Origin of the sequence: Pseudomonas oryziphila (assembly GCF_003940825.1) — a bacterium.
Lineage (GTDB): Bacteria > Pseudomonadota > Gammaproteobacteria > Pseudomonadales > Pseudomonadaceae > Aquipseudomonas > Aquipseudomonas sichuanensis.
The window spans coordinates 2,887,070-2,944,740 of record NZ_CP034338.1; the positions used below are offsets into that span (position 1 = coordinate 2,887,070).

General features: G+C 66.5%; 46 protein-coding genes and 2 pseudogenes (1 of these 48 cut by a window edge). 26 read left to right on the forward strand and 22 right to left on the reverse strand.

Going from position 1 to position 57,671, the window contains the following annotated elements; translation table 11 throughout:
* Positions 1-122: 122 nt before the first annotated feature.
* The 8 genes from EJA05_RS13415 to EJA05_RS13450 are packed head-to-tail and all read left to right on the forward strand — an operon-like array spanning position 123 to position 8,183.
* Positions 123-635 carry a hypothetical protein gene (locus tag EJA05_RS13415; protein ID WP_125858603.1) on the forward strand — a complete coding sequence of 171 codons (513 nt, stop codon included), beginning with the start codon at positions 123-125 and terminating at the stop codon, positions 633-635.
* Positions 636-675: 40 nt separating this feature from the next.
* A complete protein-coding gene (locus EJA05_RS13420; RefSeq protein WP_125858604.1) occupies positions 676-1,695 on the forward strand; it encodes a beta-ketoacyl-ACP synthase 3 in 1,020 nt (339 codons plus the stop codon).
* Positions 1,695-2,702, forward strand: coding sequence for an NAD-dependent epimerase/dehydratase family protein (locus EJA05_RS13425; RefSeq protein ID WP_125858605.1), 1,008 nt, complete (start codon positions 1,695-1,697; stop codon positions 2,700-2,702). Before EJA05_RS13420 ends, EJA05_RS13425 begins: the two co-directional genes overlap by 1 nt.
* A complete protein-coding gene (locus EJA05_RS13430) occupies positions 2,699-3,553 on the forward strand; it encodes an MBL fold metallo-hydrolase (protein WP_125858606.1) in 855 nt (284 codons plus the stop codon). Before EJA05_RS13425 ends, EJA05_RS13430 begins: the two co-directional genes overlap by 4 nt.
* Entirely contained in the window at positions 3,543-4,901 is a 1,359-nt protein-coding gene (locus EJA05_RS13435) for a F390 synthetase-related protein (protein WP_125858607.1), read from the forward strand. The genes EJA05_RS13430 and EJA05_RS13435 overlap by 11 nt, the downstream gene beginning before the upstream one ends.
* A complete protein-coding gene (locus EJA05_RS13440; RefSeq protein WP_125858608.1) occupies positions 4,889-6,043 on the forward strand; it encodes an ATP-grasp domain-containing protein in 1,155 nt (384 codons plus the stop codon). Before EJA05_RS13435 ends, EJA05_RS13440 begins: the two co-directional genes overlap by 13 nt.
* A complete protein-coding gene (locus EJA05_RS13445; protein ID WP_125858609.1) occupies positions 6,040-7,179 on the forward strand; it encodes a hypothetical protein in 1,140 nt (379 codons plus the stop codon). Before EJA05_RS13440 ends, EJA05_RS13445 begins: the two co-directional genes overlap by 4 nt.
* A complete protein-coding gene (locus EJA05_RS13450) occupies positions 7,176-8,183 on the forward strand; it encodes a Rieske 2Fe-2S domain-containing protein (protein ID WP_125858610.1) in 1,008 nt (335 codons plus the stop codon). Before EJA05_RS13445 ends, EJA05_RS13450 begins: the two co-directional genes overlap by 4 nt.
* Positions 8,184-8,379: 196 nt before the next feature.
* Here the strand turns inward: EJA05_RS13450 and EJA05_RS13455 are convergent, their stop codons facing one another.
* From EJA05_RS13455 to EJA05_RS13475, 5 genes are all read right to left on the reverse strand, one after another.
* Positions 8,380-8,946: an isochorismatase family protein gene (locus tag EJA05_RS13455; protein WP_125858611.1), complete on the reverse strand. Its 567-nt coding sequence runs from the start codon at positions 8,944-8,946 to the stop codon at positions 8,380-8,382.
* Between the two features lie 86 nt (positions 8,947-9,032).
* The gene (locus EJA05_RS13460) at positions 9,033-9,455 is read right to left on the reverse strand and encodes a PA0061/PA0062 family lipoprotein (RefSeq protein WP_125858612.1); all 423 of its coding nucleotides are present in this window, start codon (positions 9,453-9,455) and stop codon (positions 9,033-9,035) included.
* A 10-nt stretch (positions 9,456-9,465) separates the two neighbouring features.
* The gene (copD, locus tag EJA05_RS13465) at positions 9,466-10,440 is read right to left on the reverse strand and encodes a copper homeostasis membrane protein CopD (protein ID WP_125858613.1); all 975 of its coding nucleotides are present in this window, start codon (positions 10,438-10,440) and stop codon (positions 9,466-9,468) included.
* Between the two features lie 3 nt (positions 10,441-10,443).
* Entirely contained in the window at positions 10,444-10,827 is a 384-nt protein-coding gene (gene copC, locus EJA05_RS13470; RefSeq protein ID WP_125858614.1) for a copper homeostasis periplasmic binding protein CopC, read from the reverse strand.
* 694 nt (positions 10,828-11,521) lie between these two features.
* Complete coding sequence (locus EJA05_RS13475) at positions 11,522-12,136, reverse strand: dTMP kinase (RefSeq protein WP_125858615.1); 615 nt, start codon at positions 12,134-12,136, stop codon at positions 11,522-11,524.
* A 211-nt stretch (positions 12,137-12,347) separates the two neighbouring features.
* Here EJA05_RS13475 and EJA05_RS28230 point away from each other — a divergent pair, with 211 nt between their 5' ends.
* Both EJA05_RS28230 and EJA05_RS13480 read left to right on the forward strand, forming a co-directional pair.
* The gene (locus EJA05_RS28230) at positions 12,348-12,518 is read left to right on the forward strand and encodes a hypothetical protein (protein ID WP_190306064.1); all 171 of its coding nucleotides are present in this window, start codon (positions 12,348-12,350) and stop codon (positions 12,516-12,518) included.
* A 143-nt stretch (positions 12,519-12,661) separates the two neighbouring features.
* Complete coding sequence (locus EJA05_RS13480; protein WP_125858616.1) at positions 12,662-13,948, forward strand: OmpP1/FadL family transporter; 1,287 nt, start codon at positions 12,662-12,664, stop codon at positions 13,946-13,948.
* Here EJA05_RS13480 and EJA05_RS13485 read toward each other — a convergent pair whose 3' ends face one another.
* The 12 genes from EJA05_RS13485 to EJA05_RS13540 form a co-directional block, all read right to left on the reverse strand.
* Positions 13,949-16,480 (reverse strand): fused MFS/spermidine synthase, encoded by a 2,532-nt coding sequence (locus EJA05_RS13485; protein WP_125861311.1) that lies wholly within the window; start codon positions 16,478-16,480, stop codon positions 13,949-13,951.
* A 41-nt stretch (positions 16,481-16,521) separates the two neighbouring features.
* Complete coding sequence (locus EJA05_RS13490; RefSeq protein ID WP_125858617.1) at positions 16,522-18,078, reverse strand: arylsulfatase; 1,557 nt, start codon at positions 18,076-18,078, stop codon at positions 16,522-16,524.
* Positions 18,079-18,182: 104 nt separating this feature from the next.
* Entirely contained in the window at positions 18,183-19,184 is a 1,002-nt protein-coding gene (locus EJA05_RS13495; protein ID WP_125858618.1) for an HAD family hydrolase, read from the reverse strand.
* 42 nt (positions 19,185-19,226) lie between these two features.
* Positions 19,227-20,510, reverse strand: coding sequence for a BatD family protein (locus EJA05_RS13500; RefSeq protein WP_125858619.1), 1,284 nt, complete (start codon positions 20,508-20,510; stop codon positions 19,227-19,229).
* Positions 20,507-22,105 (reverse strand): VWA domain-containing protein, encoded by a 1,599-nt coding sequence (locus EJA05_RS13505; protein ID WP_125858620.1) that lies wholly within the window; start codon positions 22,103-22,105, stop codon positions 20,507-20,509. Before EJA05_RS13505 ends, EJA05_RS13500 begins: the two co-directional genes overlap by 4 nt.
* Before the next feature lie 2 nt (positions 22,106-22,107).
* On the reverse strand, positions 22,108-23,091 hold the full coding sequence (locus tag EJA05_RS13510) for a vWA domain-containing protein (protein WP_125858621.1): 984 nt from the start codon (positions 23,089-23,091) through the stop codon (positions 22,108-22,110).
* Complete coding sequence (locus tag EJA05_RS13515; RefSeq protein WP_125858622.1) at positions 23,078-23,569, reverse strand: DUF4381 domain-containing protein; 492 nt, start codon at positions 23,567-23,569, stop codon at positions 23,078-23,080. The genes EJA05_RS13510 and EJA05_RS13515 overlap by 14 nt, the downstream gene beginning before the upstream one ends.
* Complete coding sequence (locus EJA05_RS13520) at positions 23,566-24,516, reverse strand: DUF58 domain-containing protein (protein ID WP_125858623.1); 951 nt, start codon at positions 24,514-24,516, stop codon at positions 23,566-23,568. The genes EJA05_RS13515 and EJA05_RS13520 overlap by 4 nt, the downstream gene beginning before the upstream one ends.
* Positions 24,517-24,526: 10 nt before the next feature.
* A complete protein-coding gene (locus tag EJA05_RS13525) occupies positions 24,527-25,492 on the reverse strand; it encodes an AAA family ATPase (protein ID WP_125858624.1) in 966 nt (321 codons plus the stop codon).
* 75 nt (positions 25,493-25,567) lie between these two features.
* Positions 25,568-27,853 (reverse strand): tetratricopeptide repeat protein, encoded by a 2,286-nt coding sequence (locus EJA05_RS13530; protein ID WP_125858625.1) that lies wholly within the window; start codon positions 27,851-27,853, stop codon positions 25,568-25,570.
* A 58-nt stretch (positions 27,854-27,911) separates the two neighbouring features.
* The gene (locus EJA05_RS13535; RefSeq protein ID WP_125858626.1) at positions 27,912-29,528 is read right to left on the reverse strand and encodes a mechanosensitive ion channel family protein; all 1,617 of its coding nucleotides are present in this window, start codon (positions 29,526-29,528) and stop codon (positions 27,912-27,914) included.
* Between the two features lie 16 nt (positions 29,529-29,544).
* Complete coding sequence (locus tag EJA05_RS13540; protein ID WP_125858627.1) at positions 29,545-30,627, reverse strand: AI-2E family transporter; 1,083 nt, start codon at positions 30,625-30,627, stop codon at positions 29,545-29,547.
* 194 nt (positions 30,628-30,821) lie between these two features.
* On the opposite strand from EJA05_RS13540, the gene wecB reads away from it, so the two are divergent.
* From wecB to EJA05_RS13595, 11 genes and pseudogenes are all read left to right on the forward strand, one after another.
* Positions 30,822-31,958 carry a non-hydrolyzing UDP-N-acetylglucosamine 2-epimerase gene (wecB, locus tag EJA05_RS13545; protein WP_125858628.1) on the forward strand — a complete coding sequence of 379 codons (1,137 nt, stop codon included), beginning with the start codon at positions 30,822-30,824 and terminating at the stop codon, positions 31,956-31,958.
* A 299-nt stretch (positions 31,959-32,257) separates the two neighbouring features.
* On the forward strand, positions 32,258-34,438 hold the full coding sequence (locus EJA05_RS13550) for a hypothetical protein (protein WP_125858629.1): 2,181 nt from the start codon (positions 32,258-32,260) through the stop codon (positions 34,436-34,438).
* 16 nt (positions 34,439-34,454) lie between these two features.
* A pseudogene (locus EJA05_RS13555) lies at positions 34,455-36,101 on the forward strand (glycosyl transferase family protein); the annotation flags it as partial.
* Positions 36,102-36,178: 77 nt separating this feature from the next.
* The gene (locus EJA05_RS13560) at positions 36,179-38,959 is read left to right on the forward strand and encodes an NfrA family protein (protein WP_125858630.1); all 2,781 of its coding nucleotides are present in this window, start codon (positions 36,179-36,181) and stop codon (positions 38,957-38,959) included.
* Between the two features lie 11 nt (positions 38,960-38,970).
* The gene (locus EJA05_RS13565) at positions 38,971-39,966 is read left to right on the forward strand and encodes an alginate O-acetyltransferase AlgX-related protein (protein ID WP_125858631.1); all 996 of its coding nucleotides are present in this window, start codon (positions 38,971-38,973) and stop codon (positions 39,964-39,966) included.
* 3 nt (positions 39,967-39,969) lie between these two features.
* Positions 39,970-41,097, forward strand: coding sequence for an alginate O-acetyltransferase AlgX-related protein (locus tag EJA05_RS13570; RefSeq protein ID WP_110993813.1), 1,128 nt, complete (start codon positions 39,970-39,972; stop codon positions 41,095-41,097).
* Positions 41,087-42,661 (forward strand): MBOAT family O-acyltransferase, encoded by a 1,575-nt coding sequence (locus EJA05_RS13575; protein WP_125858632.1) that lies wholly within the window; start codon positions 41,087-41,089, stop codon positions 42,659-42,661. The genes EJA05_RS13570 and EJA05_RS13575 overlap by 11 nt, the downstream gene beginning before the upstream one ends.
* A gap of 18 nt (positions 42,662-42,679) precedes the next feature.
* A complete protein-coding gene (locus EJA05_RS13580) occupies positions 42,680-42,913 on the forward strand; it encodes an acyl carrier protein (RefSeq protein ID WP_125464092.1) in 234 nt (77 codons plus the stop codon).
* Between the two features lie 33 nt (positions 42,914-42,946).
* On the forward strand, positions 42,947-44,419 hold the full coding sequence (locus tag EJA05_RS13585) for an AMP-binding protein (protein ID WP_125858633.1): 1,473 nt from the start codon (positions 42,947-42,949) through the stop codon (positions 44,417-44,419).
* Entirely contained in the window at positions 44,416-45,075 is a 660-nt protein-coding gene (locus tag EJA05_RS13590; protein ID WP_125858634.1) for an alginate O-acetyltransferase AlgF, read from the forward strand. Before EJA05_RS13585 ends, EJA05_RS13590 begins: the two co-directional genes overlap by 4 nt.
* Before the next feature lie 6 nt (positions 45,076-45,081).
* A complete protein-coding gene (locus EJA05_RS13595) occupies positions 45,082-46,209 on the forward strand; it encodes an acyl-CoA dehydrogenase family protein (RefSeq protein ID WP_125858635.1) in 1,128 nt (375 codons plus the stop codon).
* 1 nt (position 46,210) lies between these two features.
* On the opposite strand, the gene EJA05_RS13600 is transcribed toward EJA05_RS13595, so the two are convergent.
* Entirely contained in the window at positions 46,211-47,182 is a 972-nt protein-coding gene (locus EJA05_RS13600; protein WP_125858636.1) for a DUF4434 domain-containing protein, read from the reverse strand.
* A gap of 296 nt (positions 47,183-47,478) precedes the next feature.
* On the opposite strand from EJA05_RS13600, the gene EJA05_RS13605 reads away from it, so the two are divergent.
* The 3 genes and pseudogenes from EJA05_RS13605 (at position 47,479) to EJA05_RS13620 (ending at position 50,569) form a co-directional block, all read left to right on the forward strand.
* Positions 47,479-47,664: a hypothetical protein gene (locus EJA05_RS13605; RefSeq protein WP_125858637.1), complete on the forward strand. Its 186-nt coding sequence runs from the start codon at positions 47,479-47,481 to the stop codon at positions 47,662-47,664.
* Between the two features lie 115 nt (positions 47,665-47,779).
* Entirely contained in the window at positions 47,780-48,937 is a 1,158-nt protein-coding gene (gene cprA, locus EJA05_RS13610) for a cationic peptide resistance protein CprA (protein WP_125858638.1), read from the forward strand.
* Positions 48,938-49,320: 383 nt separating this feature from the next.
* A pseudogene (locus EJA05_RS13620) lies at positions 49,321-50,569 on the forward strand (IS256 family transposase).
* Between the two features lie 168 nt (positions 50,570-50,737).
* On the opposite strand, the gene EJA05_RS13625 reads toward EJA05_RS13620, so the two are convergent.
* From EJA05_RS13625 to hflK (EJA05_RS13640), 4 genes are read right to left on the reverse strand one after another with little or no spacing between them, the layout of a single operon-like run.
* Positions 50,738-52,672: a heavy metal translocating P-type ATPase gene (locus tag EJA05_RS13625; protein ID WP_125858639.1), complete on the reverse strand. Its 1,935-nt coding sequence runs from the start codon at positions 52,670-52,672 to the stop codon at positions 50,738-50,740.
* The gene (hflK, locus tag EJA05_RS13630) at positions 52,669-53,688 is read right to left on the reverse strand and encodes a protease modulator HflK (protein ID WP_223811920.1); all 1,020 of its coding nucleotides are present in this window, start codon (positions 53,686-53,688) and stop codon (positions 52,669-52,671) included. The genes EJA05_RS13625 and hflK (EJA05_RS13630) overlap by 4 nt, the downstream gene beginning before the upstream one ends.
* Positions 53,681-54,691, reverse strand: a complete 1,011-nt coding sequence (gene hflC / locus EJA05_RS13635; protein ID WP_125858641.1) for a protease modulator HflC — start codon at positions 54,689-54,691, stop codon at positions 53,681-53,683. Before hflC ends, hflK (EJA05_RS13630) begins: the two co-directional genes overlap by 8 nt.
* Entirely contained in the window at positions 54,688-56,667 is a 1,980-nt protein-coding gene (gene hflK, locus EJA05_RS13640; protein ID WP_125858642.1) for a protease modulator HflK, read from the reverse strand. Before hflK (EJA05_RS13640) ends, hflC begins: the two co-directional genes overlap by 4 nt.
* Before the next feature lie 280 nt (positions 56,668-56,947).
* Here hflK (EJA05_RS13640) and pmrG point away from each other — a divergent pair, with 280 nt between their 5' ends.
* Both pmrG and EJA05_RS13650 read left to right on the forward strand, forming a co-directional pair.
* Positions 56,948-57,631: a lipopolysaccharide core heptose(II)-phosphate phosphatase PmrG gene (gene pmrG, locus EJA05_RS13645; protein WP_125858643.1), complete on the forward strand. Its 684-nt coding sequence runs from the start codon at positions 56,948-56,950 to the stop codon at positions 57,629-57,631.
* 2 nt (positions 57,632-57,633) lie between these two features.
* Positions 57,634-57,671 carry the beginning of a phosphatase PAP2 family protein gene (locus EJA05_RS13650; RefSeq protein ID WP_125464103.1) on the forward strand. 793 nt of this gene lie beyond the right edge of the window, so the window shows 38 of its 831 coding nt (coding positions 1-38); its start codon is at positions 57,634-57,636; the stop codon falls past the right edge of the window.

Consider the following 57,671-nt stretch of genomic DNA (forward strand, 5'->3'; position numbering starts at 1 on the left):
ACTTTTCGTGGGCTTGACCGGCCAGCCCCGCGCACCGCCACACAACGCCGTGCTGCTCGCCAGGGCGGCAAATCCGGTATGCTGCCGCCCTCACCGAACACGGACATCGGCCAGCCTGCACCATGGAACTGCATTTCAGCGTGACCCCCGCCCACACCGAAACCCGCCTGGCCGCAAAACTGGCCCTGGAGACGCGCAAGCATGACGCGCTGATCGCGCGGGTCGAGACCTGGCAGAACCGCCAGCGCGCCTGGCTTCGACGGCTATTTCCGTTCCTCGCGCGCCTGTTGGCCCCACGCGAACCGCGCAAGCCCTTGCAACGCTTGAACCACCGCCTGATCGCATTCCAATTGCGCCAGGCCCTCAAGGCCAGCGAAGGGGATTACTGCCTGGCCTTCGACGATCAGGGCTTGAGCTTGAGCCGCGCCAAGGGCGCCAAAGCCAAGCTGGCCTGGGGGCAGGTCACCCACCTGCGCGAAACCCCGGACTTCTACGCCGTAAGCTGCGCCCGGCTGGAGCGCAAAGGCAAGGCCTTGTACATCGCCCGGCACAGCGAGCTGATGCCGCAAGCGCTTTACCAGCAAGGCTTGCAGGCGTTTCTGAGCCAATGCCCGGTGCCGCCGACAAGCCGCTGAATGCTCCACCCACCCCCGACGCACCACTGACGGAACACCCATGCACGTTTCAGCTCCCTCCCCCCGCCCCGCCCGCGCACTGGCCATTCTCGGCACCGGTCACAGCCTGCCGTCACGGGTGCTCACCAGTGCCGAACTGGACACCCCGCTGGGCCTGGCGCCCGGCAGCGTGGCGCGGATCAGCGGGGTGCACCAACGCCATGTCGCCGGCCCCGCCGACAACGCCGCAAGCCTGGGCGCGAGTGCCGCGCACCAGGCCCTGCAGGCAGCCGGCGTAGGGCTGGACGAGCTGGACCTGATCGTCTGTGCCAACGCCACCCAGGACCAGGGCATGCCGTGCAACGCCGCCTTGCTGCAGCGTGAACTGGGCCTGGGGCACAGCGGCATACCGGCGCTGGACATCAACGCCAGTTGCCTGGGTTTCATTGCCGCGCTCGACACCTTGTCGTGGCCGATCCAGGCCGGGCAGTACCGGCGGGTGCTGCTGGTGTGCGCCGATATCGCCTCGTGCGGGCTCGACTGGCAGCAGGTGGAGGTCAGCGGCATCTTTGGCGACGGCGCAGCGGCCGCGGTGCTGGGCCCGGGGGACGGCGGCGGCAAGGTGCTTGCTTCACGCCTGAAGACCTACGCCGAAGGCGCCGAGCTGTGCCAGATACCGGCCGGCGGTTCGCGCTTTCACCCAAGGCGCATCGACCAGCCGTTCGAGCCGCTGACCAGTTTCAGCATGCACGGCAAGCGGGTGTTCCGCCTGGCTGCGCAGCACCTGCCGGCGCTGCTGGACGACCTGCTGGCCCAGGCCGGGCTTGGCCTTGCGCAGATCGACTGGGTTATCCCCCACCAGGCCAGCCAGCAGGCCATGACGCATGCGGCCAGGCGCCTGGGGGTGGCCCCGGGCAAAGTCATCGATATCTTTGCCCGGCATGGCAACCAGGTGGCGGCCTCGCTGCCCACTGCACTGGACATCGCCGTGCGCGACGGGCGCATCCAGCGCGGGCAACGGTTGATGCTGATCGGCACCGGCGCGGGCTTGTCCCTCGGCGGTGCGATCCTGGAGTTCTGATGAAAGTCCTGGTTACCGGTGGCACCGGGTTCATTGGCCGGCATCTGGTCTGGCACCTGGCCGCCCAGGGTTGGCAGGTGCTGTTCAGCGGGCGCAACGCCCAGGCCGCTGCCGAGGTCATCGACCACAGCCCCGCGCAGGTGAGCTGGCTGGCATTGGCCCACGGCAGCGCCCAGACGGCGGGCCAACTGACCGAGGCCAGCCAAGGCTGCGACGCCATCGTGCACTGCGCGGCGCTGTCCTCGCCGTGGGGCTCGGCGCAAGCGTTTCGCGACGCCAACCTCGAGGCAACCGCCGAGGTGATCCAGGCCTGCCAGGCCAACGGTATCGCCCGGCTGGTGCACCTTTCCACGCCGAGCCTGTACTTCGACTACCGCGACCGCCTGGGCATCCGCGAAGACCAGCCGTTGCCAGCGCCGGTCAACCAGTATGCGCGCACCAAGGCGCAGGCCGAGGCCCTGCTGGCCCTGGCCGAGCTGCCGGCATGCGTGATCCTGCGGCCACGGGCGGTGTTCGGGCCGTGGGACGCAACGCTGATGCCGCGCCTGCTGCGGGTGATGCGCCGCGGGGCGATACCGCTGATGCGCGGCGGCCAGGCGCAACTGGACCTGACTTGCGTCGACAACCTGGTGCATGCGGTATGGCTGGCACTCACCCGCCCCCTGCCGCGCCCGCTGTGCGTGTACAACCTGAGCAACGGCACGCCGCTGCCGTTCAACGCGCTGCTTGCACAGATGGCCGAACAGTTCCAGCTGCCGCTGCGCACCCGCAGGCTGCCCTGGCCGCTGGTGCACGGCGTGGCCCACCTGCTGGAGCTCAAGGCGCGCCTGGGCGATGGCCGCGAACCGTTGATCACCCGCTACGGCGCCGGGGTACTGGCCTTCAGCCAGACTCTGGACATCGGCGCCATCGAGCGCGAGCTGGGTTACCGCCAGGTGCTCAGCCAGGCCGAGGGCATCGCCCGCTATGCCCAGTGGTGGCGGGCCCGGCAAGGTGGCGCGCAATGAGCCGCAGCGTGCAGTTGCGCATTCTGCGCGCCGGCTGGTGCCAGCACCTGGCGTGCATGGCCGACCGCGGCGGGCGCCTGGCGCCGGCGCAGTTCCCGGCGCTGTGCGGGCTGATCCGCCACCCCGAGCACGGCTGGATTCTCTACGACACCGGCTACGCCGAGCATTTCTTCCACGCTACCCGCCAGTTGCCCGAGCGCCTGTACCGCAGCGCAGTGCCGGTGCAACTGCCAGCGGCGCAACAGCTTTCGGCGCAGTTGCATGCCTTGGGGCTGAGTGTTGCGGATATCCGCTACGTGATCATTTCGCATTTTCACGCCGACCACATCGCCGGGCTGCGCGACTTCAGCAATGCCCGCTTCATTGCCCTGGAGGCCGACTACCGGCACCTCGAAGGCCTGCGCGGGCAGCGCTGGCGCGCCACCCTGGGCGGCCACCTGCCCGGGCTGCTGCCAGAGGATTTCAGTGCCCGCCTGCAACTGGCCGATGCCAGTGCGCGCTGCACGCTGCCGGGCTGGATGGCACCGTTCGAGCACGGCCTGGACCTGTTCGGTGACGCCAGCCTGATCGGCGTGCCGCTGCCGGGGCACAGCGCCGGGCAGCTGGGGTTGTTCATCCCCGACGCCCAGGGCCGGCCGGCGTTCCTGGTGGCCGATGCCTGCTGGTCGGCCCCGGCCTGCCGCGCCGGGCGCCTGCCGGCGGCGCCGGCGCTGTGGTTCGCCAGCGCCGAGCGCCGGCAGTACACCCGCACCTACCACGCTTTGGGCCAACTGCTGTGCCGGGAACCGGCGCTGGCGGTGCTGCCGTCCCATTGCACCCAGGCCTGGGAGGCCTTCATTAATGAGCGGTGAACGCCTGATGGGCACCTTGCGCAGCCTCGGCGCCTTCATCGTCAGCCGCTATGCCCTGCGCTTTCGCCGGCGTGACCGGCTGGAAGCCTGGCAGGCCCGATGCCTGGCCGGCTTCATGGCCAGGGTGATGCCCCGCAGCCAGCGCTTCGAGGGGGTTCGCCACGCCAACCTGCAGGCCTTGCCGCTGATGGACAAAAGCACCCTGATGGGCGATTTCGCCGGGTTCAACACCCGCGCCCTGAGCCTCGAGCAGGTGCTGCCGGTGGCCCTTGAAGCGGAACGCTCGCGCGACTTCAGCCCGACCCTGGGCGATATCACCGTGGGCCTTTCCAGCGGCACTTCGGGGGCGCAGGGGGTGTTTCTGATCAGCAGCGAGGAACGCCAGCGCTGGGCCGGCATTCTTCTGGCCCGCACCCTGCCGCGGGCATTGCTGCCACGGCTACTGTGCCCGTGGCTGGCACCGTTGCGGGTGGCGTTCTTCCTGCGCGCCAACAGCCGCCTGTACACCACCCTGGCCAGCCGGCGCATCGACTTCGCCTTCCACGACCTCACCCTGGGCCTTGAGGCTTCGCTGGCGCGCCTGGCGCAACACAACCCCGACGTGCTGGTGGCGCCGGCCACGGTGTTGCGCGGGCTGGCCCAGGCCGCCTTGGCCGGGCGCCTGGCGCTGGCCCCCGGGCACATCCTGTCGGTGGCCGAAGTGCTGGAAAGCCCCGACGCCGACCTGGTCGAGCAAGCCTTCGGCCGGCGCCCACAGCAGATCTACCAGGCCAGCGAGGGTTTTCTCGGCTACACCTGCGAGGCCGGCACGCTGCACCTGAACGAAAGCCACCTGCACATCGAACCGCAATGGCTGGACGCTGCGCGCACTCGCTTTCAGCCGATCATCACCGACTTCTCCCGGCGCACCCAACTGATCGTGCGCTACCGCCTCAACGACATCCTGCGGGTTGCCAATGCACCCTGCCGTTGTGGCCGCGCCGAGCGGGCCATCGCCGCCGTGGAAGGCCGCGCCGACGAGGTGCTCTGGCTGCCGCGCAGTGACGGCCGGCAACTGGCGCCGCTGTACCCCGATGTGCTGCGCCGCAGCCTGCTGATGCTGGGGCCGGCGCTTGAGGAGTACCAGGTTCGCCAGCACGGGCTCGACTGGCAGGTGGATGTGCTCGGCGCAGGCGACCACACCCAGCTTTGCCAACGCCTGGCCACAGCCCTGGCCGAGCTTTGCCAGGCCCATGGCCTGCAGCCGCCACGCCTGAGCTTCGGCCACTGGCAGGCGCCCCCACCTCACGGCAAGCGCCGCCGCCTGCTGATGCTGCGACTGCCCGAGGGTTTGCCATGCGTGTATTGATTCTGGGGGCACGCGCACCGGCGTGCCTGGAGTGGGCCCGCGCCTTTGCCGAGGCCGGCTGGTCGGTCAACGTGGCAGACTCGCTGGCCCAGCCACTGAGCCGCTTCAGCCACGCGGTCGAGCACTTCGTGCGCCTGCCCGAGCCCCGCCAAGACCCCGAGGCGTGGCTTGAGGCGCTGGCCGATGTGGTGCACAAGCGGCACATCGACCTGTTGCTGCCCACCTGTGAAGAGGTGTTCTACCTAGCCCACGGCCTGGAGCGCCTGCGCCCGCTGTGCCGGGTGTTCACCAGCGACTTCGCGCTGCTGCATCGCCTGCACCACAAGGGCGACTTCGCCGCCATGACCCAGGGCTGGGCGGTGGCCGCACCGCCCAGCCGCGTGCTGCACGACGTCCAGGCACTGCAGGCGCTGGCCGGCGAGCACGACAGCCTGGTGTTCAAGCCGGCCTACTCGCGCTTCGCCTCGCACACGCTGATTCGCCCGGGCACTGCGCAGCTGGCCCGGCTCAAGCCCAGCGCCCAGGCGCCCTGGGTGGCCCAGCAGTTCGTCGCCGGGCAGGAATACTGCAGCTTCAGCGTGCTGGTGGGCGGCAAGCTTACCGCCCACGCCAGTTACCAGCCGCGCTACCGGGTCGGGCGCGGGTCGGGCATCTATTTTCACAGCTGCGCACCGGCGCCAATCGCCGCCTTCGTCGAGCAGTTCGGCCAGGCCACCGGCTACACCGGGCAAGTGGGCTTCGATTTCATCGAGGACCAGCAAGGCCGTTTCCATGTGCTCGAATGCAACCCCAGGGCCACCAGCGGCGTGCACCTGTTCGACGACCAGCGCCGGCAACTGGTGGCGGCGCTGGATGCACCCCAGGCGCCAACCCTGCACGCCACCCTGCAACCGCGCATGATCGCCCTGGCGATGCTGCTGCTGGCTGCGCCGCGGCGGGCGCTCAAGCCTGGCTTCTGGCACGACTACCGCCAGGCCCGGGATGTGATCGTGCAGGGCGCCGACCGTGGCCCGCTGACGGCCCAGGTGCTGAGCCTGGCCGAGATCATCGGCCGCGCCGCGAGCCGGCGCTGCGGCCTGCTGGCCGCCTCCACCGCCGATATCGAGTGGAACGGCCAGCCGCTCGGGGCGCCGCGCCCATGAAGCTGTTGATGCCTGAGCAATTGGCGCAACAGCCGCCCACGCCCGACGACAGCAGCGCCCGGCAGTACGTGCGCAGCTGCGCCGGTGGCGCATTGATCGGCAATGTCAGCACCGCCCTGGCGCTGCTCGATACCGGCAGCCAGCAGTTCCCGGTGAGCATCAACCATGGCAACGACCCGGCAGGCAACTGCTACGTGGTGTCGCCGCAGACCGCCTACAGCGGCTATGCCCGCGAAGAGCTGCAGCGCCTGCGCCGCCCGTGGCTGGCCTGGCCGCTCAAATACCTGACCCAAGCTGTCGACAAGCTGCTGAGCGCGGCGAAGGTAGACCGGCTGGTGCAGGTGAACAACTGGCTGCTGTCCACCAACCTGTACCCACCGGACTGGGACGGCGCCGACCTGCCGGCGATCACCGCGCTGCTGCGGCGCACCTTCCCCGACCATGGCTTTGGCTTTCGTTCGCTGAACGACTTCAGCAACCCCGCCCTGCGCCTGCGCCTGCAAAAGCTGGGCTACCTGGCCATCCCCAGCCGCCAGGTGTACCTGTTCGACGGCCGGGCCGGCGACCAGTCGGCCTTCCTGCGCCACCACAACACCCGCCTGGACGCCACCTTGCTGCGCCGCAGCCCGTATACCGTGGCGCCGGGCGAAGCCTTGGCCGACGCCGACTTCACGCGCATCGAGCAGCTTTACAACCTGCTGTACCTGGAAAAATACAGCACCCTCAACCCGCACTACAGCGCAGCCTGGCTGCAACGCGGGCACCGTGAAGGCTGGTTGGAGCTGCGCGCCCTGCGCAGCCCCGAGGGGCGCATCGACGGCGCCCTGGGCTGGTTCGCCAACAGCGCGCTGCTGAGCACGCCGATCGTCGGCTACGACACCGCCCTGCCCCAGCGCGCCGGCCTGTACCGGCAGCTGACCCGGCTGTGCCTGCAAGAGGCGGTTAACCGCCGCCAGGTGCTCAACTTCAGCTCTGGCGCCGCGGCGTTCAAACGCTTGCGTGGCGGCCAGCCGCAAATCGAGTACAGCCTGGTGTACGTGGCCCACCTGCCGTTCGGCCGGCGCCTGGTGTGGCGGGTACTGGCGGTGCTGCTGCAACGCCTCGGCGTGCCCCTGATGAGGAAGCTCAAACTGTGAACATTCAAGCAGGCTGGTGGCCCGTCGCCCTGAGCCGGCAACTGCGCCGCCAGCCCCTGGCCTGCACCCTGCACGGCGTGCCGCTGGTGCTGTTCCGAGGCGCCACCGGCGCCCCTGCGGTGCTGCCCGACCGCTGCCCGCACCGCTTCGCCGCACTGAGCGCCGGCCACGTGTGTGACGGGCAGATCCAGTGCCCCTACCACGGTTGGCGCTTCGACCCGCAAGGCCGCTTAAGCCACCTGCCCGGGCGTGAGCAGCAGGCCTGCAGCCAGCCGTTGCTGCAAGCCCTGCACAGCTGTGAAGCCCACGGGCTGGTGTGGGCGAGCCTTGACGCCGAGCCCCCGGCAGCAGCGCCGGTGGCGCCCGCCGAGCAGGCCCAGGCGCTGGACCTGTTCTGGATGAGCGACCAGGTGCGCTGCACCTTGCAGGACGCCGCCGAGAACTTCCTCGACGGCTTTCACACCCCGTTCGTGCATGCCGGCTGGATTCGCCACGACCGCAAACGTCAGCGCATCAGCACCTGGGTGCACCGGCTGGAGGATGGCGTCGAGGCGCAGTACAGCGATGAAAGTACCCAGTCAGGGCTGATTTCGCGCCTGCTCGAAGGCGAGCGCGGCTTGAGCATGGGCCGTTTCCGTTTACCGGGGCTGGCCGAAATCGAGTACCGCGACCGCCAGGGGCGTCTGAACCTGCTGGTCAGCGCCTGGCTGAGCCCCGCCGCCGAGGGCGAACTGCGGCTGTTCGCGCGCATCGCCACCGCCCGTGGGCGGGCCCCGGCCTGGCTCAAGCGCGGGGTGCTGCAGGCGCTGTTCAAGGTGATCCTCAAGCAGGACCGGGCGATTCTGGAAAACCTCAGCGCCAACCGCCAGCGCTTCACCGCGCTGGCGCTGCGCCAGGCACCGCTGGACAGCCCCCAGGATTTGCTTGGGCCGTGGATCAGGCAGTTGCTCGAGCATGGCGAGCTGCAAGGGTTCGAAGAGCGGCGTGAGACGTTCTTGCTGTAACGGTGTGGCAACTTGAAGTCTGGCGCGCTCCCTGTAGGAGCGGCCTCGTGCCGCGAAAGGGCCGCAAAGCGGCCCCGGCAATCCGATCACAGCGAGCGACGTGCCAACAAAAAAACACCTGAAAAATCAGTATGTTACGCATTATCCCTTTTAAGGAATGCTGACATATGATTTCCATGCAACCCGATGTCAGGTTTCACAACGCGAACTGCGCAACCACTTCATCCGACGACATCACATCGGCATATTCCCCCCCGAGTATCGCCAAGGTCAGCTCATGAACGGTTGCAGCGTCCCAGCGCTTTCCATTCGGCCCGACAACGGGCACGGCTGTCGTGGCGTCTGACGGAAGAATAATGCTGTACCCCAGTGCTTTTCCCGCGCGGACGGTGGCGTCCATGCTGTTATGAATGACAACCCCCGTCAGCACCAAACGCTTTACCCGCATCTTGCCAAGCGTGGCGTCGAGCTCGGTACCGATGAATGCGCAGTTTTCCTGTTTGATAATGACCGCTTCACCCTCGATCGGAGCAACCTCTTGCTTGATGCCATTCCACGGGCCATTTACGTAATAGCTGGATGTTGGCGTCCGCTCGTCGTGCTTAACGTGCACAACAGGCCAGCCTTTTGACCGCCAGAGCGCGAGCAGTCGCTGGATCACTGCCAGATACCCAGGATTGCTTTTGCCGTCCCAGTTCGGGCGATCAATGGCATCTTGTACGTCAAGGATCACAAGGGGCACAGCGCTGGATAGGTCCTTCATCCGATTTCAGTTCCTTTGGCTGACGATCAGGCCGAGTGTGCTGCAACAAGGTTCCGCCAGCAATGCCCAACTCCCACGGTTCATGCTCACATCAGGCAATAAAACTCACTGACCTCAGCAACGACTTTCCCTGCGCCGTCATACAACCGTGCCTCCGGGTTCAAGGCAATCGAGCGAGCCTCGAGCACATAGCGTTGTCCCGCTGTGAAATGGCCGTAATTGATGGTCAGGTAGCATTCGCGTACCGAAGGCCCGCCCATCATGCTCATGCCGCCACCGCCGCTGGTTTCATAGTCGAACTTCACCATCAGCTCGTGGCTGCCGGGCGTAACCTGGAAAAAACGTCCGTCTTCAAGGCGTTGCTTGTCCAGGCGCTCGGCCAGTAACACTCTGTCGTTGGGAAACGGTATAGACAAGTCGACCCAGGCCATCTCTGGGTTGGCGGTTGGCATCGGCGTCTGGCAGCCCGCAATAACACTGGCTGCGACGAGCAAGATCATCCTGCGCATGATCAGCACCTCAAGGGGCCATATGATCAGCATAGCGTCCTACAGCCATTTCTATCCCGCGCTCATTCTCAGGGCTCAAAGTGCCCAGCCATGCAACCAGGGCAACAATGACGATGGCCATTGAAAGCTCGAATGCCAGGCTTCGACGCAAGGCACTCACCGCAACCGAATACTCGCCATTTCGAACCGAACGCTCCAGCAGCGGGCTCAAATGAAAACGATTGAGGGCAGCCAGCGCGATCATTGCGCCAAACAACAGGACCTTCATAAACAGCAAAGCACCATAGGTACTGAGCACGACGCCATCGATACGTGGGCCAACAATAAAGAGGTAATTGATTGCTCCAGTGAGCCCGATGACAACCACGATCACGGCGCCGACCGATTCAAAGCCAGTCAATACCCGGGCAAGAAGCCGCGCCTCATGTTCGCCTTTCAGTGATTTGCAGCGAAGCAACAAAGCGAACGCCGCCAACGCCCCTAGCCAGGCGCCCGCAGCCAGCAGATGGAGAACATCGCCGATGAGCTGCCAATAGCCACGACTCCCCTCGCCCATCGCCCCATGGCCGGTCCACGCCAGGCTGGCCAGTGCAACGGCTCCGGCCACAGTGACGACCCACAAGCTGGCGGTCGCAAAGCGCTTGTATTGCGAGATGCCGACAATAGCGACAAGCAGTGCGGCAATGCGGACCTGCCAGCTCAGGCCTACATCGGTGCCCATGAGAATCATCTGGAAAAAATGGTGATGCAGCTCCATGAAGCCCGACACACCGCTCATGGATTTCGCCAGAACACCCAGCGCGACCAGGGATAGCGCTATACCCAAGAGCGACGTGCAATACAGCAGCGACTCAAAGCGCAAGACCGTGCCCGACGCCCTCTCCTTCCCCTTCAGGCCATACAAGCCAAAAAGCGCCAAGCCAAATAGCATCATCAAGTCGAGATAAAGCGCGAAACGAATCGCGACAGTCAGCAAGTCGCCCATGGATCATTTCACTTTGAAGGAAAAACTGCCGGTAATCGGGTGAGTGTCCGAAGAAACAGCGCGCCATTCGACCTTGTAAGTGCCCGTGGTCAAGGGCGCTGCAGGCGTGATGATCATGGTCTTCGGATCACTGCCCCCGGCGACGGCTGCCTGTACTCCCATGGGCGAATCTGGCATTCCTGGCATGTCGGTCATGATCAGTTTTGCTCCCGAGAACTGGGTCGTAAGTTGCTCGGAAAAATGCAGCGCGATGGACGAAGGCGCCACGCCATCCGCACCTTCCGCGGGGGTCGATGAAAGGAGCCTGGGGTGCGCCTGGGCAACGGCGCTCAGAAACATCCCGGCGGTCAGCGCAAGTGTTGCAGCGGTGGCTTTATGGAAAGGCATGCAAGGCTCCTCACAGCAAACGCTGTCAGTTCGAGTTTTTTAGGGAGTGGTATCGTGTCCGTGAAAGCGCTGAATCAGCGTCACGGTGCAGGTGCACGATGTCACAGGCGCAAGGACCGTGCGATTACATTTCAGTCAGCTTGAAAGGGGCCTGGCGCCGCTGTTTACGGGTATGAGCGCGCTTGCCGTCATTCATATCAATTACGTAATAAATTGATATCCATCATCAGAAACCACCGCGAAGTGCTGTGGTGGGGCTGATTATTCAAATTGGGTAATGGCCACCAGGAGCATGCCGATGGTTTTGCAGCGCTCTCAAGATCGAGCGCCGCCCGCGCGACGCATCGCTGGCAAGCCAGCTCCCACATCTGTTTCGGGCCAGTCACTCCTGTGACTACATCGCTGTACGCCTTGTTGGCCCGACTCGATTTCGACGGGGGCGCTGAAGGCCCTGCGCCCGACTTGAGACATGCACCAAGGCGGGCAGCGGTACCCTCACAGGCATAATTGGCCCGAAACAAATGTGGGAGCTGGCTTGCCAGCGATGCGCCGCGCGGGCGGCGCTCGATCTCATAGGCGCTGCACATCCATCGCCGGGCATCTGGTCGCCCACATGCGATACCAAGACAGGCACTTGGCCGTCATGGCGCTTTGCGTGCAATATACATAAGAGTACGAAAAGATACGTAATAAACTAGCATTTCAGTACGCCACGAATCTCGGCAACCACCTGCGTCGTCGCCGCTTCAATCGTGCCCTCGTTACGACACAACACCCAGCCATGATCCGCGACCGCCCGCTCGAACGCCTGGCTACAGGCAACTTGCTCTTCCAGTTTATGAATCACCGTACTGCCCAGCCCACGTGTGCGTGCCGCCGCCCTCGCCCATGAAACTTCGGGGTCGGTGACAACCCCGACATGCAGGTCCGGCACACGCACGTTGCGCTCCATGTTCAACCGCAGAATCTCGGCAAACGGGACTGTCCGGCGAAACGCGGCATCGGAGGGGTACCAGCGATCGATCAGGATGATGCTGCCCGGCGGCTGCTTGGGCAGCACGTGCTGCGAAATCCAGGCCCGGCTATCCGCCAGGCGCGCGCAAACCTGCAACTCCAACTCCTGGCTGGGATGCCTGACGAGCCTGTTGACCAAGGCCATCGTTTCACCCCTGAAGGGGTCGCTTTTCTTCTCGCAAAGGCGGATCACCTTGTAGCCGTCGGCCCTGAGCGCTTGTGTAATGGCCTCCAGCAGCGTGGTTTTGCCGGTGCCCTTGGGCCCGTCCAAAGAAACAAATAGCGAACGATTCATACTTCACATAACGATTGATTGGAGGGGGTGGCGCAGCTGCGCCGATACTAAAGCCAATCGCCAGTGGCGGCTAAACAATATGGGCATAAGTGCCGTAGCTGCGATGAGTGCCATTTTGCAGACGTTGTTTGCAGATATGCCCGCTGCATCAAAGCGTCTTGCACGCTATGTTGGTGACCCTATTCGAACCCAACCGCCATGGAGGGCTGTCATGGTGATGTTCTGCCGCCTCAGTTTGCTGATCCTGGTCGCCGGCACGCTGCTGGGCGATATCGTGGTCGCCAGCGTCGGGCTGCTGGCCCTCTGCGCGGCTGCCGTCTACCACAACATCCAGCAGGACACCCCGCAAGAAGAGCCTCAGGAGCCCGGCTTCACGGCGTAACACGGCAACCGCCAAACACATTGCATCGGCGGATTGCACCAACGCCGTCTAGGCTGGATACGTCAGGGCGGGCGCAACCGCGTCAACCAGGTTGCTCAGGCAGTGCCCTCGACTCCGTCCCCAGCCCTGTCAGGACCACGACCATGAGACGACGTCGGTTACTGCCCCTGCTCACCTTGTGCTGCACCACCGCCACCACCGGCACTGCCCTGGCCGGTGGCATCCTCATCTACGAAGCCGGCCAGGAAGGCAACGGCCTGGCCAACGCCGGCGCCGCCGCACTGGCCAGCGACCCCAGTGTGCTGATGAGCAACCCCGCCGCCCTCACCCAGCTCAAGGGCACCCAGGTCAGCGCCAATGCCCAGGTCATCCTCGGCAATATCCGTTTCTCCCGTGACAGCGCCAACCAGTTCGACGGCAACGAAGGCGGCAACGCCCTGCAGTACCTGCCCGGCGCCAGCCTGTTCGTCAGCCACCAGCTCGACGAGCGCGCGACCCTTGGCTTCGGCATGTACGGCAACTTCGGCCTGGCGCTGGACTATGACGATGACTGGGCCGGCCGCTATTTCACCCAGGAAGCGGCGGTGATCGGGGTGTCGTTCCAGCCCACCCTCGCCTACAAGCTCACCGACGACCTGTCGCTGGGCATCGGCCCGCGCATCCTGTACGGCTACTACCGCACCGAGATGGCCATCAACAACAATCTGCTGGGCCTGGCCGATCGGCCGGACGGCCAGCTGGAATACCAGGACACCGACGTCGGCGTGGGCGTGAACCTGGGCCTGCACTATCGGCTCTCCCCCGCTACCCAGCTGGGCCTGGCCTACACCAGCAAGGTGAAGCTCGAATTCAAGGACAAGCCCCACGTGACCGACGTCAGCAACCCCTTGCTCAATATCGCCTTGCGCCGCCTCGACGTGAGCGAACTGGAACTGGACATGAACGTGCCGCAGACCGTGCTGCTGAGCATCGCCCATGACCTGGACCCGCAGTGGAAGCTGTTGGCCAGCCTCGGCTGGCAGGACTGGAGCGAATTCGGCGATATCGGCGTGGAGGTGGACAGCGATGCCGTCGGCAATGTCAGCCGCAGCGTCGATCGCAAATACAAGGACACCTGGCACGCCTCCCTCGGCACCCAGTACCAGGCCACCCCGCGCCTGCGCTGGAGCGCCGGGGTCGGCTACGACAGCTCGGCGGTGGACGACAGCGACCGCACCGTCGACAACCCCATGGGCGCCACCTGGCGCCTGGCCACGGGCGTCAACTACCAGTTGCGCGACGGCCTGGACCTGCACCTGGCCTACACCCTGATCTGGATGGGCGACATGGACGTCGAGCAGACCAAGGCCCGCTCGGGCGACAGTCTCTCCGGCAGCTACCGCAACGCCGCCCTGCACATCGTCGGCGGTGGCGCCACCTGGCGTTTCTGATCAAGGCTGTGGGCCGCCGAGGAACCAACGGAAATAGGGGTTGGCGCCATCGCTGCGGACCAGCGCCCCGGCCTCCCGCGCCCAGGCCTGACGGTTGCCGTTGTAGGCGTGCAGGCTCAGGCTGTAGAAGCGTTGCAAGGTCAGCCACTGATCGTTCACCGCCCCGGCAAAGCCGGGGGCGGCACCCTGCAGCGGCGGTGCCTGGCGCAACGCCAGCAAGGCCGGCAACACCCGGGTGATCTCCCGTGGCCGTACCCACGGCGCATATTCGATACGCGGCTGATCGTCGGTCACCGCTGCTGCGTCGCCGGCGTAACGGGCCAGCCCTGCCCGGTCGGTGATCCAGGTGGCCAACAGCGCCTGGGGCGAGTCGATGCCGACTTCGGCCAGTGTCGAGGCCACGGAAGGTAGGGAAAATCGCTGGATGATCCGTGGCACGTCCAGTTGCAGCGGCTGCAACGAGCCGATCAGCAACATTTCGTGGAATTCCGTGGTCCACAGCGAGGCGTGGGGGAACACCTCGATGAAGCTGCGCACCAGCGCGCGGGTGTCCTCATCGTTCTGGGTCGGCAGCGGCAGCCATTGCGCCAACAATCCACCGGGTTGCAGGCGGCTGGCGGCCAACTGGTAGAAATCGCGCGAATAAAGGTTGACCACACCGGCCGCCGAAGGCGGTGGCGGTTCCAGGGTGACCAGGTCGTAGCGTTCATTGCTGCGCAGCAACTCGCGGCGGCCATCGCGCAGGCGGATGTCCAGGCGTGGGTCCTGCACGGCATCGTAGTTGCCCTTGAACAACGGGGCGGCGGCCAGTACTTCGGGCAATAGTTCGGCCACCACCGGGCGTTCCAGCCCCGGGTAACGCAGCATCGCGCCGGCGGTGATGCCGGTGCCGAAGCCGATCACCAGCGCCGAACGCGGCTCGCCAGCGTGAATCAGCAACGGCAACAGCGCCTGCAGGCGCATGTAGCGCAGCGATGGCATGGCATCGCCGGTATTGGACACGCCCTGGATGTACAGGCGGCTGAAGCCCTGCCCCTGGCGGGTCTGCTTGACCACCGCGACAGTGCCGCCCTTGCCTTCGCGGTAAAAAGTCAGCTGGCCGTTGCGTGCACCAGGCAGCAGCTCGGCCAGGCGTTGCGCCGGCGTCAGCACGCCCACCGCCACGCAGGCAATGGCCACCATCAGCACCATGGCCTTGGCCGGCCGCCCCACGGCGTTGCCACGCCATGCCGCAATCAACCCCACCAGCGCCGCGAGGCCGGCCAGCAGGGCCAGGGTGCGCACCAGGCCCACAGCCGGTATCAGCACGAAGCCGGTCAAGCCCACGCCCAGGATGCCGCCCAGGGTGTTGAGCGCCACCACCGTGCCGACATCCCGGCCAACCCGCCGGCCATCCACCGCCAGGCGCACCGCCAGCGGGAACGCCGCGCCCAGCAGCACGGTGGGCAGCAGCACCATACTCATGGCCGCCACCGCAAAGCGTGCGCACATGCCGGCCAGCTCATTGCCGGTAGCCTGCAGCACCAGCAGCTCAGCCTGGGTCTGAACCAGCACCAGCCAGCGCCCGAGCCCGGCCAGCTGCAGCAGCGCCAGCAGCCCGGCACTGGCGATCAGCACCGCGAACAGCCCCCAGGGGTCGCGCAAACGGTCGGCCCGCCTGGCATACAGCGCGCTGCCGGCCGCCAGGCCGCACAGGTAGGTGGCCAGCACCAGCGCAAAGGCATGGGCGCGGGTACTCATGAACTGCACGATCGACTGGCTCCACACCACCTCGTAACCCAGCGCCACCCCGCCGGCGATGCAGTACAACGCAATTGCCAGGCGCGCCTGGGCGCTTCGCGGCGCCTGTTCGTTGGCCTGAGCGTTACGTGGCAGCTGGTCATTGCGCCGAAGGACCCAGGCGCCCAGCCCAGCCAACAGGTTCATCGAAGCTGCGGCCAGGGCACTGCCGGTCACTCCGAGGTGCGGTAGCAATACAAAGGCGCCAAGCAAGGTACCGGCAATGGCCCCGGCGGTATTGGCGGCGTACAGCCGCCCGCTGGCCTGGGCCTGCTGGCCGGGCGCGGGGGCCATGGCGCGCACCAGTACCGGCAGGGTGCCGCCCATCAACAGTGCAGGCACCCCCACCAGGGCAAACGGCAGCCACCAGGCCAGCCAGCCGATACTGGCTTCCATCCGCGCGAACCACCCGGCCGAAGCTCCAAGGGCCTGCGTGCTGGCCACCCCGAGCACCGCGACCGCCACCTCCAGCAGCGCATACAAGCGCACCGGCCGGGCCAGCTGGTCGGCCCAGCGCCCGAACAACCAGCCGCCCAGGGCCAAGCCTGCGAAAAAGGCGCTGATACCGGTGGTCACGGCGTGCACCTCCACGCCGACCACCAGTGACAGCTGCTTGATCCATAGCACCTGGTAAACCAGCGCCGCGCCGCCAGACAGCAGCAACAAGGCAGCAGGCAAACGCAGGGCCAAACCCACCGCTGCCACACGATCGCAGCCAGCCGTGGGCAGGCTTGGCCTTGCGGGTGAAACCATCATCGCTGCCTTAGCGAGGTCGCGCCTCGCGGTTCACAGGGTCATTTGCCTTTCATCTTCTCTTCGATCTTCTTGTTCACATCGTCCTGGATCTGGTCGATGCTGAAGCTCGCCGGGCGCTGGCTGGGCGGGTAGTCGACGAAGGTCTGCAGGAACCGCGCGGCTTTCTGCGTGCCCTGGAAGAACAGGTAGTCGTTCTTCGTCAGCCAGTCGTAATACTGGTCAGACACGATATCGGCCCGCTCGTAGGGGTCCATGCGCAGGTTGAACAGCTTGGGCGCCCGCAAACAGGTGAACGGCTCGCTCCACACCGGGAAACCACCCGGCGCGCGCTGCTCGCAGTAGACAACCTTCCAGTCGTTGAAGCGCATGGCCACCAGTTGCGCGTCGTCGTTGAAATAGTAGAACTCGGTGCGTGCGCTCTTGTCGGTCTTGCCGGTCAGGTAATCGAGCTGGTTGTAACCGTCCAGGTGCACCTTGAAGTTCTTGCCGCCCACGTCGGCGCCCTTGAGCAGGCGGTCCTTGATATCGACGTCACCGGCAACCGCCAGCAAGGTCGGGAACCAGTCGAGCCCGGAGAACATCTGGGTGCTCACCGAGTCGGCCTTGATCTTGCCCGGCCAGCGCACCATGGCCGGCACACGGTAGGCGCCCTCCCAGTTGGAGTTCTTCTCGTTGCGGAACGGCGTGGTCGCCGCATCCGGCCACGACCACTGGTTCGGGCCGTTGTCGGTGGTGTAGACGACAATGGTGTTGTCGGCGATCTTCAGGTCGTCCAGGGCCTTGAGCAGCTTGCCGACGTCGCCGTCGTGCTCAAGCATGCCGTCGGCGTATTCGTTGCCGATCATGCCGCTCTGGTTACGCATCGACTCGCGCACATGAGTGAAGGCATGCATGCGCGTGGTGTTCATCCACACGAAGAACGGCTTGTCGGCCTTGGCCTGCTTCTCGATGAAATTGATCGCGGCCTGGGTGGTCTCGTCGTCGATGGTCTCCATGCGTTTGCTGGTCAGCGCGCCGGTGTCCTCGATCTTGCCGTCGGCACTGGACTTGATCACCCCGCGCGGGGTGGTGGCCTTGAGGAATTCCGGGTCGTCCTTGGGCCAGTAAGGCCGTTCCGGCTCCTCTTCGGCGTTGAGGTGGTACAGGTTACCGAAGAACTCGTCGAAACCATGGTTGGTGGGCAGGTACTCATCGCGATCGCCCAGGTGGTTCTTGCCGAACTGGCCGGTGGCGTAGCCTTGCGCCTTGAGCGCCTGGGCGATGGTCACATCGCGCGCCTGCAGGCCCACCGGCACCCCCGGCATGCCCACCTTGGACAGGCCGGTGCGCTTGGCCACCTGCCCGGTGATGAAGGTCGAGCGCCCGGCGGTGCAGCTGTTCTCGGCGTAGTAGTCGGTGAACAGCATGCCCTCCTTGGCGATGCGGTCGATGTTGGGCGTCTGATAGCCGACCACGCCCTTGGAATAGGCACTGATGTTGGTCTGGCCGATGTCATCGCCGAAGATCACCAGGATGTTCGGCTTTTCCGCCGCCCCGGCCAAGGTGGCTGTCGTCGCCAGGGCGACAGCGGACCACCAGGTTGTACTGGACTTCATGACGTTGCTCTCCGTTCACGTTGCTGTCGCAAGTCCGCGACTGCGTGCACGAAGGATTCCGACTGCTGGCTGGGTCCCAGTGCCCTGCGGTTCCGGTGTGGCATTCACTCCTTGTCGAAGGGATAGACACGGCGCCAGTCGCGGGCCACGTCCACCACGGTCCAACCCTGCCGGTTGGCGATATCCAGCGCCTTGTCCAGGCGCCCTACACTGCTTTGCCGGTCATACGCCCATTCGCGTTTGGCGTCGGTATGGTGCACCAGCCCGGCAAAACGCCGGCCCGGCCCGGCCAGGGTCCATTGCAGCATCTGCAGGTCGCCGTCAGAGTTGCCGAAGGCCAGTACCGGCCGCCGGCCGATCACCGCCTCGATGCTCACCGGCTTGCCCGGGCCATCGTCGTTATGCAGCAACTTGGGCAGGCGCTGGATGCTGAGTTGGCCGTCCTTGTCCTGGTACTCGGCGGCCAGGGTGGTGCCGATCACCTGTTCGGGGGGAATGCCGTAGACCTCTTCGGCGAAAGCGCGCATGAACGCCACTTCGCCGCCCGAGACGATGTAGGTGCGAAAACCTTTGTCACGCAGGTAACCGAGCAGTTCCAGCATCGGCTGGAACACCATCTCGGTATAAGGCTTGCCGGTCTTGGGGTGTTTGGCACTGGCCAGCCAGCTGCGGCTGCGGGCCAGGAACTGCTCGGTGCTGATGCCCGAGTGGGTGGCCGCGACAATCTTCAGCAGCCCGTCCATGCCCTGCTCCGCCAGCGCCTTGTGGTCGTTGTCCAGCACCGCCTTGAACGGCTGCTGGGTTTTCCATTGCGGATGCTCGGGTGCCAGGCGCCGTACTTCGTCCATGGAAAACAGCACTTCGAAGTACAGCGGTTGCTCGCTCCAAAGGGTGCCGTCGTTGTCGAACACGGCAATCCGCTCGGCGGGCACCACATAATCCTTGCTGCCTTGATCGGTGACGGCCTCGACGAACGCCACGATGGCCTGGCGCGAGGGGCCGTCGCGCCAGGACGGCAAAGGCTCTGCCGCCAGCACCAGGCATGGCAGCAACAGCAACAGGCAAAGCACGCTGCGCAGGGCATGGGCGGCTGGGCGCGGCTGCATGTGGGGCTCCTTGCCATGGGCGGATGACGCGGTGAGTCCGGTTCAGCGGTTCAGAGGCTTCAGACCGCTGCGCTGTGGTTCGCTCGGATGCTGCGCAGGTGGTGTGCGCGGCAAGGCAATCGGCGCTTGTTCAGGCGCCGCCGACACCCCGAAACGGGACCTGAAAGAGGCTAGCAAACGATTCTTTATCGCGTCGGGAATTTGCGCCCGACCACACAGCAATCCGGGCTGGCCACTGCTGCGGCGCACCCACAGATACAGCGCATCCAGCTTCGGCGGCTGCGCCGCGCATTGTGCGCGAGCCTGGCGCCAGGCATAGCCCGGTGAGTCGAGCCAGGCCTGCTGGCGTCGGGCTTGCCAACGCCGCAAGCGCTGCCACAGCGCCTGCCAGCGGGCGCGCAGGCCCCAGCCCAGAGCGCCTGCGCCAAGCACCACGGCCACCACCAGCAGCCAGTGCCCACCGAGCCGAAGCCGGGCCTGATGCCCCATGGCCCGCAGGTCGTCGTTGATGGAGAACGGCGCCTGATACGCACCTGCGGTAGCCTCCAAGGCTACAGCCGGCACCTTCGTCTGGTGTACCTCACCGCTCGTCGCATCGCGCCACTGGTAGGTGATTTCAGGCAACTGGTAGCGCCCGGCGGCGCCGATCACATAAGTCACCGTATCCTCGCGTTCGCCACCCAAGGTCCCGCCGCGGCCGTCGCTCAACGGTCTGACCCCGGGCGTCTGCACGTAGCGCTTGAGCCCGGCGACCTCGGCCAGCACGGGGGCGTGCAACAGCATTGCCTGTGCCCCTGGGGCAACGATACGCAAGCGCCGGGTCACACTGTCACCCGCCCGCAGTGGCGTATGCGAGCGCTCCATCTGCTGGGTAAAGGTCAATTGCGCCGCCACCGGCTGCGCGCTGTCGGGGTTGCCACTGCCGCCCTTGGCCTCGAACGCCAGTGGCTGGCTGCTGACCGTGACCGGCCCGCTGGCTGGCCCGGGCTGCACCTGGAACGCCAGGGCCGGAATGTCGAAGTGCCGGGCCGCCTGCGGGGTGATGCGATAGCTGTAGCGCAGGCCGAAGAAACGCTTGCCGTCGATGTCCTGGTTCAGGTGCTGGGCCTCGCCAGTGGGCGGGCTGACCACGGCGCCCGGCAGGTCGAGCGACGGCAGTACCGGTGCATCGGTGAACCAGGTATCGACCAGCAGGTCGATCTCCAGGCTGACCGTGCCGCCGGTCATGATCGCGCCCTCCGGCACCAGGCGCTGCGCCACGCGCACCTCGGGGTCGGCCGCCAGCGCAGGCAGATACAGTAGCCACAGGGTCAGCAGGAGCTTCATGGCGTGCCCTCCTCGCCCGGCCGGCGCGCGGCCTGCTGGATCTGGAACTTGCGCTTGAGGAATCGCCCCGGCGAGGTAGCCAGGTTGTCCAGCCACAGCTGGTCGGAGGCGGCCTTGGCGGTGTGCTGCTGTTGCGCCTTGCCGCCCTGCAGCGGAGTCTGGTCTTCGATCACCTTGTCGGGCTTAGCGCCGGTGCTCTTCTGTTGTTGGTCCTGGTAGTCCTTGAGCAGGGCCTGGGCCAGCGCCAGGTTGGCGGCCGCTTCGGGGAATGCCGGTTGCAAGCGCAGCGCCTGCTGGTAGGCAGCAATCGCCTGGGCAAACTGGAACAGCCGCACATGGCTGTTGCCCTGGTAGAAATACGCCGGCGCGCTGTCCAGCGGCGCCAGGCTGGCCAGCGCAGCCTTGTAGTCCGACGCTTCATAGGCCGCCACACCTTTCCAGTAAGGGTCATGGAAATGCTCGGCAGCCTGGGCATAGTGCCCCTGTTCATAGGCCCAGCGGCCCTGCTGGTCAGCGCTGAAAAAGGCGTCGGCCAGTTCGCCCGCCCACACCTGCCCGGGTGCGGCGCCCAACACACAGAGCACGGCAAGGCCGGCCAGCCAATTCACCCGCCAGCCTTTGCGCAGGCCGCCCAGGGCCAGCAACAGCAACGGCCAGCACAGCCAGTAGCCGGCATCCTTCCAGTGCAGCGTGGCACTGTCGCCCGTCACGGCCTGGTAGTGCTGGCGGGCGTGCAGTTCGATCCAGTCCAGGTCGTCGTCGTTCAAGGTCAGGCTGCCCAGCGGCGCATCGGCGGCCTTGGCCAGGCCTTGCAGGCCCTGCTTGTCGAAACGACCCTGCACGGCATTGCCCACGGCATCGAGGCGCGGCATGCCCTTGGCATCGTGCAGCACCCCGCTGTCCTGGCTGCCCACTGCCAGCACCAGCACCTGCAGGTCGCTGTCGCCCAGGCGCTGGCCGAGTGCCTCGAACTGTGCGGGGTCGGCGCCATCGGTCAGCAGCACCAGGGTGCCGGGGCTATGTTCGGCGTCGAGCAGCCTTAGGGCGATGTTCACCACACCCAGCACGTCCTTGCCGGGCTTAGCGATCAGGTCGCTGGCCAGGGCCTGGATGAAGCTGTCGAGCAAGGCCGGGTCGTCGGTGGCCGGCAGTACCAGGTGGGCGCTGCCGGCATAGCCGATCAGCGCGGTCCGGGCCCCGGCCCGGCGTTGCACCAGATCATGCAAGGTGTGGCGCGCGGCGCCCAGGCGGCTGGGGGGCACATCGTCGGCGTCCATCGAGGGCGACAGGTCCACGGCCAGGATCAGCGGCGCGCGATTGTCGAGAAACGCCGGGATGTCCTGCTGCCAGGTGGGCCCGGCCGCCGCCAGCGCGCCGACTACCAGCAACGCCGCCAGCAGGTGCACCGGGCGCAGGCGCCGGTCGTCGCGCGGGCGGATCAGCAAGTGCTCGACCAGGTGCGGGGCGATGATGCCGCGCAGTTGCCGCTTGAGGTCGCGCCGGCGCCGCCACAGCAGCGGCAGGCCGAGGCCTGGCAGCACCAGCAACAGCCACCAGGGGCGCAAGAAGTGCAAGGCGCCGAGGTCGATGTCCATGCTCAGGGCTCCTTGGCTGCGGCGGCTCGGGCGCCCAGTAGCGCCAGGCCCTGGCCGAGCAGCAGCACGGCCAGGGCTGCGCCCAGGGGCCAGACGAACAGGTCGCGCCGCGGTTGGTGGCTGAGGGTGGTGACGTCATGCGGGGTGATCTGGTCAAGCGTGGCATACACCTGCTGCAGCGCCGCGCGGTCATCGGCGCGGAAGAACCGCCCGCCGGTGGTCTGTGCGATCACCTGCAAGGTGCGCAGGTCGACCTTGTCCTCGCCTGTGGCAGCCGGGTCGCCGATGCCGATGGCATGCACCACGATGCCGTGCTCGCGGGCCAGCCGCGCGGCATGCTCGGGGGTGATGGCGCTGCCGGTGTCGTTGCCGTCGGTAAGCAGGATCAGCACCTTTTCCTGCTCCTTGGCAGGAGCCAACAACTTGATGGTCAGGCCGATGGCGTCGCCCAGGGCGGTGTTGGGCCCGGCCATGCCGACCCCGGCCTCGTCCAGCAACAACTGCAGGCTGCCATGGTCAAGGGTCAGCGGCGCCTGGGGGTAGGCGCCGCTGCCGAACAGGATCAGGCCGATGCGGTCGCCCTCGCGCTGGGCGATGAAGTCGCGGACCACGGCCTTCACAGCGGTCAAACGGTCACTGCGCTGGCCGTCGGCGCTGCTGTAGTCCTTGGCCTGCATGGATTGGGAGATATCGATGGCCAGCATCAGGTCGCGGCTGGGTTGCACATGGCGGATCGGCTGCTCGACCAGCACCGGGCGCGCACAGGCGACCAGCAGCAACACCCAGGCCAGCCCATTGAGCAGCAGTTGCCAGTCACCGGCGTTGACGGTGCTGCTGCCGGGGCCTTGGCCGAGGGCCTGGCGCAGGGCGCTGAAGAACGGCACGCGCAGCGCGCTGCGGGCTTCGTGGTAGGGCCTGAGCCAGCGGTAGGCCAGCCATGCCAGCGGCAACAGCAGGAATACCCAGGGGTAGTCAAAGCGCCACATGGTGCGCCTCGATCCACTGCCGGGTGACATCAAACAGGCGTTGCACGCTGGCGTCGTCCAGCGCGGCAAGCTGTGCATCCGGGGCGTAGGCCAGCAGTTGCAGTTGCGCCGCGAAGGTCGCCGGCAGCGGTTGCCGGGCGTGAGTGGCCAAAAAATGCTGCCAGGCCTGGCCGCCGAGCGTGCCAACGGCAGGTGCCCCGGGCATCGACAGGGCCACCCGTTTGAGCAGCTCGGGCAGTTCGCGCAAGGCCATCAGTCGCTGCTCTGCCGCAGCCGCCGCCAGCTGGTCCAGGCGCAGCAATGCCTCGCGCCGGTAGCGATCACGTCGCCAGCGCCAGCAGCGCAGCACCGCCCAGCTCAGCAGGCCAGCCAGCAGCAGCCCCAGCAACAGCCCCCAGCCCCAGGTCTGCGGCAGGTAGCTGAACGGCGGCGCCCCCGGCGCCAGCTCTTGTAATTGGTCGACTGCCGGCCCGCTCATCGCGCCCGCTCCGCCAGCCGCCCGAGCTCCTTGCGCAGTTGCTCCAGGCTGTCATCGCCGGTGCTGATCATCAGCAACGGCACCTGGCTGCGGCGTAGCAGTTCCGCGACCTCGCGCAGGCGCCCGGCCAGGTAATCGCCCAGTGGCCGGCGAACCTGGTTGCGGCCTATGTCCATAGCCACCTGCATGGCGCCCTGGGTCACGGTGAGCCGGCCCTTGTCCGGCAGTTGCAGGGCGATGGGGTCATACACCTGCAGCGCGATCACATCGTTGTGCTGGCGTAACTGGCGCAGCAGCGCCAGGGTCTGTTCGCCGACCCCGGCAAAGTCGCTGATCACGCACACCAGGTGATCGTGCCCGGCGGCGCCGATGCAAGTACGCAGCAACGCGTCCAGGCGCCCGTCATCCGCCAGCGCCTCGCCGTGCGCCGACAACCGGTGATTGGCCCGTACCACCGCCGCGCACAAGGCCTGCACCCGGGCGCGGCTGCGCAGCGGGCGCAGGTGTTCGACACCGGCCTCGCCCAGCACCATGGCACCGACGCGGTCGCCGGCCTGCAGCGCCATCCACGCACACACGGCCGCCAGCTGGGCGGCGGTCACCGACTTGAAGTAGCGCTGCGAGCCGAAGAACATGCTCATGCGCTGGTCCACCAGCAACAAGGTCGGCCGATCGCGCTCCTCGCTGAAGGTCCGCACGAAAGGTTTGCCGTAGCGCAGCGAGGCGCGCCAGTCGAGGTGGCGCAGGTCGTCGCCGGGCACGTAGTGGCGCAGCTCGTCGAAGCTCAACCCGCGCCCGCGCAGGCGTGAGGCGTGGTTGCCCGACAAGATGCTCGACAGCGGCTGCCGGGCCACGAAACTCAGGCCCCGGGCACGCGGCTCCAGGGCCATCAGCTCGGCCAGCGAGGCGTAAACGAAGCCATCAGGCGTGCGGCGGGCGGTGGGCATGGCGGCACCCTCAGGCCGGTATGGCGACCTTGTCCAACAGCCGGTCGAGCACCTGGTCGGCCCCTACCCCATCGGTGATGGCGTCATAGGACAGTTGCAGGCGATGGCGCAACACCGGGTGCACGGCGGCGCGCACATCGTCCGGCGAGACGAAATCCTGCCCGTTGAGCCAGGCATGTGCCCGCGCCACCCGGTCCAGGCTGATGCCGCCACGGGGGCTGGCGCCGATGCTGATCCAGCGCCCCAGTTCGGCATCGCGTTCTGCCGGGTGGCGCGTGGCGTTGACCAGGGCGACCAGGTAGTTGTCGATCGCCGGTGCCACGTGCACCTTGGCCACTTCGCGGCGCGCCGCGAAAATCACCTCCTGGGCCAGGCGCAGCGGTTCGCCCGTACTGGCCTGGTCCTCGGCGCGCACCAGCCGCAACACCTGGGCCTCGTCGGCGGGCGCGGGGTAATCGAGCTGCAGCTTCATCAGGAAGCGGTCCATCTGCGCTTCGGGCAAGGGGTAGGTGCCCTCTTGCTCGATGGGGTTCTGGGTCGCCAGCACCATGAACAGGCCGGGCATCGGGTAACACTGGCCGGCCACGGTGATCTGCCGCTCTTCCATGGCTTCTAGCAACGCCGCCTGCACCTTGGCCGGCGCACGGTTGATCTCGTCGGCGAGGATCACGTTGCCGAACAGCGGCCCGGGCTGGAAGCTGATGCGGTTGCCCTCGGCGGTCTGCTGCAGGATCTCGCCACCGGTGATGTCCGAGGGCAGCAGGTCGGGGGTGAACTGGATGCGCCGCATCTGCGCGTCCAGGTGGCTGGCCAGGGCCTTGACCGTACGGGTCTTGGCCAACCCCGGCAGGCTTTCCAGCAGCACATGGCCGTTGGCGAGCAGCGCCAGGATCACCTGGTGAATGGTGTCGGCCTGGCCGAGTACCTGCTCGGCGACCGACGCTTGCAGTGCTTTGACCTGCTCATGAGTGTCCACATGCCCGCTCCCTGTCCTCGTTTGCGGTCAAGCAACTGTAGTTGCCGTGCCGGTTGACGCAAGATCCCGAAACATTTACTGCGTTTGCCGCCAGTAAGGCTCGATGGCCTGCAGGCGCGGATCGTCCGGCGCCGCCTCGCGCATGCGCTGCACGTAGCCGAAGGCGGCTTCGCGTTCGCCGGCCAGGGCATGCAGGTAGATCAACGAGTACAGCAGGTCGGCGTCGTCCGGCGACTGCGTAAGGCCGCTGCGCAATGCCTGCAAGGCTTCGTCGCGGCGGTTCAGGCGCGACAGCAGCAGGCCCTGGTTGTAGCGGATACGCGCATTGCCCGGCAGCGCTGTGGCGGCTTGGCCCATCCATTCCAGGCCCTCCTCGTTGCGGCCATGCTCGACCAGCAGCAGGGCCAGCATGTACGCCAGGTTGCCACGGTCGGTCGGCGGCATCTTGTCCAATGCCGCACCCTCGCGTAGCAGCGCTTCGGCTTCTGCGGGGCGGTTGGCAGCGCTGGCCAGGGTCACCAGGTTGACCCGCGCCGGGACGAAATACGGGTCCATGCGCAGGGCTTGCCGGTAGTGCGCCATCGCCTCCTCGTCACGCCCCTGGCGCGATAGCAGCACCGCCAGGTTCAAGCGCCCGCCCGGCAGGTCGGCATTGCCGCGCAGGCGCTGCTCATAGTCGCCAAGCTGGGCCTTGAAACTGGCCTGCTGGGCCTCGGGCAACTGCGCCGGCGCGATATCGGCCATGGCCCGTACGGTTTCATCGCGCACCGCCAGGCGCGGATCTGCCAGTAACGGCAGCAAAGGCTTGAGCCGCTCCTCGGCGGGCAGGCTGCTGAACCCTGCCACGGCATAGGCGCGGATCAACGGGTCGGCGTCCTGCAGGGCCCAGCGCAGGTTGCTGACGGCGCCTGGCCCCAGGTCCGCCAGCTGGTCGGCGGCGGTGGCGCGGACGATGGCCGGGTTGGCCTTGTCGGCCAGCAGGTAGCCCAGGCGGCTCATGGCTGTGCCCGGGTCTTCACGCACGCCTTGCAGCGCCTGCCCGTAATGGGCCGGTCGTTGCGGCGTGCCGTACCACTGGTCGATGGCGCTGGCGGCCCAGGCAGCCGCGCGGTCCGTGTGGCAGGCCGTGCAGGCGTCCGGGCTGCCGGTCTGGGCGGCGAGGTCCGGGCGCGGTATGCGCAGGCTGTGGTCGCGGCGCGGGTCGACCACCATGTAGGTCTTGCTCGGCATATGGCAGCTCACGCACTGCGCGCCGGGCGAACCTGCAGTGTGATGGTGGTGCGCCGGGCTGTCGTAGTCCTTGGCCTGCAAACCGGCGAAGCGCGCGGTGTTGGGCTGGGTGTTGTGGCACTGCAGGCACAGGCCGTTGCCTTCTATGCGCACTTTGCTGGTGTGCGGGTTGTGGCAATCGGTACAGCCGACACCGGCGGCGTACATCCGGCTCTGGCTGAACGAGCCGAACTCGTAGACCTCGCCGTCGATCTGCCCGTCAGCATGATAAAGGCCGCTGCGCAGGGTGGCGGGCAGGCTCTGGTCAAGTTGCGGATGGCCGGGCGTCTGGCCGTTGCCCAGGGTTTGCCGACGGCTGTGGCAAAACGCGCACTGCTCGACCTGGCCCTTGCTGCCGAGCGCCTTGTAATCGACCACCAGCCCTTTACCCGGCTGATTGCCGGCGGGCGTTGCACTGGCCCAGTCGACATGCGCCTGGCCGGGGCCATGGCAGCCCTGGCAGCCCACGGTCGGCTCCTGCCAGGTGCTGGCGAAGCTGTCCTGCTGGTCGTTGTAGTGCTTGAGCAGCCGGGTGGAATGGCAGTCGGCGCACATGGCGTTCCAGTTCTGGTAGCGGCCGGTCCAGTGCAGCGGGTCGTCGGGGCTGAAGCGCTGGCCGGGGTACAGGGAGAACCAGCGTTGCCCGCCCTGGGCCTGGGTTCGGCTGTCCCAGGCGATGGTCAGGGCCTGCAAGCGCCCACGGGACAGCGCCACCAGATACTGCTGCAATGGCTGGTGGCCAAAGGTATAGAGGATGCGCAGGTCCGCAGGCTTGCCGTCCTCGCCCTCGATGTTGACGTAATAGCCATCACCCTTGCGGAAAAACCGCGCTTTGACGCCATCCTGGTCGAAGCGCGTGTCGTCGAAGTTGCCCAGTACATTGCCCGCCTTGGCCTCGCGCAGCGCCCAGGCATGGTCCGAATGCTGCCACTGCCCGGCCTGTTCGGCATGGCAGCCCTGGCAACTCTCAGGCTTGGCGTAGCCTTCGCGGTCCTTGGCCGCTGTCGGCAACGGGTCACCTGCGGCGCTGCCTGTGGCAAGCAGTGCAAGTATCAGCACGCCCCTTCTCAGTCCTTCTGCCAGCCATCCCATCGCCCAGCTCCATGATCAGGTCCAGTCACCCTTTGCGGGCGTCGGCAAACCGCTTGCGTCACTCGTTCGCCTCGTTGGGCCTGGCCGCCGGCGCGCTGTACCACTGCTCCTTGGGCACCACCTTCTCCTGCGCGGGGTCCCCCAGGTAGTGCGGCGACATGATCTGCACGCCGAACTCGTTGAACACATCCTGGATATTGGCGTGCAACAGGGTCAGCAGCTCGGCCCGCGGCCGTGGCTCGCTGGGCACAGCCTGGGCCACCAGGCGGTATTCGGGATAGAAGTCCGACAAAGCGGTCTGGAACACTTGCGGGCGGGGTGGGTCGAGCACCCCTTCGGTGCGCCGCGCCGCCTCCAGCAGCATCGCCTCGACCTGGCGCCAGGGCGTGTCGTAGCCAATCGTCACCGTGGTATCGACCACATAGCCCTGCCCTTGCACCACCCGCGAGTAGTTCTTGGTCACCGCGCCGGTAATCATCGAGTTGGGCAGTGTCAGCACCTCGCCCAGCCCAGTGCGAATGGTGGTGGTGAACATGCCCAGCTCGGTCACCGTGCCCTCGTGCTCGCCAATGCGCACGTACTCGCCGGGCCGCAGGGTGCGGGTATAGGTGAGGATGAGCCCGGCGGCGGCCTGGCCGACCACACTGGTGGCGCCCAGCGAGATCATCAGGCCGATCAGCACCGACAAGCCCTTGAACGCTTCGGTGTCGGCGCCCGGCAGGTACGGGTAGGCCATGGCCAGGGCGAACAGCCAGATCGCCAGCGAAGTCAGCCGGGTGGTGGGTTGCAGGGTTTCCTGGGTCAGCCAGCTGATCGAGCCCGGCCGGGCCAGGCGCTCGAGCAGGCGCTTGCTGAAGGCGCTGATGCCACGGGCGATGAAGAAGATCAGCAAAGCGATCAGCAACCCCGGGATGGCGTCGATGATGCCGGTCAGCACATGCCGCAGCAGCCCCAGCAGGTACAGGTTCAGGCTTTCGCCCCAGGGCCGGGTGTAGGGGAAGCGCTGCAGGACGAAGCTCAGCCATTCGTAGGTCAGCAACAGCACCAGGGTCCAGCGCACCAGGGCCAGCAGGCGCCGCAACAGCGGGTACAGGTTGCTGGAATCGACCAGCTGCGTGTGGCCGATGCGCAAGGCACTGGCGTGTTTGCGCACGCGTTTGGGCAGCCATGACAAGGCCTTGTGGTGCAGCCATGCGCAGAGCTTGACCAGCAGGATGTACACCAGCGTGGCGGCGGCACTGAGCCCGGCGGCGGTCAGCAGAAAACGCGGGCTGCGGGCCTGCTGCGCCTCGTCGACCACCTGGCGCAGGCGTTGCGCGGCGGCCTCGGCGCCCTGCCGGGTGTCGAGGTCGGTGCCGACCAGGTCCCTGGGCGAGACGATGAAGGCGCGGCGGTCACCCAGCAGCACCAGGAAGCTGTCTTGGACGGTGTCCAGGCTGACCCTGCTGTCCACGCCTTCATCCAGCCGTTCATTGATCACCGCCTCGGCACGCCGGGCCCGGGCGGCAGGCGCTTCACCGAGCACGGTGGCATGGAACACCATGATGCTGCGGTTGGCGACCTTGAGTTCGGCGGGCTCGGCCGCCGCCACGCTGGCCTGCTCGCTGGCCTGGCTGGCCAGGCTGATCAGCAGCAGCGCGAGCAGGCAGCACCCTGCGACGATTCGCTTAGCCATGGGCTCCCTCGCTCGATCACGCGTTGCCAACGGCCGGCCCCTGCTCCACCCACTGCCAGAACAGCATGTAGCCGATGGCCAGGATCACCGGGCCGATGAACAAGCCGATGATGCCTTCGGCGACCATGCCCCCCAGCGCTCCGATCAGCACCACCGGCATCGGCACATTGACCCCGCGCCCCAGCAACAGGGGCTTGAGCACGTTGTCGACCATGCCGGCCAGCACGCTGTACACGGCAAACACCACGGCGCCGACACTGGCGCCTTCGGTGAAGAACACAAAGGCCACCACCGGCAGCGTGATCAGCAATACCGGTAGCTGCATGATCCCCAGCAGCAACACCAGAATGGCCAGCAGGCCGGCGCCGGGGATGCCCATGAACACGAAACCGAGCCCCACCAGCAGCATCTGGATGAAGGCGATGCCGACCACGCCCTGGGCCACCGCGCGAATGGTCGCGGTGCACAGCTCGGCAATCAGCGGGCCGCGTTCGGCGCCGGAGATGCGCGTGGCGATTTGCACCGCGCTGCGCTCACCGTTGTCGCCAAAGGCCATGACCACGCCCGACAGGATCAACGCGCCGATGAACAGCAAGAAGCCGGTGCCGACCCCGGCCAGCTTGCCCAGCACCACCATGCCGATGCCTTTGAGGTGCGGGGTGACGCTCTGGATCAGGCTGGTGGCATCGGTGGCCGCCTGTTGCCAGAAGCCGTACAGCGGCGGCCCCACCAGCGGCCAGGTGGCCACCACCGGGTTGGCCTGCGGCACATGCCAGGCCCCGCTCTTGAACAGCTCCATCGCCGCGGACACTGACGCTGCGATGGAGTCGCCCAGCAGGTAGATCGGCACCATCAGGATCAGCAGCGTGACCAGGATGATCAGGCTGGCCGCATGCCCGCTTTTCAAGCCAAGCCTGGCGCGCAAACGCCCATGCAGCGGGTAGAAGGTGATGGCCAGGATCACCGCCCAGAGCATCAGGCTCAGGAACGGACGGAACACCGCGAAGCAGGTGACCACCAGCGCAGCCACCAGGCCTGCGCGTATCAGCACGTCCAGCAACGCCCGGGACAGCTTGAGCTCGTTAGGCAAAGGCAACATCGGCCACCTCCTGGTCAGTGGCGGGGCAACGCCCGCCACGGGTATCCAGCAGCCTAGTACGGCACCGGCAAGTCGCAAACGGCGACACGCCAAAGGAAAAATTGCGCCCCGTGGCGTCAGATCAATGCACTGCAATATCAATCCGGTATCATCCGCGCCATTCAACCGTTCGTTTAACAGTGGAGTCGTGCGTGATGAAAGTTCTGACGTTGTTCGGCACCCGCCCAGAAGCCATCAAGATGGCGCCTTTGGTCAAGGTCCTGGCCCGGACCGAGGGTGTCGAAAGCATCGTCTGCAGCACCGGCCAGCACCGGCAGATGCTCGACCAGGTACTGCAGCTGTTTGCCGTGCCGGTCGACCACGACCTCGATGTGATGGTCCCGGGGCAAACCCTCAATGGCCTGTTCGCCCGCCTGATGACCCGCATCGACGCCCTGCTCGACGAACTCAAGCCTGATTGCGTGCTGGTGCACGGCGACACCACCACCGCCGCCGCCTGCAGCATGGCGGCGTTCCACCGCGGCATCGCCATCGGCCATGTCGAGGCCGGCCTGCGCACCGGCGACCTGGCCCAACCCTTCCCCGAGGAAATGAACCGCCGCGTGGTGGACGTGATGGCCCGCTGGCTGTTCGCCCCCACCGTCACTTCGCGCAACAACCTGTTGCAGGAGAACCTGCAGGGGCAGATCCACATTACCGGCAACACCGTGATCGACGCGCTGGACCTGATCCTGCAGAAGCTCGACCGCGAACCCGAGATCGGCGAAGGCTTCGCCAGCCGCTATCCGTGGCTCGACGCCAGCCGCCGGCTGATCCTGGTTACCGGCCACCGTCGGGAGAACTTCGGCGACGGTTTCCGGCAGATCTGCCAGGCCCTGGGCGAGTTGGCCAAGCGCGACGATGTGCAGATCGTCTACCCGGTGCACCTCAACCCGCAGGTGCGCGATGTGGTCATGACGGTGCTGGGCAACAACCCCAACGTGCAGCTGATCGACCCGCTGGACTACCTGGAGTTCGTCTGGTTCATGCAGCGCGCCCACCTGGTGCTGACCGACTCCGGCGGCGTGCAGGAAGAAGCCCCGCACCTGGGCAAGCCGGTGCTGGTCATGCGCAACACCACCGAGCGCCCGGAAGCCGTGGCCGCCGGCACCGTCAAGCTGGTGGGCACCGACAGTGCGCGGATCGTCCAGGCGGTGCAGGCCATGCTGGATGATCACGCGCTTTATGCCCAGGTGGCGCGCAGCGTCAACCCGTATGGCGACGGCAACGCCAGCGAGCGCATCGTCAATGCCCTGCTGGGGCGCCCGTTCACGCCCTTCCAGGTGCGCTGAAGGCGCATAAGCGTCAATAAAACGGCGACGTCATTTGCTCTGACGTCGCCGGTCGAAATTTCTTACAAAAAAGCATCAAAATATTGACATGGGCACTTTGATATTAGAGAGTACGACCCCGATGTCTTGACGAAGTGGCATCGCCCTCGAACGACCGTTTGACAGCGTTAGCTTCCCCAATCGTCACTGATTACCCGAATAGCCACGCGAAGACCTGCGCCTTAAAACGCCTGTCGGCGCACACGTTTGCACGCCCGCTGTGCGCTGCCAACGCCACTGAACCTTCAAGGACTAGATCGTTGAGTAACACGACTCGCCGCTTGCAGTTCGCCGTTCTGGGCACTGCCCTTACCTCCCCGATCCTCGCCCATGCCACCCCTGCCAGCGATGCCTTGCAAGCGCTGATGGCCCAGGATTGGGTGTCCCGCAGCGTTTCGCTCAAGGACCTGGGCATCACCAATCCAGTGGTGCTCGACCAGGCCGACAACCGCCAGGCGTTCTTCCTGCCGGTTCCCAAGGGCGTGGCGATCAGCGATGCGCAGATCGAGCTCAAGGGCCAGTTCATCAAGGGTGAAGAGCAGCCAGCCACCCTGCGCCTGGCCGTCGATGGCCAGCCCCGCGTGGCCGAGCGCGTCAACCGCGCCGAAGGCGACCTCAGCCGCAGCCTGGCAGTGGACAGCGGCAAGCACGTCAGTGGCTTCGTCAATTTCACCCTGGACTGGAGCTCGCCGGTTTCGGAGGACTTCTGCGCCCCGCCACGGGCCACCGCCAACGTGCTGACCCTGTCGCCACAGACCCGCCTGAGCTACCGCTATTCGATGTCGGCCCTGGGCAGCCTGGCTGAAGCCTGGAGCAGCCTGCCGGGTGAGCCGGTGATTCTGGTCGCGGGCGGTGCGCTCGAACGCAACAGCTTCGACAGCGCCTGGCGCCTGGGCGTGGCCCTGGAGCGCAGCGCCCGCCGCGCCCAGGTACGTGCCTTGCCGCAAGTCGGCGACAGCCTGTCGCTGGCCGGCATCGAGGTACCGGCAGCCCTGGCTAAAGTCCCGGCCTTCGCCGCCCTGACCGGCCAGGCCAGCCACACCCTGGCCAGCCCGGCCGAGCTGGGTGCCCTGCTGCTGCTCGATGCCCCGGCGATCCGCGCCGACCTGGCCATCGCCGACAGCGCGCTGGTGGCACAGCTCAACGCTGCCCTGGACGCCCTGGCGCAACAGCTGCAGGACGACCAGGCCGCCCTCGCCGCCCTGGCGCAATGGCGCAAGCAGAAGGCCAGCCTGGCCACAGGCGCCCTGCCCAGCCAGCAACTGCAACTGCTCAGCCTGGGCCGCCAGGCCTTGGTGGCCGTGGCTGCCGATGGCGGCGCCAAGGCCGCCGGCGTGTTCGACGCAAACTGGCGCAATGTGCTGGTGTCGCGCGAGGCGCAGGTCAAGGAAGTGGGTGACGCGCTGCGCAACGAACACGGGCATCTGCGCCTGAGCGCCCTGGGCGGTAACTTCGGCACCTTCGATGTGGTCAGCCGTGGCGAGTGGACTGCCACCTTCCCGCTCAGCGCCGTGTCGACCAACGGCCGCATGCCGGGGGAACTCAACCTCGACCTCGCCGCCGCGCCGGGCGCCTCGCCTACCCCGCCGGTCGCCTCGGTGATCTGGAACAACGTGCTGCTCAACGCCGCGCAACTGGATGCCGATGGCAGCCCCGAGCGGTTGAAGGCGCGCATCCCGGGCTACGCCCTGGGCGTCACCAACACCGTGCAGGTGCGCTTCCAGCGTCAGCCAAGCTCGCCAAATTGCGCCGAGATCCCACAGGCCTACCCGGTCAACGTGCTGCCCAGCAGCTACCTGAGCTCGGCCGACGCCGAACCCGACGGGACCTTCATCGGCCTGCTGCCGCTGCTGGCCGGCAAACCCCAGGTGATCGTCGACCAGACCGTCCTGCAAACGCCGGTGGCCAGCCTGGGCAAACTGATCCGTCTGGCCAGCGCTGCCTCGCTGTCGCCGGTCAACGCCGAGCTGGTGCTGGCCGACGGCAAGGCAGAGGTCGCGCCGTCGCGGCCGTTCCTGGCCGTGGACGTGCAACTGCCCGGCGCCAAGCCGCTGCTGGGCGTCGCCGAGCTGCAGCGCCTGCAGGCCCAGGGCAACCAGCAACTGGCCCTCGACCTGCAGGGGCCGCAAGGCCTGGGCACCTTGTCGGTGGTCGACTCCAGCGGCCAGCACGGCGTGCTCTGGAACAGCCTGGGCAACCCGGCCATGGTGCCGCAGGTACCCTTCCTGCTGACCCAGGGCAATGCCGTGGTGATTGGCGAGCAAGGCCCGTTGACCTGGGTCGACACCACCGACCCGGAACTCAACCTGGCCGGCACGCCGTTCCACCAGTGGCGCAAGCAACTGGTGTGGGCGTTGCCCACCCTGTCCGGCATCGTCCTCTTGCTGGTGCTGCTGGGTGTAATCGCCCGCCGGCTGCGTCTGAAGCACAAAGGCAAGTAGGCCGGGGTAAGCACGCATGTTCTCACTCTATTGGCCGTACCTGCTGGCGGAGTATTACCGGGGGCTGGAGATCGTCACCGCCGTCGTCGGTGTGCTGATCCTGCTGTCCAGCCTCGATGACCTGTTCATCGATACCTGGTACTGGGTGCGCCAGACGTACCGCAAGCTGCTGATCCGTCGCAAGCGCTACCAGGCGCTGACGGTGGAGCAACTGCGCGCCAAGCCCGAGCAGCCGCTGGCGATCATGATCCCGGCGTGGCTGGAGTACGACGTGATCGCGCCGATGCTGGAGAACATGGTCGGCTCGCTGGACTACAAGAACTACTACATCTTCGTCGGCACCTACTGCAACGACCAGCGCACCATCGACGAGGTGGAGCGCATGCGCCGGCGTTACAAGCAGTTGATCCGGGTCGAAGTGCCCCATGACGGCCCGACCTGCAAGGCCGACTGCCTGAACTGGATCATCCAGGCGATCTTCGCCCAGGACGCGCGCATGCCCGAGCCCTTCGCCGGGATGATCCTGCACGACAGCGAAGACGTGCTGCACCGCCTGGAGCTGCACTACTTCAACTACCTGCTGCCGCGCATCGACTTCATCCAGTTGCCGGTCACCTCCCTGGAGCGTGACTGGTACGAACTGGTGGCCGGCACCTACATGGACGAGTTCGCCGAATGGCACACCAAGGACCTGGTGGTGCGCGAGAGCATGTCGCGCATGGTGCCGTCGGCCGGTGTCGGCACCTGCTTCTCGCGCAAGGCGCTGCTGGAGCTGTCGGCCGAGACCAACAACCAGCCGTTCAACACCGATACCCTCACCGAGGACTACGACATCGGCGCACGCCTGGCGCGGCGCGGCATGAAGCAGATCTTCGGCAAGTTCCCGGTGGACTACGTGGCCAAGCGCACCACCTGGTTCGGCAACGGCAAGGAAAAGCTGGTGGCCGTGCACATGCCCCTGGGCGTGCGTGAGTATTTCCCCGACACCTTCCGCACCGCCTACCGGCAAAAGGCCCGCTGGACCCTGGGCATCGGCCTGCAAGGCTGGAGCCAGGTGGGCTGGGAAGGCTCGCTGGCGACCAAGTACCTGCTGTTCCGCGACCGCAAGGGCCTGATCACCTCGTTCGTCGCCATCCTCGCCTACGTGTTGCTGTTCCAGCACCTGATCTTCCTGGGGATCAGCGCCACAGGCCACTGGAAGGTGTTCTTCCCGTCGGTGTTCTCGCCCAACAGCCTGCTGCTCGACCTGATGTGGGCCAACACCCTGGCCCTGAGCCTGCGTATCCTGCAGCGCGCGTACTTCGTCGGCCGCCTGTATGGCTGGGAACACGCCCTGCTGTCGGGGCCGCGGATGATCATCGGCAACTTCATCAATGCCATGGCCGCGGCACGCGCCTGGCGCCTGTACCTGGGCTACCTGTTCCTGGGCAAGAAGCTGGTCTGGGACAAGACCATGCACGACTTCCCCTCGGCCGACCAGTTGCACCAGCAGCGTCTGCGCCTTGGCGAACTGCTGCTGTCGTGGCGCGCCATCGACGACGACATCCTGGCCCAGGCCCTCAAGGCCCAGGCCGAAGAACACAAGCCGCTGGGGCAGATCCTGCTCGAACACGGCTACCTGGATGCGGACACGCTCAACGAAGCCATCCTGTTCCAGCAGGAAAACGGCGAGCCCGCAGCGTCCTTCCCCGAAACCAAACCCGCTACGGCGGCGAACAAGACCCAGGCTGCCGCACTGACATGACCCCCGCTCGCCCTGCCATCCTGTTGTTCGGTGCCTGGCTTGCCTGCGCCAACCTGCCCACCGCCCTGGCCGCCGAGGTGCCGCTTGAAGGCGTGGCCTGGGAACAGGCCGACCAGGCCTTTCGCAGCTACCAGTCGGGGCGCTACCGCGATGCCCTGCAACAGGTGGATGCCGCCCTCAAGCTGCGCCCGGACGTGGCCCGGCTGAACCTGCTCAAGGTCTACACCCTGCAGAAGCTCGGCCGCCGTAACGAAGCCCGCCAGGCCGCGCAAAGCGCGCTCAAGCGCGGCGTACGCGACCCCGGCCTGCAGGCGGCGGTGACCAACCTGCAACAAAATGCCCCGGCCGCCAGCGGCCCGGCCCCTTCGGCGGCTTACCAGCGTGGCTTCCCGCTGGCGACCAAGGCCTATGCGGCCTACAACGCCGGCGACATGGCCGCCGCCGAGCGCGATGGCGAGCGGGCGTTCCGTACCGACCCAAGCCAAGGTGCCTGGGCCCTGCTCTGGCTCGACAGCCTGGAGGCGCAGCAACGCTGGGCCGAGGCCGCCACCGCCGCCGGCACCGCGATCAGCCTGGGCGCACCCAACACCAGCGACCTGGAAGCCCGCCGCCAGACCTTGAACCGGCGCATGGCCGTGCGCCCGGCCGAGCAGGCCTATCAGGCGCTGATCGCCAACCGCCCCGGCGATGCCGTGCCGCTGGCCCGTGAAGCCGTGCGCCTGGCGCCGGACATCGCCAGCCACCGCCTGCTGCTGGTGACCGTGCTGCTGCTGGACAACCAGCCCGCCGCCGCCGAGCAGGCCGCCAACCAAGCCCTCGAAGCCGATGACGAAAGCACCGTGATGCTGGTGATGCGCGGCTACCTGCGCCAGTACCAGGGCAACGCCCAGGCGGCCGACAGCGACTTCGACAGCGCCCTGGCCCAGGACTGGCTCGACGAGGAACAACTGCGCAACGTGCGCCTGATCGCCATCGACGCGGCCCTGGCCGGCGGTGACAAGGCCCGCGCCACGGCCCTGCTGGCGCCCATGGACGCCACTGACGAGGCCGTAGCCAAACGCCAGCAGACCCTGGCCGACGCGCGCACCCCGGCCACCGCGCTGAACCTGAGCACCTACCCGGCGCCGCGCCAGTCGTGCCAGGACACCCCCTACGGCACCCAGTGCGAACTGCTGCCCGCCGATGCCGGCGGCGCCGCCGGCCCGGCCAGCGAGGCCTACGCCGCCTATGCGCGCCAGGACTACCAGGTAGCGATCGAGCAGGCGCGCAAGGCCGTCGAACAGGACCCGGACAACCTCGAGTTCCAGCGCCTGCTCACCACCGCCCTGGCCGCTGGCAACCCGCAGCAGGCCGCCGAAGCCGAGCAGCGCCTGAGCGACGCCATCGCCCGTACCCCAAGCGACGCCGAGCTGCTGATGCAGCGCGGCTACCTGCGCATGCGCACGGCCCAGCCCGCCCGCGCCCGTGAGGACTTCCGCGCCGCCCGCGACACCGGCAAGGCGCCGAAGACCGTGGTGCTCGACGAGGCCTATGCGCTGTCGGCCATGGGTGAAAAACCGGCCGCCGTTCGCCAGCTCAAGCACGCCATCGACATGGACGATGCCGGCACCCTGCAGCTGGATGAACAGCAGCGCCACAACACCCGCAGCGCCATCACCGCCTATGACCGCGAATGGGGTGCCACCGTGACCGCCAGCTACCGCGGCGCGCGCCCGAGCACCACCATCGCCAACGCCGGGCAAAGCTCGGCCGGCGACTCGATCTTCAGCACCGCCGAACTGTACTGGCGGCCCAGCCAGTTCAATGACCAGAACGGCGTGCTGGAGCTGTATGGGCGGATGAGCAATACCCTGTGGGATGAAGGTGGCCGCTTCAAATCGGCAGGTGCAATCGACCCTTGCAGCCACCAGGCGCTGGACGACAACGGCTCGACCGATTCGAAGTCGGTCAGTGGCTTCCCCAGCACCATTGCGTCCCTGGGCATGCGTTATTCGCTTTCCGATACCGGCTTCACGTTCGGCCTCGAACGGCGCTTCCTGATCGGCTCGGCGACCCGCGAAGGCACAGCGAACCCCGGCAAGAACAGCGTGCGCTGTGAATTTCAACAAACCGTTCAGGAAGCCAACACACTGAACCAGGACCCGGCAGCACGTATCAACGGTGCCTTGATGACTTACAAACTCAAGGACGACAGCGCCGGCGGCTGGCTAGCCTATGCAACCTACGGTTTCTACCGTGGCACCGAACTGCGCATGGAGCGCAGTTGGTGGACCGTGGATGCTTATTCGCAACTGGGTTATTCGCTGGAAGACAACGCCGCGAAGTACACGCTGTACGACGTTGACAACGAAGGCTCGCGTACCCGAGCACTGGGCACGGCCGATGGCCAACTACTGCGCAAACAGCTGTTCCTCAGCAACGAGGTTCGCCTGGGGCGCAGCTTCCGGCTGACCGAAATTTCGCCAAACCTGGTGCTCTTCCCGCATGTGGTTGGCGCTGCCGACTGGATCTGGCAGAAAGACGAAGTGACCGACCTCAAGGGCAAAAGCGGCCTGCTGGCCGATATCGACAGCGGCAAATACTCCATGACCCGCGACCAGAGCTCCTGGTCCATGGCCGCCGGCCCTGGCGTCGCCCTGCGCTACTACTTCCGTGAAGACCATTACCATACGCCCCGCTCCTACCTGGACTGGACGGCCCAATACCGCTTCGCCATCGGCGGCGGTGCCTCCGACCGGGCCGAGGGCCTGTTCATGAACCTGACTCTGTCGTATTGAGGACCCCCGCCATGCTGCCGTCTTCTGTGCTCACCCGCTCTTTCAAAGGCCTCGCCGCCAGCCTGCTGGCCGCCAGCATCGGCTTTGCCGTGCCCGCCGCCCAGGCCGATGACTCGTCGATCGTGCTGCGTGGCAACGACGGCTGGCTGTTCCCCGGCTGGGGCAGCCTCACCGAGGTCGACAGCCGCGGCATCGAAGCCTCCACCGCGCTGATCAAGGACGCCCAGCAGGCCCTGGCCGCGCGCGGCGTGCAGTTGCAGGTGCTGGTGCTGCCCGACAAGACCCGCTTCTACCAGGACAAGCTGCCCGCCGGCAAAGCCCTGAGCCCTGCCGTGCAGCAGCGCTACCAGACCATCCTGGCCAGCCTGCGCAAGGCCGGCATCAGCGCCATCGACGACGAGGCCGTGCTGCGCCAGCTCAAGGACGGCGGCAAGGACGTGTTCTACCGCACCGACCAGCACTGGACCCAGGCCGCCGCCGACGCCACGGCGCAAGCCACCGCCGAGCAGGCCCGCCGCGATGTGCCGGCGCTCAAGGGCACCGCCGGCAGTGGCATGCAGTTGGGCAGCGAGTTCAAGGAGCGCCGCTACGGCGACCTGGCCGAGCGCTTCCTCACCCCCGAGCAACGCAAGCAGACCGGCCGCGAAACCTTCACCGTACGCCGTCAGGCCGCGGCCAACGGCCTGCTCGACGACGCCCCGGCGCCGCTGCACGTGACCGGCCACAGCATGGTGCAGCCGTACTTCGGCTTCCCGCAAAAACTGTCCAACAGCATCGACCGCCCAGTGTCGGTGAACTGGAAGCCCGGCAACGTCGGCCAGTGGATCATGCTGCTGGAGTACCTGGAGTCGGCCGACTTCAAGCGCAACCCGCCGCAAGTTCTGGTGTGGCAGATGTTCGAGCCCACCTACGCCCAGGGCCCCCAGGCCAGCGGCCTGTGGGACAACGCCTCGATCATGAGCGCCGACAGCTGGCGCCAGCGCCTGCGCGCCGCTGCCGGAAAGTGAGCCATGGCTGAACAGGCGACCCCCGTCACCCCTTCGCACCGTGGCTACACCGCCGCGGTGATCGGCCTGTTGCTGCTGGCCCAGGCCTGTGGCCTGTGGCTGCTGTTCAACAGCAAGCTCGATGCCGCGCAGCTGCAGCCGGCGGCCTGGTTCGACGGCGAGGCCGGCAAGGCCCTGGGTGATGCGTTGCAACCCGAACTGCAAAAAAACGCCGACACCCTGAGCGCGGCGGTGCGCTATCGCCTGCTCGGCGACCTGGGCGACCAAGTGGTACAGGGTTGCCCGGGCTGGCTGTTCTACCGCGACGGCCTGCGCGCCCAGGCCGGTGTAAAAGGTGCCTATGAAGCGCGCCTGCGGCTGATGCAGCACTGGGTCGGGCAACTGCGCAGCCAGGGCCTGCAGGTGCTGTTGGTGGCCGTGCCGGACAAATCCCGTATCGAAAGCCAGGCCCTCTGCGGCCTGCAACAGTCGCCGCAACTGCAGGCGCGCCTGGGCCAGTGGCAAGCCAGCCTGGCCAGCCAGGGCGTGCCCTATGCCGACCTCGGGGCGGCCTTGGCCCACGGCCCGCAAACCCCGCCACAATTCTTCCGCACCGATGTGCATCTCAATGCCGACGGTGCCCAGCGCGCCGCCGATGCCGTGGCCGCCAGCGCCCTGGCGCTGCTCGATGGCAAGCGCGACCAGCTGTTCACCAGCTCCCAGGTTGGCGCGGCGCAACCGCGCATGGGTGACCTGATCGTACTGGCGGGCCTTGAGCACGCCGCCAGCGCCTGGCGCCCGGCCGTGGAAGACGAACACCCGCAGCAGATCCAGGTGCAGCGCGGTGGCGGCCTGCTCGACGACACCCCGCCGGTGCAGGTGCTGCTGGCGGGCAGTTCCAACGGCCGGCGCAGCGCCTTTGCCGAACGCCTGGGCCGCAACCTTGGCCAACAGGTGTGGAACCAGAGCCTGGACGGCGGCCAGTTCAGCGGTGCGCTGCTGGCCGCGCTGGGCAAGCGTGAGCGCTGGCCGGCCAGCCTCAAGCTGGTGATCTGGGAATTCTCCGAAAGCGCCCTGTCGCTGCCATTGACCGCCGACGAGCGCGCCGTGCTGGCAACGCTACCTGAACCGCAGGCCGACCATGCTCTTTAACTCCTATCTGTTCCTGCTGCTGTTCCTGCCGCTGACCCTGGCCGCCCATTACCTGATCGCCGCCCGCAGCCTGCGCGGCGCCGCGCTGTGGCTGTGCGTGACCTCGATCGTGTTCTACGGCTGGTGGAACCCGCAGTTCGTGCTGCTGCTGATCGGCTCGATCGCCTTCAACTATCTGGTCAGCCTGGCCATCCTCGGCACGGCCGGGCGCTCACGCCTGCAATTGCTGATCACCACGGCCGGGGTCGGCGCCGACATTGCGCTGCTGTTCCACTACAAGTACTTCGTCATCCTGGTGAACTTCGCCCAGGACTGGGGCCTGGCCGGCACCCGCCTGGACGACATCATCCTGCCCCTGGGCATTTCGTTCTTCACCTTCACCCAGATCGGCTTCTTGCTCGACTGCCGCGCCGGCATCGTCAAGGAACGCAGCCTGCTCAGCTACGTGCTGTTCGTGACCTTCTTCCCGCACCTGATCGCCGGGCCGATCCTGCACCACAAGGAAATGATGCCGCAGTTCGCCCAGCCGGATAACTACCGATTCCGCGCCGAAAACTTGAGCGTTGGCGGCATGCTGTTCGTCATCGGCCTGGCCAAGAAGGTGCTGCTGGCCGACCCGATCGCCCCCTATGCCGACGCCGGCTTCGCCGACCCTGGCAGCCTCGGATTCTGGGCGGCGTGGGGCACCGGCATTGCCTACGCACTGCAGCTGTACTTCGACTTTTCCGGCTACTCGGACATGGCCCTGGGCCTGGCCAAGATGTTCGGCATTCGCTTCCCGCTGAACTTCAACTCGCCGTACAAGGCCAGCAACATCATCGATTTCTGGGCCCGCTGGCACATGACCCTGACCCGCTACCTGACCGCCTACCTGTATTACCCGGTGGCCATGGCGGTGTCGGAGTGGCGCGGCAAGCGCGGGCTGCCGGTCGGCACCCAGGGCGCGGCAACGCCAGGCGGCTTCGCCGCGGCGATCATCCTGCCGACCACCTTCACCATGGGCCTGGCCGGTATCTGGCACGGTGCTGGCCTGCAATTCTTGATCTTCGGCCTGCTGCATGCCGCCTACCTGTCGATCAACCATGCCTGGCGCATCTTCGTGGTCGGGCGCAACAACAAGGCCACGCAGCACCCGCTGAAAGTGGCGGGCTACGTGCTGCTGACCTTCGCTGCGGTGATCGTTGCCCAGGCTTTCTTCCGCGCCGAGTCCACCCATGATGCCGTGCTGCTGATCGAGGGCATGTTCGGCCTGCGTGGCCTGGGCAGCCTGCCCGAGGTACTGTACCCGGCCGGTATCGCCTGGGGTGACGCCTGGCGCCTGCTGGTGGGCCGCCACCTGGAGACGCTGCACGTACTGGCAGTGCTGGCCGTGGCCTGGTTCCTGCCCAATTCGCAACAGATCATGGGCGGCTTCTCGCCGTCGCTGGCTCGCGCGCAGCTCGACGGCCCGGCCGCGCTGCGCTGGGCGCCGACCCTCAAATGGCTGCTGATCATGGCGCTGCTGCTGGCGCTGTGCCTGATGAACCTGCACAAGGAAGCACGCTTCCTGTACTTCCAATTCTGAATCCATGGAGTGATTGACATGAGCGAACAAGCCCTCAAGCAACAACTGGCCGAAATCATCGAAAACGTGGTCGGCACCCCGGTGGCCCACGACGACCTGCTGATCGAGTCCGGCCTGGTCGATTCGATGACCGCGGTGGACATCGTCATGGCGGTGAAGAATGCGTTCGGCGTCAAAGTGCCGGCCACCGAGATCGACGAGCACCTGGAGTCGCTCGACGCCCTCGCCGCCTTCGTTCAGAACAACCGCTGAGCCTGCACAGGCCACTGCCCAGGAGAGTGCCGGATGCACTTCGATTTCGACCGCTGTGAGTTCGCCGACTGCCACCAGGGCGCCGACGCCCCTGCCCTGCGCGACGCCCATCGGGTAATGGACTGGGCCGGCCTGCAGCTGGCCGTCGAGGCCTGGGCCCTGCGTGCCCGCGCGCAGGGCGTACTGCCCGGCACCGCGCTGGTACTCAGCGGCCACAAGCAGATCGAATTCGTCGTGGCCATGCTCGGCTGCCTGCGCCTGGGCGTGACCTATGTGCCGCTGGACAGCATCAACCCACCGCAGCGCCTGCAGCGCATCATCGAGCTGGTGGGCGCCGGGTATTGCTACGACGCCGAACAGGACCAGTTCCGCGCTGGCGTTGCCTGCGCCGCACCGCTGGCCGAGACGGGCCTGGCCTACGTTATGTTCACCTCCGGCAGCACCGGCGACCCTAAGGGCGTGCAGATCGGCCGCGACAGCCTGGCGCTGTTCGCCGGCTGGATCCGCGACTGCCTGGCCCTGGGCGAACGACCGCGGTTCATGAACCAGATGCTGTTCAGCTTCGACTTCTCGTTGTTCGACCTGTGCGGAGCGCTGGCCCTGGGTGGCCAGTGCGTGCTGTGCCCGCGCGAGGTGATCGGCGACCCCGAGCGTTTCGTCGACTACCTGGCCGACAGCCAGGTACAGGTATGGGCCTCGACGCCGTCCTTCGTCCGTCAGCAGTTGCTCAACGACGCCTTCGACACCCGCCACCTGCCCGCCTTGCAGGTGTTCGTGTTCGGTGCCGAGTCGCTGACCCCAACCCTGGCCAACCAGCTGTGGGAGCGCTTCCCAGAGGCGCGGATCATCAACTCCTACGGGCCGACCGAAGCCACCTGCTCGACCACCTGGATCGAAATCCTGCCGCCGCTGGAAAACACTGGCCAGCCGCTGTCCATCGGCCGGGCCAAGCCCTATGCCGAGCTGTTCCTCGACGACGGCGAGCTGTGCATTGCCGGTGACCACGTGATGCGTGGCTACCTCAATCGCCCGGACCTGAGCGAGGCGGTGCTGTTCCAGCACAACGGCAAGCGCGCCTACCGCAGCGGCGACCTGGCCGAGATCGACGCGCAAGGCCGGGTGTTCTTCCATGGTCGGCGCGACGACCAGATCAAGCTCAATGGCTACCGCATCGAGCTGGGCGAAGTGGACGCCGGGCTGGCCAGCCTGCCTGGGGTCGACAGCGCCGCCACCATTGCCCTGCGCCGCCCCGACGGTGCGCTGGTGCGCATGGTTGGTTTCATCGAAACCCCCGGGCACCTGCCGGCGGCCACCCTGGGCCCGTTGCCCGAGGCCCTGGCCGACTGGAAACAGCGGCTGGCAGGCAGCCTGCCGTCCTATATGATCCCGTCCGAACTGCTGGCCTGCGGCCGCTTCCCCGGCACCCTGTCCGACAAGGTCGACCGCAAGCGCCTGGCCGAGCTGTACCAGCAAGCCCGGGTAAAACGCCCCAAGGAGACTGTATGAAAGCCCTCGCCGTGCTCACAGGCGCCCTGCTGCTGAGCAGCGCACTGCCCACCGTCGCCCAGGCCGAGGGCAAGCTGGCGCAGCTGTATGCGCCGCGTCCACCGGCTGGCTCGGCGTTCGTTCGCGTGCTGCAGCCCGCGGCTGGCGGCGTGCAGGTGCAAGTCGGGCATAACCCGGCGCAGCAACTGGCGGCCGGCCAGCTGGCCAGCAGCTACAACGTGGTCAAGGGCGGCGAGCCGTTCACCGTGCTGATTGCCGGCAAGAGCGCCGGCACCCTCAGCGTGGCCGCCGACAGCTACCAGAGCCTGGTGCTGCACGATGGCAAGCTGCTGGTGCTGGACGACAGCGCCGCCAGCGACGATGCCCTGAAGGCCGAGTTGCGTTTCTACAACCTGGCCAGCGACTGCCCTGCCGGCCAGTTGCAGGTGCAGGCCGGCCCTACCCTGTTCGCCGACGTGCCTCGGCAGACCAGCCAGGCGCGGGCGATCAACCCGGTGAGCGCCACCTTGACCGCCGGCTGCGGCGCGGCCCAGGCCAAGCCTCTGCCCTTGCCGCAGCTGCAGCCAGGCGACCACTACGCGCTGTTCCTCACCGGCAGCGCCGCACAACCGGTGCTGCGCGGCGAGCTCAGTAGCACCGCCCCCTACACCCGGTAAACCGCCATGCGCCCACTCTTTCGTGACGATCACCTGCTGTTTCGCGACCAGGTCCGGCGGTTTGTCGAGGAACGCATACTGCCCCACTACGCCGACTGGGAACGTGAGGGCATAACGCCCACCGCGCTCTGGCGCGACGCCGGTGCCCAAGGCCTGCTGTGCCCGGCGCTGCCCGACCCCTATGGCGCCGGTGGCGACTTCGGCCATGCCGTGGTGGTGATCGAGGAGCTGGCCCGGGCCAACTGCCTGGGTATCGGCTTTTCGATCCATTCCGACATGGTCGCGCCCTACCTGTACAACCTCGGCACCCCGGCACAGCAAGACCGCTGGTTGCCGGCCATGGCCGCCGGCGAACTGATCGGCGCCATCGCCATGACCGAACCCGGCGCCGGCAGCGACCTCAAGGCCATACGCTGTCGCGCCCGGCGTGACGGCGAGCACTATGTGCTCAATGGCCAGAAGACCTTCATCACCAACGGCGTCAACGCCGGCCTGATCATCGTGGTCGCCAGCACCGAGCCCGACCTGGGCGCCCGCGGCCTGTCGCTGTTCTGTGTCGAGGCGGGCCTGGCTGGCCTGAGCAAGGGCCCGGCCATGGCCAAGATCGGCCAGCATGCCCAGGACACCTGCGAGCTGTTCTTCGACGAGCTGCGCGTACCCGCCGACTGCCTGCTGGGCGAGGAAAACGCAGGCTTCGAGTACCTGGGCCGCGAGCTTGCCCGCGAGCGCCTGGCCATTGCCCTGCGCGCCGCCGCCCATGCCGAGGGCATGCTCGAGCAGACCCTGGCCTACACCCGCGAACGCAAGGTATTCGGCAAGCGGGTCAGCGACCACCAGCACAACCGCTTCATTCTGGCCGATGCCCGTTCGCGGCTGACCATGCTGCGGGTGTTCCTCGACGACTGCGCACGGCAGCTGATCGAGGGCAGCCTGGACCCGGTGGTGGCGGCCATGGCCAAGCTCAATGCCAGCGAAATCCAGGGGCAGATCCTCGACCAGCTGCTGCAGCTGCACGGTGGCTATGGCTACAGCAGCGAGTACGGCATCGGCCGTGCCTGGGCCGATGCCCGGGCGTTGCGTATCTTCGGTGGCACCAGCGAAATCATGCGCGAGATCATCGGGCGCAGCCTCTGATTCAGCCGCGCAGCCAATCCTCACGCAGCCTGCGGGCGCGCGGGTCATCCCCCAGCGCCCACGGGTCGAGGGCAAACGCCACGACCTGCTCGGCGCCCGTGGTACGGGCCCACTCCAACTGCCGCTGTACCCGGGCGTAATCCGCCGAGCGGGCCTTGAAGTCGGTGCCGTCGTTCTTTTCCGACGGCAACTGCTCGAACAACTCCACGACCACATCGAATGGCACCTTGCGCCGGCGCAGCTCCAGCAGCAGTGGCTCGATGGCCTGCAGGTTGGCCCAGCCGGCCACACCGACACCATCCTGCACCACCGGCCGCAGCGCGGTGGTATCGAGCAGCGTGCGCCATAGCTGCAGCAGCGAACCCTCGGTGGGCAGCACGCTGTGGTAGGTGGAAATCGACGGGATACGGTCGCTGTGCTGCCGGGTGCTGGCAGACATCGCAGCCAACCAGCCGGCCAGGCGCTGCTGGCTGTCGGCGCTGGCCCAGTGGTACTGCTCCAGCTCGTAGGGGATGTACCAGCCGGCAAAGGCGCGGTGCTGCGGCCAGGGCGCAGCAGCCATGTAGCCCTGCGCCTCGCCCAGGGCCTTGGCGAAGAACTGCGCCTGCCCCTGCTCGTCTGCCGACAGCGCCTGCCACCAGGCGTTGTCGAACGGCAGCCCGACTTGTACCTGCATGCCCTCGTCATGGGCGATGTCGAAGACGTTGCGCAGCATGTCCTCGGGGATCATCCACGGCGATTGCCCGCCGATCAGCCCGACCCACTGCAGCGTCACCGTGCGGCAGCCCATGTCGGCCATGGCCGCCAGGCGCTGGCGCCATTGCTGCGGGTTGAGGTCGGCGTGGCTCTTCCACAGTTGCAGGAAGCTGCCCTGCAGGCCGCTGGAGCGTGTGCAGCCCGGCAGGCTGGCGAGGATGGGTGCGGTGGCCAGCAGGCACAGCAGGCTGCGGCGGCTGAGGGTGGGAGCGGAAATGGTGAGGTCCTTTTCGTAACGTGGTGCTGGAACGCAGCAGCCTACCTTAAATCGTCACCGATGGCTGGCGCTGTGATGCGGGTCAAGACGTCTATGCGCTTGTGCGGGTTTGCGTGATTGAACAGCCACGGTGTGGCGTCATCCCGCGCAGAGCACATTTGTACTCCCTACGCGTGAGCGGTCGTCGATTTCGCCAAACTGCCAATACCCGGACCACTGCATTAGCACATATACAAATTAACTACCTGAACAAAACCTGAAGCCTTTCAAACTTAAACAAAATTACATGTTCATTCATGAAAGCTTACGGTCTTTCACACTTATTAAAATTGTTTCACACAAACACGCACATCACTCTCATCTGCGTGATTGAAAAGTCAAACCTCGGCATGGACAATAGCCGCCAGCACGCTGCGCGCCATGCCCTGCAAGCCTTTCGGCAGCCTGCTCTTTTTTCGCCGATTATTCAGGCCCGCTTTTAAAGTTGACCGAACAGCCCGCCAAACTGACGCACCAACTTATTACCTACACCGTATTCACATTACGTTGACATTGCATCACTTCAAATGCGCGTCACCCTATCCCCCGAGGTAAACCATGAACGCAATTAACCACGGTGAAGTTTTCACCGCCGCCGATTCGGGCGAGCACATCCTGTTGACCGGCGCCACGGGTTTCCTCGGTGGGTCGGTCGCCGCCCAACTGATTGCCGACGGCCAGGGCCCCACCCTCGCCTTCCTGGTACGCGGTGACACACCCGCGCAAGGCCTCGAACGCCTGCGCGCCAACCTGCGCCAGCATGGCGTCAGCCAGGCCGACTGCCTGGCCCTGGAAGAATCGCAGATCCTTTGTGGCGACTTGCTCGACACCTCCTGGCTGGCCAGGCAAACCCCGCGCCTGATGCAGTTCGACCGGGTGATCAACTGCGCCGCCGTGGCCTCGTTCTCGAAGAACCCGACCATCTGGCCGGTCAATGTCGAGGGCACCTACGCCTTCGCCGACGTGCTCAGCCGCTCCGCGCGCCTGAAACGCTTCCTGCATGTAGGCACGGCGATGAGCTGCGGCCCGCAGCGCGAGTCGCCGATCAGCGAGTCGTGGGAGTTCCCCGAGGCCGAGCAGCAACTGGTGGACTACACCGCCTCGAAGGCCGAGATCGAGCGGCGCATGCGCGAAGAGCTGCCAGGCCTGCCGCTGGTGGTGGCGCGCCCGTCCATCGTGGTCGGCCACAGCAGCCTCGGCTGCCAGGCGTCGGGCAGCATCTTCTGGGTGTTCCGCATGGGCTTTGCCCTGGAGAGTTTCACCTGCGGGCTCGACGAGCAGATCGACGTGGTCCCGGTGGACTACTGCGCCGAGGCGCTGATCGGCCTGGCACGCAAGCCCCAGCTCAACCACGACCTGTACCACATCTCCGCCGGCCACAGCTCGGCCTGCACCTTCGCCGAGATCGACCAGGCGTTTGCCCAGGCCAACGGTGCCGAACCGGTTGGCGAGCGTTATCGCAAGGTCGATGTGGATGACCTCAAGTCCCTGGCTGGCAGCTTCGCCACGCGTATCGGCCCGGCCAACCCGCGCCTGGTGCTGCGCGCGCTGCGCTTGTACAGCGGTTTCGCTGATCTGAACTACCTGTTCGACAACAGCCGGTTGCTGGAAGAAGGCATCGCTGTGCCGCCGCGTTTCACTGATTACCTGGACGTGTGCGTCAGGTCGTCCAATGGGGTGAGCATTGCCACCCAGATGCAGGCGGATTTCAAGTAACCCGTCATTCTGCTCCGTCACACGCGCTTGCCCGGGCCAGGGTTGAACCTGCTCCGGGCTTTTTTATGGGCTTGGGGTTGGGGGGAGGCCACCAGGAGTTCGCCGATAGTTTTGCAGCGCCTATGAGATCGAGCGCCGCCCGCGCGGCGCATCGCTGGCAAGCCAGCTCCCACATCTGTTTCGGGCCAATTACTCCTGTGAAGGTACCGCTGCACGCCTTGGTGCATGTCTCAAGTCGGGTGAAGCGCCAGTGGTGCCCACCTCAATACCGCGTCGTACCAACAAGGCGGACAGCGATGAAGCCACAGGAGTGACTGGCCCGAAACAAATGGAGGGTGTCAGAAATTTTGTGTTCGGGCATAACATGAGTAAGAGGTGCATGTATGCCAACCAAAAAGAAACCGCTTCGAGAGTTACCGAAGGTCCCGAAAGAGCTGCTTGAACAGTTTTCCGCAACCCCACTGATGACCGCAGAGGCTATCGAAGAGGCCTCTGCCGCCTTCAAGAAAGCGCTGATCGAGCGGGCCCTGAACGCCGAACTTGGCCATCACCTGGGCTATCCTCCGGGCGCGCAGCGCCCAGAGGATGAGACCAACCAGCGCAATGGCACGAGTGGCAAGACAGTGCTGACAGGCGATGGCCCGCTACGGCTGGATATCCCTCGGGACCGTGACGGCAGCTTCTCGCCCATTCTGATCCCCAAGCATGAGCGCCGTTACACCGGATTCGATGACAAAATCATCGCCATGTACGCCCGTGGAATGACGGTCAGAGAGATCCGGGCCTTCCTGTCCGAGCAGTATGGAACCGACGTTTCACCCGATTTCATCAGCTCTGTGACAGACGAGGTCATGGAAGAGATTGGCGCGTGGCAACAGCGGCCACTGGAGCCGATGTACCCGGTCATTTTCTTCGATGCACTGCGGGTGAAGATCCGCGAAGAAGGCCTGGTTCGCAACAAGGCCATTTACTTGGCCCTGGGCGTTCTCCCCGACGGTACGCGCGATATCCTGGGCATCTGGATCGAGAACACCGAGGGTGCGAAGTTTTGGATGAAGGTCTTTAACGATCTCAAGACGCGCGGTGTTGAAGATGTGCTGATTGCCGTGACCGATGGCCTCAAAGGTATGCCAGAGGCTCTCAGTGCCGTGTTTCCAGAGACGACGTTGCAAACGTGCATCGTGCACCTGATCCGCAACAGCCTCGACTACGCGGCCTGGGACAAGCGGCGGGCTCTGGCCAAGGAGCTGAAGCCGATTTACCAAGCCATCAATGCCGAAGCGGCTGAGCAAGCACTCGATGAGTTTGAGAACGGGCCGTGGGCGAGAAATATCCGACGGTGGTGGCTGCTTGGCGACGGGCTTGGATCGCGTGATTCCATTCTTTGTTTTCCCGCCCGCCATCCGAAAGGTGATCTATACCACCAACGCCATCGAGAGCATCAATGCCCAGCTACGCAAGGTCATCAAGACTCGCGGACATTTCCCGAATGATGATGCAGCGACCAAACTGATTTGGCTGGGATTGCGCAACATCACAGCCAATTGGGGAAAACCGGCCCATGACTGGAAAAGCGCGATGAATCAATTTGCGATTCTGTACGGAGATCGGTTCATCAGGCCAGCCTGGTGAAAATCAGGGCCTGCCTAACGGCAGGCCGTTACCGGCCCGCACACAAAAAATCTGACAGTCCCAACAAATGTGGGAGCTGGCTTGCCAGCGATGCGCCGCGCGGGCGGCGCTCGATCTCGAAGGCGCTGCAAAACTACCGGCGAACACCTGGCGGCCTCCACCCAATCTTCACTCCACCCCCCTCTCGTCATACCGCAACAACCGCCCTGCATTCCCCAGCACCAACAAAGTACTGAAGTTGTGCAACACCGCCGCAATCATCGCCCCAGCCGCCCCCAACAGCCCAAACGCGGCCGCCGCGATGATCCCCAAGGTCCAACCCAGCCCAATCAGCACATTCCATTGCAGGGTACGGCGGCACAAGCGGCTCAGGCGAACACAGGTACCCAGCCGGCGCAGGTCGGGATTGATCAGCACGATATCGGCCGCAGCCATGGCGATATCGCTGCCGCCCACGCCCATGGCCACACCAACCACGCCCGCCTTCAGCGCCAAAGAATCGTTGATGCCATCGCCCACCACCAGCGGCCGGAAACCGGCCTGCAACTCCTGATTGACGTGCTTCAGCTTGTCATGCGGCAACGCCTGGGCGACCACACTGCCGATCCCGGTTTGCGCAGCGACTGCGTCGGCCACGCTCTGCCGGTCGCCGGTCAGCAGCAGTTGCCGCCCCAACCCCAACTCGCGCAGTTGCGTCATGGCCTCGGCGGCTTCGGCGCGCAGGTTGTCGGCCAGCAGCAGCCAGGCCACGAAGTGGCCATCCAGGGCCAACCCGGCAATCGGCCCGTCATGGGCCGGCACTGCGGGCATGGCGATACCCAGTTGCTGGAACAGCTCCGGGCGCCCCAACGCGGCGTCGCCATCAGCGGTGCGGGCCAATACGCCGAACCCCTGGCGTTCGCGCAGATCGCTCAGGGCCAGCAGCCGATCATGGCTGACCAGCCCGGCCAAGGCGCGGCTGACCGGGTGGCTGCTGGCAGTGCCGAGGCTCGCCGCCAGGCGTTTGACCTTATCCTCAGGCCACGCCGATGCACTGCACAGTATCCGCTGCAGATGCAGGCTGCCGTGGGTGAGCGTGCCGGTCTTGTCGATCACCAGCGAGGTCAGGTCGGCAAGCTCCTCAAGAAACGCCGAGCCGCGGATCAGGATGCCGTGCCGCGCGGCAACGGCAATCCCGGCCACGGCGGTGGCCGGCGCCGACAGCACCAGCGCACAGGGGCAGGCGGCCACCAGAACGGCGAGCATGGCCTGGGCATCGGCGGTGATGAACCAGGTGGCAGCGGCGATCAGCAATACCAGCAGCAGATAACGCCCGGCATAACGTTCCAGCAAACGGGTGATTGGCGGTTTGGCCTGCTCGGCGCGCTGCATCAGGGCGATGACCTTGCCCAGTGTGGAATCGTCGCCGACGCGGGTGACTTCGATGCGCAACAGGCCATCGAGGTTGATCGCACCACCATGCACCGCCGCGCCAGCCTGCACATCCTGAGGGACGCCCTCACCGGTGATCGGCGCGGTGTCCAGGCTGGCATGGCCCTCCAGCACCCGGCCATCGGCCGGTATCCTGTCGCCGGCACGCACTTCGACCTGATCGCCCGGCACCAGGCTGGCATTGTCGACCTCGCGAACCTGGCCATCGGCGCCGATCAGACGCGCCTGGCTGCGGGTCAGCCGCCCCAGGGCCTCGATCGCCTCTTGCGAGCCGAGCACGCTGCGCTCTTCCAGCACATGGCCGAAGATCATGATGACCGGCAGCAGCGCGGCAGTGGCTAGGTCTCCGGTGGCCCAGGCGCCGAGCATGGCCAGGCCGATCAGTTGGTCGGTGATGCCATGCAGGCTCGGCTGGCGCAGGCTGAACCAGGCCGAGCGCAGCACCGGCACCGCCACCAGCAGCGAGGCGCAGCCCAGCAATAGCTGCGCCACGGTCTCCTGGGCCGGGGCCAGCCAACGCCAGGCCAGGCCCAACCCGAGCAGGCCGAGGGCGAGCATGGCCAGGGTCAGCTGGCGGGCGGCCTGGCGACGCTCGTCGCTGGACAACAGCCCTGCCGTTAGATGTACATGGCCGTGGTGGTGATGGTGATGGCCGTGGTGGTGAGTACTCATGGTTTCGGGCCTTCCAGGATCATGCGCCCGGCATCGCCGGGGTCGACGGTGGTCACGCTGCCCGCGTGGGACAGAATGGCGGGAACGCGCTCGCGGTACAGGCGCAGCAGCAGGTCCGGGCTCTGCTGACCGCCCAGGCCGACGATGGTCGCCGTGCTGGCCTGGGCGCCGGACACGCGCTCACGCCCCTCGGCCTCGGCCACCTGCTGGGTGTGGTCAGCAGCCTGGGTGGCCTGCTGCAACTGCCGCGCGGCGTCGTTGCGCGCGCTGGCGATCGCCTGCTCCGCCTGCTGGCTGGCGGTGAGCACGGCATTGAAGGCGTTAACCGCCGCCAAGGGCAGTGAGGACTGCACATCCACCCGCACCACCTCGATGCCCAGCTCGCCGCCGGCCGCCTTGAGCGCCGCCAGGCGCTGGTTGATGCCCTGCTGCAGGTCGCCCCGCAAGCGCTCACGGCGCTCGGCAACGCCGCTGTCGGCGCCGACCAGTTCGGGGCGGGCCACCAGGATCGCGTCCATGTCGCGAGAGGCGCAGACCTGCACCGCGCTGCGCTCGACCAGGCGCTCCAGCGCTGGCAGCACATGCTCGCCCTGACGGGTGAAGGCATAAGGCTCGTTGACTGTGTAGAACACCCGCACGTCCAGTTGCACCATGCCCGCGTCACCGCTGAGCAGGTAGCCCGAGCCCGCCGTGGCATCGCCGGCCAGCTTGCCGTCCAGGTCGGCCTTGCGCGCCAGCTCCGAGCGCAGCAGCAGCTCGATCCGGCGCTCGCTTATCCGGTCGGCCGACGGCAGCATCAGCACCTGCTCGAACGGCCGCGGCCAGGCCAGCAGCAAACCGGCGTTCTGGACCCGTGACTCGGCGCCCAGGCGCAGCACCACCGCACGGTTCTCCGGGCCTATTTCGCGAACATTGCCGAACAGCCAGCCCAGCGCCGCCAGCAGGGTGACCGCATACAGTGCGATAAAACCGACGCCGCCGGCCTGCAGCCAGGCGCTACCTCGCGGGTTAGTCATGGGCATGCCCCGCCGGCAGTGCCGGGCCGTCCACCAGCACGCGGAACGGCGCCGCGTCGGTGCGCAGCACCAGGCGAGTGTTGGGCGTCACCAACGTGCCGAGGGTGTCGAGCGAGCGCAGCAGCCGGTACAGCTCAGGGGCACCGGCATAGGCCTTGGCGTAGGTCTGTGCCGCCTCGACCTGGGCCTGGGCCTGGATTTGCGCGGCCTTGACGCTGGCGTCGGCCTCGAGGATGCGGGCGTCGCGCTCGGCCGCCGAGCGAATTTCGGCCGCCTTGCGCTTGCCTTCGGCGGTGCGCTCGGTGGCGATGGTCTCGCGCTCGGCACGCATGCGGTCGACGGTGGCCTCGAGGGTCACCTTGGGCAGGGTCAGCCGCTCGATGCCCACCTGCACCACCTTGATGCCGTAGGTGTGCGCCAGTTGGTCGGCGATCTGCTGCTGCAAACGCTGTTCGAAGGCATCGATACGTACGCGGCTGGCGTCCACGTTCACCAGGTCGGCCAGCTCGAAGCCACTGGCACTGGTTTCCAGTGCCGAGCCCACCAGGGTGCGGATCTGCCGCGCCGCTTCGTCGGGCTGGTTCTGCACGGCGCGCATGAAGCGCTGGATGCTCTGCGGGTCGGCCGCCACCTGCCAGGCGATATAGGCCTGCACGATGATCCGCAGGCCATCGCGGGTACCGACGTCCTGCAGGCCGCTGGAGGTGGTGCGCAGGCGCAGGTCGACCGGCACCGCCGCTTCGAACGGCACCGGCCAGCGCCAGGCAAGGCCCGGTTCCAGCAGCACCCGCGAGGGGTTGCCGAAACGGGTGATGACGGTGGCCTCGCCGACTCGTACCTGCACCAGGCTGGCAGTCGCGGCGAGCAGCAGCACCAGCAGCGCGGCGCTCAACATTCGGCGCCGGACGGGGCCGACCGGCGCCTGGTCAGCAGGTGAATGGTCATGGTCATGGTCATGGTCGCAGCCATGGTGGTCGTGGGCGGCATGGGTGCTCTGGCTCACTTGGCGTGCTCCTGGTTGCGGCTACTGGAGGTTGATACCGCTGGGTCCACCGGCAGTGCATAGCTGCGCAGGTCCAGGGTCGGCGCCTGGGCTGCGCCCAGGCGGTGGTCGATGATCAGGCTGTGGGCACCGGCCAGCCCTTGGCTCAGTCGGCTCAAGTACTGTTCCAGGACGAAGGCCTGGCCAGCACCGGCCCAGGCCGCCTGTTCGGCATCGAACACCAGCGCCGCGGCCTGGGCCTTGGCGCGGGTTTCATGGGCGCCGGCGCTGGCCGAATCGGCGGCCAGGCTGGCGGCTTGGCGGGCAAGGCTGGCCTGCTGTGCGGCCTGGCCACGATCACGGGCGATCAAGGCATCGGCATTGATCTGCGCGGCCTGCACGCCGTGGTAGGCATTGGCCGCACCGGCAGGCGGATGGATCGCCTCGATCGCCGTGGCCAGGATCTCCACCCCGCTGTCGAGCCGATCGAGATCGGCCTGCACCGCCCTGCCGATATCCTGGCCCAGGGCTTCGCGCGCTTCGCCCAGCACGCCGTCGAGCGAGCGCCCGGCAAAGTCGTGTACCAGCACCCGGTTGGCGACGCTGCGCAGCAACTGCTCGATATCGCTGCTGTGGTAGGTGGCGGCCAGCGCCGCAGCGTCACTCAGGCCGATGCGATAGATGAAGCGCACGTCCATGTTGACGATCTGGAAGCTCTGCGCGCCGCCATCGCTGCCCGCGATCACCTGGGCGTTCTCGCTGAGGTGGGTGGCATCCCACAAGCGGTTGGCGCCCACGGGCGCAGGCCCCTCGGCAGCGGCCAGAGGCTCGGCGGCGGCAGCGTCGCCGGTGCTGGCCAACTCGTGCAGCGTACCGTTGTCCACCCGCACGACCTTGCCGAGCGGCCAGGGCAGCCCCAGGTGCAACCCGGGTTGATAGACCTGCACCGGGTTGCCGAAGCGTTCATACACGCCGCGCCCGTCCATGGGCACTTCGACCACCCCGGTGAGCAGCCAGCCGGCCAGGCCGACCAGTGCCAGCACCGGCAACAAGGCGCGACGCATGAAGCCGAAGGCCCAAATTTGCTGCAGGTCGATGCCCAGGCGCTGGTGCAACTCGCCCTGCAGGTAGGCCAGCGGTCGTGGCGGCCATTGCAACGCTCCGGCCACCAGACTGCGCGCCAGCCACTGTGGTTCGCGGCGTGGATGGCGCGGGCTGAACACCGCCAGGACGGCCCGCAACATCAACTCGATGGCCAGCAGGCCAGGCAGCAGGCCGATCAGCACCGCCAGGCGTGCCGGCCACAGCCGCTCGCCGTCGGCGAACGCCAGGCAAGCAATAGACAGCACCAGCACAGCGATCAGCAGCCGCAACTGTGCCGCCAGCGCCGCAGCTTCGGGCCATGCATTGCCGTCGCTGCTGGCCAGATGGCGCTCGACGACTACCAGCCCGAAAGCCAGCAACGCCCATGTACCCACCGTCACCCAGCTCGCCTGGCTGGCCAGGGTGGCAGCCGGAAGATCGAACCGCCAATGCGCCTGCACCAGCAGCAACGCCAGCAGTGCCAGGCCGAACAGCCACAGTGCGTCGCCGCCAATGCGCTGCAACTGCCTAAGGCACAGCGCGCCCAGCCGCTCGAGCCAGCGCTCGTAAGGGCTGAGCAGTTCCGGGTCGCCCTCCTCCTGGCCGGCTTTGCGCCAGAACGCCAGCTGCGCGCAGGGCTGGCCGATGGCGGCGGCACGCCAGCCGGCAACGTCCCAGGCCGCCTGGCTGCTGGCGGCCACCAGCAACCAGGCGGCGGCATTGATGCTCAGCAAGGGCGCCCAATATGAAGCGGGCGCGAACAACCCGACGAAGAATGCCAGCCCGCCCAGCAAGACAGCCGCCACCGCCGCGCTGTAAACCAGCAGCCTCAGGCGGCGTGCCTGCGTGAGTGCTTGCTGGAAGCGCGCAATCCCCTGCAGGTCCAGGCCAGGGCTATCCAGGTTGACGCTCATGAAGACTCCAAAGACTCAAGGGTGCATGGCCGCAAGGTGGTCACCCGCCCGGCATGCTGTGGCAGATTCGAGGCATGGTTAATTTCGTTATGTTATAGCAACGCCAGTGAAAAAATTGTGAGGAAATATTTCATCGATTTCATCGAGCAGAGCGCCCCTCGCATTTTTTTCACATCCGCCTCACCGTCTCCCGACATTCGCCTGCATAAAGTGCCGCCACTCGCGATGCCTGTGGCCCAGTGCCGCTGCATCCAACATTGCTCACCCTCGGAGTGACTGCATGCTGCAAGGCACCCTCGTCAAACCCTCATCCCTGAAGCCGCCCCGGCGCTTTCGGCTCTCCCCCAGGGCATTGCTTGCCGGTCTGTGCGTGGCGTTGACCCTGACTGCGGGCGTGTCTTTTGCCTCTCGCACCCAGGTACGCGACCTCGGCAGCGAGCGACAAATGAGCCGCAGCGGTACCTATGCAGCCTGGGCCAAGGGCTCGACCATCATCCTGGTGCGTCACGCCGAACGCTGCGACCGCTCCCATGCCGCCTGCCTGAGCGACCCCGCCGGCATCACCGAGGACGGCAGCCGCGCCGCTGTCGGTGTGGGCCTTGGCCTCGAGCGGCTGGGGCTGCAGGACAGCGATATCCTGGCCAGCCCCGAGGTGCGTACCCGGCAGACGGCAGGCTTCATGTTCGGCAAGAACATCACCACCCAGGACTGGCTGGCTCGTTGCGATACGACCTTCGCCAGCGCGGTGTTCGACCACAAGCGGCCCGGCCATAACCTGGTGCTGGTGACCCACAGTGGCTGCATCGAGCAGCTCGAGCGGCAACTGGGCGTAGCTGGCGGCGAACGCAGCAGCGGTTATGCAAGTGCCTTGTTCCTGTCGCTCGACAGTGCCGGCAAACCACAGCTTCTTGGCCAGATGAACGCCACCCAGTGGCGCAACCTGGCCCCTGGCAAAGGGGTGTGACCATGCAGCTTTCCATGCGCACGCGCTTCTACCTCAACAA

Bases quoted from the DNA above. Each gene is read 5' to 3' on its own strand.
- EJA05_RS13505 (WP_125858620.1), bottom strand. From the start codon at position 22,105: ATGGACATCGACCTCGGCGCCTTGCACTTCTTGCGCCCCTGGTGGCTG.
- EJA05_RS13580 (WP_125464092.1), top strand. From the start codon at position 42,680: ATGAGCGAACAAGCCCTCAAGCAACAACTGGCCGAAATCATCGAAAAC.
- EJA05_RS13530 (WP_125858625.1), bottom strand. From the start codon at position 27,853: ATGGGATGGCTGGCAGAAGGACTGAGAAGGGGCGTGCTGATACTTGCA.
- EJA05_RS13455 (WP_125858611.1), bottom strand. From the start codon at position 8,946: ATGAAGGACCTATCCAGCGCTGTGCCCCTTGTGATCCTTGACGTACAA.
- EJA05_RS13535 (WP_125858626.1), bottom strand. From the start codon at position 29,528: ATGGCTAAGCGAATCGTCGCAGGGTGCTGCCTGCTCGCGCTGCTGCTG.
- EJA05_RS13565 (WP_125858631.1), top strand. From the start codon at position 38,971: ATGCTGCCGTCTTCTGTGCTCACCCGCTCTTTCAAAGGCCTCGCCGCC.
- EJA05_RS13495 (WP_125858618.1), bottom strand. From the start codon at position 19,184: ATGCAGCCGCGCCCAGCCGCCCATGCCCTGCGCAGCGTGCTTTGCCTG.
- hflK (WP_125858642.1), bottom strand. From the start codon at position 56,667: ATGAGCGTCAACCTGGATAGCCCTGGCCTGGACCTGCAGGGGATTGCG.
- EJA05_RS13510 (WP_125858621.1), bottom strand. From the start codon at position 23,091: ATGTGGCGCTTTGACTACCCCTGGGTATTCCTGCTGTTGCCGCTGGCA.
- EJA05_RS13590 (WP_125858634.1), top strand. From the start codon at position 44,416: ATGAAAGCCCTCGCCGTGCTCACAGGCGCCCTGCTGCTGAGCAGCGCA.
- EJA05_RS13515 (WP_125858622.1), bottom strand. From the start codon at position 23,569: ATGAGCGGGCCGGCAGTCGACCAATTACAAGAGCTGGCGCCGGGGGCG.
- EJA05_RS28230 (WP_190306064.1), top strand. From the start codon at position 12,348: ATGGTGATGTTCTGCCGCCTCAGTTTGCTGATCCTGGTCGCCGGCACG.
- EJA05_RS13485 (WP_125861311.1), bottom strand. From the start codon at position 16,480: ATGGTTTCACCCGCAAGGCCAAGCCTGCCCACGGCTGGCTGCGATCGT.
- cprA (WP_125858638.1), top strand. From the start codon at position 47,780: ATGAACGCAATTAACCACGGTGAAGTTTTCACCGCCGCCGATTCGGGC.
- EJA05_RS13570 (WP_110993813.1), top strand. From the start codon at position 39,970: ATGGCTGAACAGGCGACCCCCGTCACCCCTTCGCACCGTGGCTACACC.
- EJA05_RS13435 (WP_125858607.1), top strand. From the start codon at position 3,543: ATGAGCGGTGAACGCCTGATGGGCACCTTGCGCAGCCTCGGCGCCTTC.
- EJA05_RS13490 (WP_125858617.1), bottom strand. From the start codon at position 18,078: ATGAAGTCCAGTACAACCTGGTGGTCCGCTGTCGCCCTGGCGACGACA.
- EJA05_RS13415 (WP_125858603.1), top strand. From the start codon at position 123: ATGGAACTGCATTTCAGCGTGACCCCCGCCCACACCGAAACCCGCCTG.
- EJA05_RS13540 (WP_125858627.1), bottom strand. From the start codon at position 30,627: ATGTTGCCTTTGCCTAACGAGCTCAAGCTGTCCCGGGCGTTGCTGGAC.
- EJA05_RS13460 (WP_125858612.1), bottom strand. From the start codon at position 9,455: ATGCGCAGGATGATCTTGCTCGTCGCAGCCAGTGTTATTGCGGGCTGC.
- hflK (WP_223811920.1), bottom strand. From the start codon at position 53,688: ATGACTAACCCGCGAGGTAGCGCCTGGCTGCAGGCCGGCGGCGTCGGT.
- pmrG (WP_125858643.1), top strand. From the start codon at position 56,948: ATGCTGCAAGGCACCCTCGTCAAACCCTCATCCCTGAAGCCGCCCCGG.
- copD (WP_125858613.1), bottom strand. From the start codon at position 10,440: ATGGGCGACTTGCTGACTGTCGCGATTCGTTTCGCGCTTTATCTCGAC.
- EJA05_RS13430 (WP_125858606.1), top strand. From the start codon at position 2,699: ATGAGCCGCAGCGTGCAGTTGCGCATTCTGCGCGCCGGCTGGTGCCAG.
- EJA05_RS13425 (WP_125858605.1), top strand. From the start codon at position 1,695: ATGAAAGTCCTGGTTACCGGTGGCACCGGGTTCATTGGCCGGCATCTG.
- EJA05_RS13520 (WP_125858623.1), bottom strand. From the start codon at position 24,516: ATGCCCACCGCCCGCCGCACGCCTGATGGCTTCGTTTACGCCTCGCTG.
- EJA05_RS13605 (WP_125858637.1), top strand. From the start codon at position 47,479: ATGAAAGCTTACGGTCTTTCACACTTATTAAAATTGTTTCACACAAAC.
- EJA05_RS13475 (WP_125858615.1), bottom strand. From the start codon at position 12,136: ATGAATCGTTCGCTATTTGTTTCTTTGGACGGGCCCAAGGGCACCGGC.
- EJA05_RS13560 (WP_125858630.1), top strand. From the start codon at position 36,179: ATGACCCCCGCTCGCCCTGCCATCCTGTTGTTCGGTGCCTGGCTTGCC.
- EJA05_RS13575 (WP_125858632.1), top strand. From the start codon at position 41,087: ATGCTCTTTAACTCCTATCTGTTCCTGCTGCTGTTCCTGCCGCTGACC.
- copC (WP_125858614.1), bottom strand. From the start codon at position 10,827: ATGCCTTTCCATAAAGCCACCGCTGCAACACTTGCGCTGACCGCCGGG.
- EJA05_RS13585 (WP_125858633.1), top strand. From the start codon at position 42,947: ATGCACTTCGATTTCGACCGCTGTGAGTTCGCCGACTGCCACCAGGGC.
- EJA05_RS13440 (WP_125858608.1), top strand. From the start codon at position 4,889: ATGCGTGTATTGATTCTGGGGGCACGCGCACCGGCGTGCCTGGAGTGG.
- EJA05_RS13500 (WP_125858619.1), bottom strand. From the start codon at position 20,510: ATGAAGCTCCTGCTGACCCTGTGGCTACTGTATCTGCCTGCGCTGGCG.
- EJA05_RS13445 (WP_125858609.1), top strand. From the start codon at position 6,040: ATGAAGCTGTTGATGCCTGAGCAATTGGCGCAACAGCCGCCCACGCCC.
- EJA05_RS13420 (WP_125858604.1), top strand. From the start codon at position 676: ATGCACGTTTCAGCTCCCTCCCCCCGCCCCGCCCGCGCACTGGCCATT.
- EJA05_RS13625 (WP_125858639.1), bottom strand. From the start codon at position 52,672: ATGAGTACTCACCACCACGGCCATCACCATCACCACCACGGCCATGTA.
- wecB (WP_125858628.1), top strand. From the start codon at position 30,822: ATGAAAGTTCTGACGTTGTTCGGCACCCGCCCAGAAGCCATCAAGATG.
- EJA05_RS13480 (WP_125858616.1), top strand. From the start codon at position 12,662: ATGAGACGACGTCGGTTACTGCCCCTGCTCACCTTGTGCTGCACCACC.
- EJA05_RS13595 (WP_125858635.1), top strand. From the start codon at position 45,082: ATGCGCCCACTCTTTCGTGACGATCACCTGCTGTTTCGCGACCAGGTC.